64 protein-coding genes and 1 pseudogene (1 of these 65 running past the window's edge) are annotated in these 56,561 nt (G+C 41.3%); 13 read left to right on the plus strand and 52 right to left on the minus strand.

What is annotated here, in order from left to right; genetic code table 11:
* Positions 1-84: 84 nt before the first annotated feature.
* The 14 genes and pseudogenes from NR125_RS09930 to NR125_RS09995 all read right to left on the minus strand — a co-directional run bounded on the left by NR125_RS09930 (position 85) and on the right by NR125_RS09995 (position 10,576).
* Positions 85-258 (minus strand): hypothetical protein, encoded by a 174-nt coding sequence (locus NR125_RS09930; RefSeq protein WP_256815236.1) that lies wholly within the window; start codon positions 256-258, stop codon positions 85-87.
* A gap of 37 nt (positions 259-295) precedes the next feature.
* Complete coding sequence (locus NR125_RS09935; RefSeq protein ID WP_009333647.1) at positions 296-649, minus strand: VOC family protein; 354 nt, start codon at positions 647-649, stop codon at positions 296-298.
* A complete protein-coding gene (locus NR125_RS09940) occupies positions 637-1,506 on the minus strand; it encodes an aminoglycoside 6-adenylyltransferase (protein WP_256815237.1) in 870 nt (289 codons plus the stop codon). Before NR125_RS09940 ends, NR125_RS09935 begins: the two co-directional genes overlap by 13 nt.
* Before the next feature lie 24 nt (positions 1,507-1,530).
* Positions 1,531-1,916: pseudogene (locus tag NR125_RS09945) on the minus strand (cytidine deaminase).
* A gap of 20 nt (positions 1,917-1,936) precedes the next feature.
* Entirely contained in the window at positions 1,937-2,482 is a 546-nt protein-coding gene (locus NR125_RS09950; protein ID WP_050807812.1) for a hypothetical protein, read from the minus strand.
* Positions 2,483-2,587: 105 nt separating this feature from the next.
* Complete coding sequence (locus NR125_RS09955) at positions 2,588-2,953, minus strand: DUF805 domain-containing protein (RefSeq protein ID WP_009333644.1); 366 nt, start codon at positions 2,951-2,953, stop codon at positions 2,588-2,590.
* Positions 2,954-3,724: 771 nt separating this feature from the next.
* Positions 3,725-4,204: a hypothetical protein gene (locus NR125_RS09960; RefSeq protein WP_019382560.1), complete on the minus strand. Its 480-nt coding sequence runs from the start codon at positions 4,202-4,204 to the stop codon at positions 3,725-3,727.
* Between the two features lie 212 nt (positions 4,205-4,416).
* Complete coding sequence (locus NR125_RS09965) at positions 4,417-4,917, minus strand: RNA polymerase sigma factor (RefSeq protein ID WP_019382559.1); 501 nt, start codon at positions 4,915-4,917, stop codon at positions 4,417-4,419.
* Positions 4,918-4,933: 16 nt separating this feature from the next.
* Positions 4,934-7,159 (minus strand): sensor histidine kinase, encoded by a 2,226-nt coding sequence (locus NR125_RS09970; RefSeq protein WP_256815238.1) that lies wholly within the window; start codon positions 7,157-7,159, stop codon positions 4,934-4,936.
* Positions 7,137-7,829: a response regulator transcription factor gene (locus tag NR125_RS09975; RefSeq protein WP_009333640.1), complete on the minus strand. Its 693-nt coding sequence runs from the start codon at positions 7,827-7,829 to the stop codon at positions 7,137-7,139. Before NR125_RS09975 ends, NR125_RS09970 begins: the two co-directional genes overlap by 23 nt.
* A gap of 266 nt (positions 7,830-8,095) precedes the next feature.
* The gene (dnaN, locus tag NR125_RS09980) at positions 8,096-9,223 is read right to left on the minus strand and encodes a DNA polymerase III subunit beta (RefSeq protein WP_256815240.1); all 1,128 of its coding nucleotides are present in this window, start codon (positions 9,221-9,223) and stop codon (positions 8,096-8,098) included.
* A gap of 17 nt (positions 9,224-9,240) precedes the next feature.
* Positions 9,241-9,423 (minus strand): hypothetical protein, encoded by a 183-nt coding sequence (locus NR125_RS09985; protein WP_162272008.1) that lies wholly within the window; start codon positions 9,421-9,423, stop codon positions 9,241-9,243.
* Positions 9,424-9,587: 164 nt separating this feature from the next.
* Positions 9,588-9,743 (minus strand): NUDIX hydrolase, encoded by a 156-nt coding sequence (locus NR125_RS09990; protein WP_009333638.1) that lies wholly within the window; start codon positions 9,741-9,743, stop codon positions 9,588-9,590.
* Between the two features lie 20 nt (positions 9,744-9,763).
* Complete coding sequence (locus tag NR125_RS09995; protein ID WP_033196601.1) at positions 9,764-10,576, minus strand: pentapeptide repeat-containing protein; 813 nt, start codon at positions 10,574-10,576, stop codon at positions 9,764-9,766.
* Positions 10,577-10,735: 159 nt separating this feature from the next.
* Between NR125_RS09995 and NR125_RS10000 the strand changes: the two genes are divergently transcribed.
* Entirely contained in the window at positions 10,736-11,077 is a 342-nt protein-coding gene (locus NR125_RS10000) for a hypothetical protein (RefSeq protein WP_009333636.1), read from the plus strand.
* Between the two features lie 37 nt (positions 11,078-11,114).
* Here NR125_RS10000 and NR125_RS10005 read toward each other — a convergent pair whose 3' ends face one another.
* Positions 11,115-11,903, minus strand: a complete 789-nt coding sequence (locus tag NR125_RS10005; protein WP_009333635.1) for an aminoglycoside adenylyltransferase domain-containing protein — start codon at positions 11,901-11,903, stop codon at positions 11,115-11,117.
* Between the two features lie 224 nt (positions 11,904-12,127).
* On the opposite strand from NR125_RS10005, the gene NR125_RS10010 reads away from it, so the two are divergent.
* On the plus strand, positions 12,128-13,057 hold the full coding sequence (locus NR125_RS10010) for an ABC transporter ATP-binding protein (protein WP_009333634.1): 930 nt from the start codon (positions 12,128-12,130) through the stop codon (positions 13,055-13,057).
* A 25-nt stretch (positions 13,058-13,082) separates the two neighbouring features.
* Positions 13,083-14,180 carry an ABC transporter permease gene (locus tag NR125_RS10015; RefSeq protein WP_033196599.1) on the plus strand — a complete coding sequence of 366 codons (1,098 nt, stop codon included), beginning with the start codon at positions 13,083-13,085 and terminating at the stop codon, positions 14,178-14,180.
* Between the two features lie 125 nt (positions 14,181-14,305).
* Here NR125_RS10015 and NR125_RS10020 read toward each other — a convergent pair whose 3' ends face one another.
* Positions 14,306-15,472: a TraB/GumN family protein gene (locus NR125_RS10020; RefSeq protein WP_019382552.1), complete on the minus strand. Its 1,167-nt coding sequence runs from the start codon at positions 15,470-15,472 to the stop codon at positions 14,306-14,308.
* 223 nt (positions 15,473-15,695) lie between these two features.
* Between NR125_RS10020 and NR125_RS10025 the strand changes: the two genes are divergently transcribed.
* Positions 15,696-16,322, plus strand: coding sequence for a metal-dependent hydrolase (locus tag NR125_RS10025; protein ID WP_019382551.1), 627 nt, complete (start codon positions 15,696-15,698; stop codon positions 16,320-16,322).
* Positions 16,323-16,350: 28 nt separating this feature from the next.
* Here the strand turns inward: NR125_RS10025 and NR125_RS10030 are convergent, their stop codons facing one another.
* The 4 genes from NR125_RS10030 to NR125_RS10045 form a co-directional block, all read right to left on the minus strand.
* Complete coding sequence (locus NR125_RS10030; RefSeq protein WP_009333630.1) at positions 16,351-16,797, minus strand: GyrI-like domain-containing protein; 447 nt, start codon at positions 16,795-16,797, stop codon at positions 16,351-16,353.
* A 349-nt stretch (positions 16,798-17,146) separates the two neighbouring features.
* Positions 17,147-17,356 (minus strand): helix-hairpin-helix domain-containing protein, encoded by a 210-nt coding sequence (locus tag NR125_RS10035; RefSeq protein ID WP_009333629.1) that lies wholly within the window; start codon positions 17,354-17,356, stop codon positions 17,147-17,149.
* A 13-nt stretch (positions 17,357-17,369) separates the two neighbouring features.
* Complete coding sequence (locus tag NR125_RS10040; protein ID WP_009333628.1) at positions 17,370-20,588, minus strand: DEAD/DEAH box helicase; 3,219 nt, start codon at positions 20,586-20,588, stop codon at positions 17,370-17,372.
* 119 nt (positions 20,589-20,707) lie between these two features.
* On the minus strand, positions 20,708-21,172 hold the full coding sequence (locus NR125_RS10045) for a hypothetical protein (RefSeq protein ID WP_009333627.1): 465 nt from the start codon (positions 21,170-21,172) through the stop codon (positions 20,708-20,710).
* 102 nt (positions 21,173-21,274) lie between these two features.
* Between NR125_RS10045 and NR125_RS10050 the strand changes: the two genes are divergently transcribed.
* Positions 21,275-22,021: a uracil-DNA glycosylase family protein gene (locus NR125_RS10050; RefSeq protein WP_009333626.1), complete on the plus strand. Its 747-nt coding sequence runs from the start codon at positions 21,275-21,277 to the stop codon at positions 22,019-22,021.
* Positions 22,022-22,083: 62 nt separating this feature from the next.
* On the opposite strand, the gene NR125_RS10055 is transcribed toward NR125_RS10050, so the two are convergent.
* From NR125_RS10055 to NR125_RS10070, 4 genes are all read right to left on the minus strand, one after another.
* Positions 22,084-22,704, minus strand: coding sequence for a LysE family translocator (locus tag NR125_RS10055; RefSeq protein ID WP_009333625.1), 621 nt, complete (start codon positions 22,702-22,704; stop codon positions 22,084-22,086).
* Between the two features lie 100 nt (positions 22,705-22,804).
* Entirely contained in the window at positions 22,805-23,755 is a 951-nt protein-coding gene (trhO, locus tag NR125_RS10060) for an oxygen-dependent tRNA uridine(34) hydroxylase TrhO (protein ID WP_019382548.1), read from the minus strand.
* A 134-nt stretch (positions 23,756-23,889) separates the two neighbouring features.
* Positions 23,890-24,915 (minus strand): DUF2332 domain-containing protein, encoded by a 1,026-nt coding sequence (locus NR125_RS10065; RefSeq protein ID WP_009333623.1) that lies wholly within the window; start codon positions 24,913-24,915, stop codon positions 23,890-23,892.
* Positions 24,916-24,930: 15 nt separating this feature from the next.
* A complete protein-coding gene (locus NR125_RS10070) occupies positions 24,931-25,494 on the minus strand; it encodes a histidine phosphatase family protein (protein WP_019382547.1) in 564 nt (187 codons plus the stop codon).
* 66 nt (positions 25,495-25,560) lie between these two features.
* On the opposite strand from NR125_RS10070, the gene NR125_RS10075 reads away from it, so the two are divergent.
* A complete protein-coding gene (locus NR125_RS10075) occupies positions 25,561-25,701 on the plus strand; it encodes a hypothetical protein (RefSeq protein ID WP_019382546.1) in 141 nt (46 codons plus the stop codon).
* A 57-nt stretch (positions 25,702-25,758) separates the two neighbouring features.
* Here NR125_RS10075 and NR125_RS10080 read toward each other — a convergent pair whose 3' ends face one another.
* The 13 genes from NR125_RS10080 to NR125_RS10140 all read right to left on the minus strand — a co-directional run bounded on the left by NR125_RS10080 (position 25,759) and on the right by NR125_RS10140 (position 36,047).
* Positions 25,759-26,325: a GNAT family N-acetyltransferase gene (locus NR125_RS10080; RefSeq protein ID WP_009333621.1), complete on the minus strand. Its 567-nt coding sequence runs from the start codon at positions 26,323-26,325 to the stop codon at positions 25,759-25,761.
* Positions 26,322-26,810: an NUDIX domain-containing protein gene (locus NR125_RS10085; protein ID WP_256815247.1), complete on the minus strand. Its 489-nt coding sequence runs from the start codon at positions 26,808-26,810 to the stop codon at positions 26,322-26,324. Before NR125_RS10085 ends, NR125_RS10080 begins: the two co-directional genes overlap by 4 nt.
* Positions 26,811-26,832: 22 nt before the next feature.
* Complete coding sequence (locus tag NR125_RS10090) at positions 26,833-27,579, minus strand: class I SAM-dependent methyltransferase (RefSeq protein WP_009333618.1); 747 nt, start codon at positions 27,577-27,579, stop codon at positions 26,833-26,835.
* Positions 27,572-28,048 carry a GNAT family N-acetyltransferase gene (locus tag NR125_RS10095; protein WP_192908869.1) on the minus strand — a complete coding sequence of 159 codons (477 nt, stop codon included), beginning with the start codon at positions 28,046-28,048 and terminating at the stop codon, positions 27,572-27,574. The genes NR125_RS10090 and NR125_RS10095 overlap by 8 nt, the downstream gene beginning before the upstream one ends.
* A 15-nt stretch (positions 28,049-28,063) precedes the next feature.
* Complete coding sequence (locus tag NR125_RS10100) at positions 28,064-28,723, minus strand: hypothetical protein (RefSeq protein WP_009333615.1); 660 nt, start codon at positions 28,721-28,723, stop codon at positions 28,064-28,066.
* Between the two features lie 13 nt (positions 28,724-28,736).
* On the minus strand, positions 28,737-28,889 hold the full coding sequence (locus NR125_RS10105; protein WP_192908870.1) for a glycine zipper domain-containing protein: 153 nt from the start codon (positions 28,887-28,889) through the stop codon (positions 28,737-28,739).
* Between the two features lie 90 nt (positions 28,890-28,979).
* The gene (locus NR125_RS10110) at positions 28,980-29,501 is read right to left on the minus strand and encodes a DinB family protein (RefSeq protein WP_009333614.1); all 522 of its coding nucleotides are present in this window, start codon (positions 29,499-29,501) and stop codon (positions 28,980-28,982) included.
* A 61-nt stretch (positions 29,502-29,562) separates the two neighbouring features.
* Positions 29,563-30,036, minus strand: coding sequence for a GyrI-like domain-containing protein (locus NR125_RS10115; RefSeq protein WP_009333613.1), 474 nt, complete (start codon positions 30,034-30,036; stop codon positions 29,563-29,565).
* 14 nt (positions 30,037-30,050) lie between these two features.
* A complete protein-coding gene (locus NR125_RS10120; RefSeq protein WP_256815249.1) occupies positions 30,051-31,211 on the minus strand; it encodes a pyridoxal-phosphate-dependent aminotransferase family protein in 1,161 nt (386 codons plus the stop codon).
* 53 nt (positions 31,212-31,264) lie between these two features.
* Entirely contained in the window at positions 31,265-31,873 is a 609-nt protein-coding gene (locus tag NR125_RS10125; RefSeq protein WP_226280750.1) for a hypothetical protein, read from the minus strand.
* Between the two features lie 30 nt (positions 31,874-31,903).
* Positions 31,904-32,251 (minus strand): nuclease-related domain-containing protein, encoded by a 348-nt coding sequence (locus NR125_RS10130; RefSeq protein WP_226280751.1) that lies wholly within the window; start codon positions 32,249-32,251, stop codon positions 31,904-31,906.
* Between the two features lie 237 nt (positions 32,252-32,488).
* On the minus strand, positions 32,489-34,210 hold the full coding sequence (gene cysI / locus NR125_RS10135) for an assimilatory sulfite reductase (NADPH) hemoprotein subunit (RefSeq protein WP_009333610.1): 1,722 nt from the start codon (positions 34,208-34,210) through the stop codon (positions 32,489-32,491).
* A 25-nt stretch (positions 34,211-34,235) separates the two neighbouring features.
* Positions 34,236-36,047: an assimilatory sulfite reductase (NADPH) flavoprotein subunit gene (locus tag NR125_RS10140; protein WP_251264825.1), complete on the minus strand. Its 1,812-nt coding sequence runs from the start codon at positions 36,045-36,047 to the stop codon at positions 34,236-34,238.
* A 195-nt stretch (positions 36,048-36,242) separates the two neighbouring features.
* Between NR125_RS10140 and NR125_RS10145 the strand changes: the two genes are divergently transcribed.
* Together NR125_RS10145 and NR125_RS10150 are read left to right on the plus strand one after the other, a co-directional pair.
* Positions 36,243-37,142 (plus strand): LysR family transcriptional regulator, encoded by a 900-nt coding sequence (locus tag NR125_RS10145; protein ID WP_019382535.1) that lies wholly within the window; start codon positions 36,243-36,245, stop codon positions 37,140-37,142.
* 103 nt (positions 37,143-37,245) lie between these two features.
* Positions 37,246-37,473: a methionine aminopeptidase gene (locus NR125_RS10150; protein ID WP_236887902.1), complete on the plus strand. Its 228-nt coding sequence runs from the start codon at positions 37,246-37,248 to the stop codon at positions 37,471-37,473.
* A 53-nt stretch (positions 37,474-37,526) separates the two neighbouring features.
* Here the strand turns inward: NR125_RS10150 and NR125_RS10155 are convergent, their stop codons facing one another.
* Together NR125_RS10155 and NR125_RS10160 are read right to left on the minus strand one after the other, a co-directional pair.
* Complete coding sequence (locus NR125_RS10155) at positions 37,527-38,705, minus strand: M20 family metallopeptidase (RefSeq protein ID WP_009333606.1); 1,179 nt, start codon at positions 38,703-38,705, stop codon at positions 37,527-37,529.
* 97 nt (positions 38,706-38,802) lie between these two features.
* Complete coding sequence (locus tag NR125_RS10160) at positions 38,803-39,318, minus strand: YbaK/EbsC family protein (protein ID WP_009333605.1); 516 nt, start codon at positions 39,316-39,318, stop codon at positions 38,803-38,805.
* A gap of 200 nt (positions 39,319-39,518) precedes the next feature.
* On the opposite strand from NR125_RS10160, the gene NR125_RS10165 reads away from it, so the two are divergent.
* Positions 39,519-40,622 carry an aromatic acid exporter family protein gene (locus tag NR125_RS10165; protein ID WP_256815254.1) on the plus strand — a complete coding sequence of 368 codons (1,104 nt, stop codon included), beginning with the start codon at positions 39,519-39,521 and terminating at the stop codon, positions 40,620-40,622.
* A 44-nt stretch (positions 40,623-40,666) separates the two neighbouring features.
* Here the strand turns inward: NR125_RS10165 and NR125_RS10170 are convergent, their stop codons facing one another.
* From NR125_RS10170 to NR125_RS10180, 3 genes are all read right to left on the minus strand, one after another.
* A complete protein-coding gene (locus tag NR125_RS10170; RefSeq protein WP_009333603.1) occupies positions 40,667-41,728 on the minus strand; it encodes an SDR family oxidoreductase in 1,062 nt (353 codons plus the stop codon).
* A 145-nt stretch (positions 41,729-41,873) separates the two neighbouring features.
* Positions 41,874-42,641 carry a hypothetical protein gene (locus NR125_RS10175; RefSeq protein WP_256815255.1) on the minus strand — a complete coding sequence of 256 codons (768 nt, stop codon included), beginning with the start codon at positions 42,639-42,641 and terminating at the stop codon, positions 41,874-41,876.
* A gap of 255 nt (positions 42,642-42,896) precedes the next feature.
* Positions 42,897-43,103 (minus strand): response regulator, encoded by a 207-nt coding sequence (locus NR125_RS10180; RefSeq protein WP_009333601.1) that lies wholly within the window; start codon positions 43,101-43,103, stop codon positions 42,897-42,899.
* Positions 43,104-43,292: 189 nt separating this feature from the next.
* Here NR125_RS10180 and NR125_RS10185 point away from each other — a divergent pair, with 189 nt between their 5' ends.
* Positions 43,293-45,341, plus strand: a complete 2,049-nt coding sequence (locus tag NR125_RS10185) for a molybdopterin-containing oxidoreductase family protein (RefSeq protein ID WP_256815256.1) — start codon at positions 43,293-43,295, stop codon at positions 45,339-45,341.
* Between the two features lie 30 nt (positions 45,342-45,371).
* Here NR125_RS10185 and NR125_RS10190 read toward each other — a convergent pair whose 3' ends face one another.
* Positions 45,372-45,905 (minus strand): P-loop NTPase family protein, encoded by a 534-nt coding sequence (locus NR125_RS10190; protein ID WP_009333598.1) that lies wholly within the window; start codon positions 45,903-45,905, stop codon positions 45,372-45,374.
* Between the two features lie 116 nt (positions 45,906-46,021).
* Here NR125_RS10190 and NR125_RS10195 point away from each other — a divergent pair, with 116 nt between their 5' ends.
* On the plus strand, positions 46,022-47,041 hold the full coding sequence (locus tag NR125_RS10195; RefSeq protein WP_009333597.1) for a DUF3231 family protein: 1,020 nt from the start codon (positions 46,022-46,024) through the stop codon (positions 47,039-47,041).
* Positions 47,042-47,078: 37 nt separating this feature from the next.
* On the opposite strand, the gene NR125_RS10200 is transcribed toward NR125_RS10195, so the two are convergent.
* Positions 47,079-47,582, minus strand: coding sequence for an NUDIX hydrolase (locus tag NR125_RS10200; RefSeq protein ID WP_009333596.1), 504 nt, complete (start codon positions 47,580-47,582; stop codon positions 47,079-47,081).
* Between the two features lie 156 nt (positions 47,583-47,738).
* On the opposite strand from NR125_RS10200, the gene NR125_RS10205 reads away from it, so the two are divergent.
* Positions 47,739-48,599 (plus strand): YitT family protein, encoded by an 861-nt coding sequence (locus tag NR125_RS10205; protein WP_051005566.1) that lies wholly within the window; start codon positions 47,739-47,741, stop codon positions 48,597-48,599.
* 51 nt (positions 48,600-48,650) lie between these two features.
* On the opposite strand, the gene zupT is transcribed toward NR125_RS10205, so the two are convergent.
* The 8 genes from zupT to NR125_RS10245 form a co-directional block, all read right to left on the minus strand.
* Positions 48,651-49,460 (minus strand): zinc transporter ZupT, encoded by an 810-nt coding sequence (zupT, locus tag NR125_RS10210; RefSeq protein WP_252245168.1) that lies wholly within the window; start codon positions 49,458-49,460, stop codon positions 48,651-48,653.
* 258 nt (positions 49,461-49,718) lie between these two features.
* A complete protein-coding gene (locus NR125_RS10215) occupies positions 49,719-51,071 on the minus strand; it encodes a glycosyltransferase family 2 protein (protein ID WP_252245169.1) in 1,353 nt (450 codons plus the stop codon).
* Positions 51,072-51,217: 146 nt separating this feature from the next.
* A complete protein-coding gene (locus NR125_RS10220) occupies positions 51,218-51,637 on the minus strand; it encodes a DUF1801 domain-containing protein (protein WP_217025511.1) in 420 nt (139 codons plus the stop codon).
* A gap of 121 nt (positions 51,638-51,758) precedes the next feature.
* The gene (locus NR125_RS10225) at positions 51,759-52,604 is read right to left on the minus strand and encodes a pirin family protein (RefSeq protein ID WP_019382521.1); all 846 of its coding nucleotides are present in this window, start codon (positions 52,602-52,604) and stop codon (positions 51,759-51,761) included.
* Between the two features lie 64 nt (positions 52,605-52,668).
* Positions 52,669-53,280 (minus strand): NAD(P)H:quinone oxidoreductase, encoded by a 612-nt coding sequence (gene wrbA, locus NR125_RS10230; RefSeq protein WP_019382520.1) that lies wholly within the window; start codon positions 53,278-53,280, stop codon positions 52,669-52,671.
* A 111-nt stretch (positions 53,281-53,391) separates the two neighbouring features.
* A complete protein-coding gene (locus NR125_RS10235; protein WP_009333589.1) occupies positions 53,392-53,994 on the minus strand; it encodes an alpha/beta hydrolase in 603 nt (200 codons plus the stop codon).
* 20 nt (positions 53,995-54,014) lie between these two features.
* Positions 54,015-54,953, minus strand: coding sequence for a ring-cleaving dioxygenase (locus NR125_RS10240; RefSeq protein WP_251264791.1), 939 nt, complete (start codon positions 54,951-54,953; stop codon positions 54,015-54,017).
* Between the two features lie 87 nt (positions 54,954-55,040).
* Positions 55,041-55,469 (minus strand): MarR family winged helix-turn-helix transcriptional regulator, encoded by a 429-nt coding sequence (locus NR125_RS10245; RefSeq protein WP_251264794.1) that lies wholly within the window; start codon positions 55,467-55,469, stop codon positions 55,041-55,043.
* Between the two features lie 279 nt (positions 55,470-55,748).
* On the opposite strand from NR125_RS10245, the gene NR125_RS10250 reads away from it, so the two are divergent.
* Positions 55,749-56,561, plus strand: partial view of an iron-containing alcohol dehydrogenase gene (locus NR125_RS10250; protein ID WP_256815261.1) — the 5' portion only. The gene runs 387 nt beyond the window's last position; the window shows 813 of its 1,200 coding nt (coding positions 1-813); its start codon is at positions 55,749-55,751; the stop codon falls past the right edge of the window.

Consider the following 56,561-nt stretch of genomic DNA (forward strand, 5'->3'; position numbering starts at 1 on the left):
ACACTCGTCTTTTTCGTCGTTATTCTTCTCGATTAACTCCCATTTTCCTTCGACCTTCGTCTTTTTCGTCGTTATTTTTCTCGATTAACTACCATTTTTCCTTCGACACTCGTCTTTTTCGTCGTTATTCTTCTCGATTAACTCCCATTTTCCTTCGACCTTCGTCTTTTTCGTCGTTATTAGTTCTTGAATCATGTATTCCGCCATTCCCATGGAATCGTTACCAGGCGGCTGAATATTGAAATCCTCCTTTATCATGACAGAAAGCAAGAGGGACGCCACTAAAACATCACTCTTATCCCTTTTTCTGTATAAGCCCAAACCCAAGCCCGACCGGATCCACCAGATAGGCAAGATAGAAATCATCAAATTCCATTTTGTCCCTTACCACCGTTGCCCCATTTTCCGTTGCAAGAGAAATGGATTCGTCAATCGATTCCACTTCTATCTGAATACGGGTTCCATGAGGGTAATCTTTTGGCCCTTTACTGATGCCCCCATTTACAGCTTGATTTTGGTCATTCCCTGTCTTGACTGGCCAATATCCCCAATTCGGTTCTTCAATCTCCCATCCGAAAACATTGGAATAAAACTCAGCTGCTTTTTCCGGTTCCTGGCTGTTTAATTCAAATCCGGTTACTTTCGCCATTGGTCTCGCCTGCTTTCTTTGTCTAAATTTACCATTCCTAGTACCTTTTCCGCCAAAACATCATTTTCTTCCAGCCCAACCTTGTGACAAAGACATGCATGAACTCTTCTGAATTCCGGGAACATGCTTGTCATTACCTTCATAATTTCAGAGGGTTCCGGACTGCTGAACCATTCCTCCAGTAGTTTTAGCTGCCAGGTTTCCAGTTTGCTCCTTGTTCCCTGCAATCTGGCCCAGTCTCCAAAGGTATTTGGCTGCAGCCCTGCTTCCATATGCCATGCTGTTACTATGGATAACCGGAGATTGTCCAGGCAGTGCAGAGCATAATATATCTCCCCCCGGCTCACTCTTCTGTATATCTCATGTACATAGGCAAAAAATTTATTTCTCCAGCTTTCTACTTCCTCAAGAGCGGGATGGTAAGTTAAACCTTTTGACTTTTCCGATAATGCAAGCATTACTCCAGCCATATCATGAACAATCTTTATATTCTGAAGCCATACAGATGGCTGGAGCTGTTGGGAACGATAATAAAATGCATCTACTTTAATAAAATTAATATAGTGTGCAACTGTATGTGATGCGCGGGGATTATCTTCGAAGAATAATACATTTCCCCATTTTTTCGCCCTTTCCTTTTTATTAAGCCTATATTCCTCAAATACCTTATCATTCACGATAATCCGCAGATCAATGTCTGAAAATAAATCCGTACTGTTTTCTCCTATGGAACCGCCATAAAAAACAGATAATACATTTTGATCAAGTATCAAATCCTTTTCAATAGAATGCATGATTCTTTCTCTATGTCGCGGAAGTTCAGAATCTCTTCCTTTGTATTTAGCATATAATCCCATTCATACAAATCCGCCTCCAATATACTAAATTCTTTTAGACTTATCCGGCAGCAATTCCATTACCCCAAATTTCCTAAAAACATCGCCTTTACCTGGCAGAATCACTTGTATATCTTCCCCATAATCGCTCACCAGTTCCCTGCACATTCCCATGGGGAGACCACACGGGAATCAGACCCTTCACTGTTTGATAGTACGGCAATAATAGTCTCAAATTCCTGATCGCTTTCTGATATGGCTTTTCCAAGTACAATTGCTTCAGCACAGACAGCAGCTCTTCCAACATAAGCTTCAAGATTCACCGCAGTATAGACCTTGCCGGAATTGGTTCTGACTGGTGCGGCAACATGATGTTTTCCTTCCTGGTATAATTTCTTCATTAATTTATTTGCTGATTCTATCATTTCCATGTCATGTGTGTTCAGTATGCTCACCCTAAATTCCTGCTTTTTGCTTTTAAATTTTTCAGTCTTTTAAAGTCTTTGCTCAAGCATGATTGTTTAAAGCGCTTTGACTGCTTGAGGCTGTTAATGTCAGAGCGATTATCATAAGATAACTGAATATGAAAATAGTTAACATACTCGAGGATGGCAAAGATATAGATAAAGGCGGCAATAGTCAGTCCCTGAGGTGTTGATGGTTGCCACATATAATAATCTGCTATGAAGGCAGCAGGAATAATTATTATGATAGCAATGTTCCATTTTTTTATGGCCCTTAACTGTTTAATCAGCCTTATCGGTGCAGCAGCTGTATTTTCTTTTTTTAACCTCTTCCATTTTACAAACCAATAAATGGAGCCTTGAAGGAGTAAAAATTCCAGCAGCAGAAACGATGACCAGAAAGAAAAAAGTGAATATAAATGGAGATCAGGATAAGCATAATTCACCATATAACTAACAAAAACAAACATTATGAGACTCGTTGTTTCACCAGTAAAAAGATAGGAAAATCTCTTCAATATTCGATTCCTCACCAAAATTCCTCACTTCCGGGTAAAGAGTACCACTTATTAGTAATACGAATTTTCTAAAAAAAGGTTTCAAAAAAAAACTCCAGCCAAGGCGGCTGAAGATTTTTATTATACTGCTTTTTTAGGATATGGCCCGTATTTATTTGATCCAGGTTCACTATCCATTAGAGTAAAGATGAGGATTATAATCCCCCCGATTAAAGGAATCAAAGAAATTAGAATCCACCAGCCGCTTTTCCCGGTGTCGTGCAGCCTTCTGACAGTTACAGAAAGACTCGGAATTAACATAATCAGAGAGAAAAGAGTTGTAAGGACTCCAATGTCCTCTGTAATCTCCCATCCAAAAATCATCTCAATAATAGTTAAAATGATTGAGATGAGAAATGTAAACAAAATAAACATCCAATATTCTCTTCGTCTGGATCTTCCGCTGAAATTAAATGATTCTTTAACCACATTAATAAATGCATTCATGCTGTTTTCACCTCCGCTGTACACATCCATCTATTATATCAATAATAAAAACCCTTTTTCAGCAGGGGAAAATATGGATTTTATCGAAAATTGAATGTTCTCCCCCAAAAATGAAATAAAAAACTCCTGCCTCTAATTAACGGAGCAGGAGTCTTTTGTTCCTCACCTTAGCAGATATAAGGACTTGCACTGAATGATTTTTGCGGCATATTTCTATAGTGGTGATAAACATGAAAATACTGACAACACTTCGAGGTTTGATAAAGCACGAGGCAAAAAAATTGTTCGATAACAGAATGGCCAGGCATAAAGATAGGCTCCCAAACAGATAATGAGCTTCCGGCACAAGCAGGAAGCTTTAATTTCACCTAATAATATGCAAATCAAACACATAAAAATAGGGGGCATGATACCACTTTTACAGGAGAAATAATTCTTGACTGTAACCCAGTCGAAAAGAAGTGAAAAAATGACCCAGGCTGCTGTATAGAAGAAAAAAGAGGCTTGCTTTCTGGCATGAAATTTAAAAAAATAATCCCAAATGATGCTTTCAAGAGTCAGTTCAATGATACGGACTCCCAGCTACGCTTCCCCGCTTTTTAGCTTATATAGGCGAAAATATAAACTTAGCATTGCATCCGTTCTTAAGTTAATTAAAGCAATGACAACCCAGCTGACGTAAATTTCTATTTTCGATAAGAGCTTTTATCAGATTATTTGGCAAGGAAAGATAAGGAAACCAATACATACAATGAACCGCCTTTTATTGTTTCAATACTTTTGATGGAAAGAACTTTTCTGCTCTAATAAAATCATAAATTTATAAAATAAAACGAGAGACAGCAGAAGAAATGGATCTACCATAATCGAATACCATATTTTCCATGTACCATAATTAAAGTAACCCCAGGGTTCAGGAAGCAGAGCCGCCATTTCATAAAGGATAATTGCCGCAACAAAGAAAAACATATAAACCATTTTTTTAATAATCCCTTTTGAAAAAGGGTATCCGTTCAAAAAAATGATGTTTACCGGCGGAATTAAAAATAACCTCGGCAGCAAGCCTGCCCATTCAACACCTGGAGAAAAGTACCAATAATGATGATGTTTAAATTCAACAACTAAATCAAATAACATCTGAAAAGCTATTGTAAAAGTCCAGATTTGCAATACTTGGCTGGGAGTCATTTTTTTATTTATTTTGAAGGCAATCATATTAAAGGCGATTATTGAAGCTATAAGTAAGATCATAGTTATTCCTTATATCTCTTTCTCGAAAGTTTATATTATTATTATTTACTAATTCGGACGTCTGCTATGCAAAGGAGGCGAAGACAATTGACCTGATATGAAGAAGTACAAGTCCATCGGATTCGAGTCTGCTACGACACCCATGCCGGAAGGATAAATGTAAAAGAGAGCAAGCGGCCAATCTTATTGGCCAATTGCTCTCTTTTTCGTTATTATGCCCCCATTTTCACCATCATTTTCAGCTGCTTTCGAGCCCTGAAGATTCTGGTTTTTACAGTTGAAGGATTTAAATTAAGCATAGCCGCTATTTCCCTTTCCTTTAATCCCCGGTCTATTTTCAGCAAAAGAATATCTCTATAGCTGCCTGTCAGCTTCTTTACAGCCCCGGTGATTTCCTCAGCAGCAAAGCCGGATTCAACTTCCTGCTCGACATTCTGTTTTGTAGCAACACCGAGACATTCGAGCATGTCCTGCTCCATCGGCACAGCAGCCTTCCGCCTTTCTCTCCGAATAGCGTCCAGGGCAGTCCTTCGGGCAATGACAGACAGCCATGCCCCCGCTTTTTCTTCATCGATAATCGTTTCCGCTTTCTTCATGGCTTTAATAAAAGTTTCTTGAACGATATCCTCCGCAAGATAAGCGTCTCTTGTCATTGAGAAACATATATGATAAAGGCGTTTATAATGACACGTATACAGCTCGGTAATATCCATAATCCATCCTCTTCCCTTACTCCTCTATATTCAGTGAAATGCTCACCTTGAACAAGTCACCATCTGTATCTATTTCAAGATTTCCATCATGAAGATCAATAATCGATTTGGCTATGGCAAGCCCCAGGCCTGAACCATCTGTATGCCTTGATTTATCTCCTCGTTTGAAACGCTCGAACAGTTCTTCGCTTTGATCGTCCAATTCATATTTAGAAACATTTTTAAACGTTATAACTGCCTGGCCTTTCACTTTCGCTATCGCAATATAGACCCTTGAGTTTTCCAATGAGTATTTCAGTATATTGCCAATTAAATTATCAAAGACTCGCCAGAGCTTTTGGCCATCTACGAATGCGATTGCCGGATGATCAGGTTTGGTTACTCTGAAATGCAGATTGGATTCATTAATAGCGTTATTATGCTCCGCGAGAGCCTGCTGCAGCAGCTGGATAAGATCCACTCTTTCCTTCCGGAGCTCAATATTGCCGCTAGCCATTTTCGAGACTTCGAATAAATCATCAATCAAAACCTTTAGACGTTTAGACTTCCGGTCAATGATTTCAAGGTAGGCAGAGCGATCGTCCTCAGAAACCTCACCTGACTTCAGCAGCTCCGTGTACGTAATAATGGAAGTTAATGGTGTTCTTAGATCGTGACTGACATTTGTTATCAGCTCCGTTTTCAGCCTTTCGCTTTTTGCCTGCTCGCTAAGGGAAGTTTTGACGCCCTGCTTCAATACATTAATATTTCCTGCGAGTGAAGCCAGAACACCTTTTCCTTTAATCGGCAAGTCCTGGCCCATGTGACCCGTTGCCAATTCATTTGCGGTCTCAACAATTCGGTTGAAATAGCCTAAGCGCCTGATTAGTGCCATAACCAGCGGAATACCTGCAAACGCTAAGAGCATTACATAAAACAGGGCAAATAGCGGATGGAAGAACATGACAATTGAACCCATTCCCATTCCAAAGATGATTATTAGAACAACAAACAGCTGCGTTCCTGTACTCCGGTTTAAAAAGGCTTCCTGCAGGCTGGTTTTCAAACCGCCAGCCGTTCTATAAACCAGACTCTTTTTCAAAACTGCCTTTGCGTTTTCCAAGTCCTTAAATTCACCCGCGATATATTTGAGCTGAACAATTGTCAGACCGCATAGAACAGATGCTCCAAGTAGCACAATAATCAATTCAATAACACGCGGCAGGATATTGTAGGAGTCTATTAGAAAATCATTTATCAGAAAAAGAGCTAAACTGCTCCCTATTACTGTCAATCCCAAGAAGATTATTCTTAAATCAATAGGGAGCTTATTATATAAAGGCTCCCACCTTTTGATTTCAGCAGACAGGGCCTTTGACCTTCTGCCAGCAATCAATGCAGCGATAACAGCCAAAACCGCTGAGCCGCCATAGATTAATAATACAATCTGCTTTTGTTTGAAAAGATTATTTTGGTCAATGAACATATTTGAATCAGGAAGATTTTTAGCCAGGCCAATTTGTCCTTTGAAGTAGCCTGATTGCGATTCTACCAGCGACTGTTCAAACCCCTCATACCCCCCCATAATAATATGAAGGAAGTAATTTTTGTCCATGGTGTAATCGGTATGATAAACCATCTCTTTTTTCATTACTTCATCCGGAGACTCATTTTTGGATTTGGACAAAGTTAAATTGGTGTATACTTCACCAGTGGAAGTGTCCTCAAAATAATAAGTAAATGAATCCTCATAAAAGTCATACTGATCCCGCAATTGTTCTTTTTCCTTGAAAAACTCTTCTATTTTTTCTTCTTTTTCTTTTATCACTTTGGGGCGTACGTGTTCATCGCTCTCAAAGTTCTTCGTAATATCCTCGATTCTTTTGTTCATCTGATCGGTTAAAGCCTTGGCAAATTCATTATTTTCAGTGTCCTTTGCCTCTTGGATTCTATATTCATATTGGCTTCTAATATTATCTATTTGTTCAGGCAGAGTCCCATAACGATAGCGATGTTCATGGATGTCCTCTTCCGACACCTCGATGGCTTCCTTAGCTTTTTCGAGGGTAAGGTTATTCAGTTCGAACATTTCCAGGTATCCGGCATATTGATCCAAATCACTTCTAAACTGATTTGTGTGAAAATAGTCCGGGTTTGCATATTCCCTTCCGTTTATTAGAACAGACAAAACGCCGCTCGCTCCGTAAGCAAATAAAACCGTTATCATCGCAATGATGAATTTATTTTTCCATCTTGTATCCAATTCCCCATACCACCTTTAAATATCTCGGATTTTTCGGGTCGATTTCAATCTTTTCACGGATTTTCCGAATATGGACTGCCACCGTATTTTCTGCGTTATAGTACGGCTCGTTCCATACCCGTTCATAAATTTCATTAATGGAAAAAACGCGTCCGGCATTCGTCATTAAAAGTTCCACAATTTTATACTCGATCGGAGTCATTTTCACTGGCTCTCCATTAACACTCACTTCTTTTGCTTCCTTATCCAGCATGAGACCGTTCAGATCAATCACTTTTTTGACTCCTTCAAACGTTCCGAATGTCACATATCTTCTCAGCTGTGATTTCACACGGGCAACCAATTCCATAGGATTGAAAGGCTTGGTCACATAATCATCAGCTCCAACCTGCAGCCCCAGGATTTTATCTGTATCCTCTGTTTTGGCACTCAGAATAATAATCGGGATGTTTTTCTTTTCGCGAATTTTATATGTAGCTGAAATGCCATCCAGCTTTGGCATCATGACATCCAAAATAATCAGATGCACCTGATTCTCATTCAATATCTCCAGAGCTTCGATTCCATCTTTCGCTTTTAATACAGTAATGCCTTCATTTTTAAGATAAATTTCTATAGCATCTCTTATCTCTTTTTCATCATCTACAACGAGTACATAATAGTTATCCATAATCCCCCTGCTTTCAAGGTGCTCTTTTCATATTTTTATACTAAACGCAAAATCTTAACATTAATGTAATAGAAATCTTAAGAATTTCTTAAGATTGAATCTGCATTTCTTAAGTTTTACATCCCTTCTATTTTATAATGGATGGAAATGGAAATATAGACTTGTAATGGTAAGTCATAAAAAAGCACCATCCGCCAGCTGTCCCAGCTGGTGAATGGTGCAAAAAGTGATTTAGAAATGTCATTTATTCTGTAAGAAGACTGCTCTCAATACGAACGGACGGGCGAAACAAGCTGAATATAAGATTCGCCGCTGACAGGCTTGATTATAACCGGCTTCATTGAACCGCTGAAGCTTAAAAGTACATGCTCTTCCTGAATAGCTTTTAGGGCATCCATTAAAAAGTTCCCATCAAGTGATATGGATAGTTCCCGCTCGCCGGTGATTTCTAACAGAGGCTGTGTTTCTTCAATTTTTCCAATGGCAGAGGAAACTGAAGATATTTTTAATGCCCCTTCTTTTATCTCCAGGAGGACATTGTTATTCTTCCATTCGAGGGCAAACAGGCAGGCACGGTCAATTCCCTTTAATAGTTTTTTTGCGTCCAGTTTTATAACTGTTTTCGCTTCATTCGGGATGAGTCCAGTTACATCAGGATACTTGCCTTCAATAAGCCGTGAACAGAGCATGATCGATTTTGTTTTGAAAACTAAATAGCTCTCTGATGAGAAGATTTGTACTTCACTTTCTTCCTGATGAGCCAATAGCTTTAAAAGTTCCTTTAGGCTCGAGCCTGGAACAATGAAAGACCCTTTGGAGGCAGAAGCGATACTTGTCTGCAGAAACGCTAAACGATGTGAGTCAGTTGCCGCACACGAAAAGTGATTTTCTTTAACAATCATATGCACTCCTGTGAGCACCGGCCTTGTATCATTCTTCGAAGCTGCAAACACGGTCTGCTTTATTATTGCTGATAATTTTACAGAAGAAATTTGGATCTCGTGCGAATTATCAAATTCAGGAAGTTTTGGATACTGTTCGGCTGGAAAACCATTTATGTATGTGATAATTTCATCTGATATGATTGTCACGTTATGCTTTTCATTCACTTTGATATGTATGTCACCCGGCAGCTTTTTAATTAGCTCTGTCATGTATCTGGATGTTACTACAACACTGCCAGTCTTTACTATTTCCAGTTCAGCCCCTTCATCAGCAGCAGGAATGACTTTTTCAATCACAATATCAGAGTTGCTTCCAGTGAGTCTTAAATGGTTCTCACAAGCAGTCAGCTTTATCCCGGTTAAAATCGGAAAAGGTGTCTTGGCAGAAATTGCACTGCTTACTTCTCCAACGGCTTTATTAAAATATTCATTCTTAATTTTAAACTCCATTCATACCCCACCTAATTTTATCGATAGGATATTCTTTCGACAAAATTCCTGAAAATTCCTTTTACCTTATCAGCATAACTTTGTTTGAACAGCTCCAAGGGAATAAGTTTATCAGCTTTTACGGCATGGAGGATTTGCCTTATCACTTTGGCATCGCGAAGTGCCTCGTCTTTTAAGCGATTAAGGTTTGACAGGTTCACCAAGCTATCGGCAATTTCCTCTTCCTGAAGGTTTAAAAAGCCCCCTCTTATTTGAGCAATAAAAGGGAATAAGATGACTGATGGTTTGTACTGCTGGTAAAGTTATAGATACCAGTTGTATGGGTCAGGTTTACGTCCAAGCCCGTTTCTTCTTTTACTTCTCTTCAGGCAGCCGCAAGGATATCTTCCCCTTTTTCAACACGGCCGGACGGGAAATTCCATTTATTCTTTACCATGGGTTTATTCTCTTTTATCATCAGCACTTTGCCTTCCTGTAGAATTGATGTGCTGGCAGCAAGCACGATTTCGTTCTGTGTCATTCGGTATCTCTTCTTTCCTATTAATTCACCCAGTGCTGAGGTCTCTGTAAACCCTTTGGCAGCTTCGTATACATGTCCCCTTTTGCTGAATTAACCTGAGCCTGTGTAAGAAAAATACTTCCCATTAGATTAGCTCCGCTTAAATTCGCGTCCCTCAAGTCTGCACCAATAAGATCCGTATATCTCAAGTCAGCTTTGCGCAGGTCAGCAGCAATAAACAGGGAACCTCTTAAATTTGCTCCGCACAACACCTCACCGCTTAATCTGGCTCCGATAAAATCTCTCCGGCCGCTATATTTTTTCGCGGATTTTTGATTCAATCCTGAATTCTTCCTGACAAGCTCACTGGCTTTCAGAAGCAGCTTATTAACTTCACCCCTATGTGACTGGACATCAGTACCCATAATCACACCCGGTTCCATATTAGTTAAATCCTCTGTTTTGTCCAAAATTTCTCTGACTTCACCATGAATAGGCCTAGCGGCTTCCAAATATAGAATTTCTGTTAAGTAGAAAAGCATTTCATGAAGCTGATGCATAATGGGAAACACATCAAACATCTCTTTCTTAAGTCCGGGATGTGTGCGCCAGTCTCTATTCATAAAAGTGTTTTGGGATACTTTTTGGCCTGCTCCAAAGCATTCAAATGAAGTGCATCCTCTGAAGCCTTTTCCCCTTAGGTCTGCATGTATCTGACAGCGAAAATCAGCTTGCAGATTGGGACATGGATTACCTGCTTCCTTATCAAAAGCAAAGTCAGCAGATTTTGCATATGGGAGGGCCACACAGCAAAGCCCAAAACAATTTTCACAATCGGGTATTAAATAACTCATCTGTTTAGGCAAAACGCGCACTTCCTATCGTTCATAGTACAGGAAAGATTTCAGCAATATTTTTTCAGTTGTTACTGTTCTTGACTTTCCTGCCGGTAATGTTTATTCTTTCTGCAAATGGAAATTATTCTTAATATCTCATTATAAAGGAGTGACTTCATGTCCAGGAATAAATATAAAGAAAAGGCAATGAGTGCCGTAGGCAAGCTAAAAGCCAGCCTTAAAGGAAGGCTTTATGAAATGGCAGAGATTCCTTCAGTTTCTGTTAAGCAGCTGTCAGAATTCATCCAGCAGCATCCCGATACGCAAATAACAAAGAAAGAACTCCTTGGAAACACCTACACTTTCTATCGTCTAAATGCGAATGATGACTTTCTGTATATGGAAACAATTAATGAAAGGATTCTTCAATTGGATGGATCCTCACACGGAAAAAGATTTGTCTCTTATCGATCTTATCGGGATTCCCATAACTTGAATACTCCAATGAGGATAACGTAACGGCCTTCAGTCAAGTGAGCTTCACATCAAGGGAAGCTCACTTATTTTTAATTGCTGCCGATTGGCTTATAAGATATTTTGACAGTTTAATAGTCTCCTCAATTCGATCACGCTTACTTGTATAATGTCTATTTTCCTCACCTCTGCGAATATTGTTGGCATCCACTATGATTGGGTGCCATTTTTCCGGCAAATGCTTTAAGGAGTACTCCCCAGCCCCTTGCTTAGAGATAATATCCTTCTCTCTCAATGTGTAAAACTGACGCAAAATGCCGAGCACCGTCCATTCAACTTCTTTATCAATCGCAGAGTCGGCTGTTTGTGTAAGTTCATCAATCGATTCCTCGTATGACTGGATTCGATTTGCCCAATATGTATTCATGTTCTCATAAGTGTACGAAACCAAATCATTGGCATTTATCTCTATAACCGGAACATCCCCATAAATGACAATACCATTCTTCTTTAAAAGCCACCAGGTGACTGGATTCAGAAAATGCCCATAATTCATTATCCCGTTATTATAGTAGAAACATTCACAAAGCGTTCCCAGGTCATTTTGAGTTAAATAAACCCCATCCATCTCAGGAAACTGATATTTGTCTGCTAGTATCCTATGGATTTCCTTAGCTTTTTTTAATTCTGATTCAGTTAAACCGCTTTGTGTAACCGCAATAAAATCAATATCGCTTGATCCTTCCACAAAAGCATTCAGTGCAAGCGACCCGTGCAAATAAAGGCCTTCAAGCTGATTGGGCATATATTCATTTACTAGATCTATGTACTCATTTAATAAATCATTAACCACTATTGGAAGTTCTCGCATTCACACTTCTCCCCTAACTTCTAATAGAAAAAGCCTTCTCATATCATTTTCAAACTCAGCATTCATCTTTACTATATCGGTTTGTCCCACATTATGGTACCAGTATCGATATTATTAAGTTTACTAAAAAAATGAATTTTTTCAAAAAAAGTAACGTATTAAATAAAAGGTTAGAATTTTGCATGATGCTGATATCCAACTTGTCATGAAAGCGAGGAAAACGAATGACTGTGTTAGAAGTAAGAAATCTGCAAAAGTCCTTTGGCCAAATAAAGGCTGTCCAGGATATAAGTTTCTCGGTTAATGCCGGGGAAGTCTTCACTATTATCGGTCCAAACGGAGCTGGCAAAACAACTACACTGGAAATGATTGAGGGCCTTGTTTCACCCGATAACGGTGAAATCCATTTTGGCGACCTCGATTGGAATAAGCATGCAGTTTCAATAAAGAAGAAAATTGGCGTCCAGCCACAGTCAAGTGCCATGTTTGATTTATTAACACCAGAAGAAAACCTGAACCTTTTTGCATCCTTTTACGACCATGCACGGCCAGCCAAAGAAATCCTGGAAATAGTCAATCTTACGGAGCACCGGAACAATCATGTAAAAAAACTTTCAGGCGGTCAGAGGCAAAGACTTGCCATTGGACTGGCGCTGATTAGTGACCCTGAAATCATTTTTCTGGATGAACCGACTACCGGCCTTGATCCCCAGGCCAGAAGAAATATTTGGGATATCATTCTTCACCTTAAAGAACTAGGCAAAACAACCATTCTTACCACTCATTACATGGAAGAAGCAGAGAAATTAAGTGATCGTGTATGCATCGTGGATCAGGGGAATGTGATCACACTTGACTCCCCTTCCGCACTCATAGAGAAGCTTACAGATGAACGGGAAATAAGGTTGAGTTTTCTTGATGGCGTAAGTGCTGCAGAGGATGCTGATATGTTCTCGAAGGATCTGGAATCTGTATCCAAAACGGAACGGGAAGGGGCAACTCTAAAAATATGGGCAGCAAAGCCTGAAGAAACCCTTTTGGACTTATTTAAGTTTACAAAAGAAAAATCATTCGGGGTGGAACAGGTCTCTATACGGGAAATGAGCCTGGAAGATGTGTTTATTGCGTTTACCGGCAAAGAATGGAGGGATTAAGATTAATAGATACCATCAATTTAAAATGATGTTTTTGGCACAGCTGAAATTAACTCTTCGCGAAAAACAGGCATGGTTCTGGGGCATCTTTTTCCCGGTTATTCTAATGGTTATCTTCATGGTCATCTTCAGCGGAAATTCAGATGAAGAGTTTAAAACCGAAGTGGCTGTTGTGGATCCAAGCCCGAATCCAGCTTCAGAGATGATGCTTTCTCAAATCAGCGGACTTCCCGTTTTGGAAGTCAAATCAGGAAAGCCTGTCACGAGGGATAAAGCGGAGGAATGGGTAAAAGATCAGGAAGTGGATGCCGCCATCATCCTGCCGGAGTCGGCAGAGGCTTCCTCTGTTTTCCTTGTAATAAACAAAGAAAATGAACAGGGTGCCGCAGCCCAGGCAGTATCCGGCATTCTGGATAAGTTTGTCCAGCAGGCCAATTTAATGGCTGCAGGTGCTTCTCCGAAATATGATTTGCAATATGAATCGATAACCTCCGGCACCAATGAATTGGATTATACAGATTTCCTATTAACTGGGATGATTGCTTTATCCATTGCCCAGGGAGGGATGTTTGGCATGGTGGACCTGGTGGATATGCGCAGAAAGGGATTAATCAAAAGGCTGCGGATGACACCGGCCAATATGGGCATCTTCGGATTAAGTGATATGGTTATGAGGCTGTTGTTCAGTATTGTGCAGATCATCCTGCTTTCATTAATAGGTGTCCTCGTATTTGGCGCCAATCTTTATATTAATCCTATTACCTTGATTATCGTATTCCTGATCGGTGCTTTATCCTTTAATGCACTTGGCTACTTCTTCTCATCTTTCAGCAAAACAACAGAAGCTTATATGGGAGTAGCCAATATCTGCAGTTTTCTCATGATGTTTTTAAGCGGAGTGTTCTTCCCTATTGAAACGATGCCTGAATGGATCCAGCCAATATCCAGCATCCTGCCGCTAACCTATTTTGCTGAAGGCTTAAGGGAAAGCATGGTGTATGAAACCGGCATTGCTACAGCAGCACTTTGGGCAGGAATTGGCGTGATGGTGATATGGGGAGCCGTTACTTTTCTTTTGGGGTCCTTGCTTTATAAGAGAAAAGCGATTGCTGCTGACAGATAATGAAAGAAGTGCCAGCTGCCAAAATCGGCCATCTGGCCTTCTTCATTATTTTTTTGGAAGTATAAAAAATTCATTAAAATTGAAAAAGGATGAAATCATTTTGATTTCATCCCAGAAAAGCTTTCTTATAAATTTTCAAAAAACACTCTGATTACATCGGCTCCCCCAATGAAGGTTCCCAGCGAACTGCCCAGATTGGACAGGACAACAATCAATAAAATCCGGCTCACTTTGTTTCTCCAGAATCCTTTAACACTGAAGACATCTTCAGATAAGGTTTCAAAATCCCTTACATTCGGACGCCTTATATAAGCCTGAGTCAGTCCGGCAAACCAGCCTGCTGCAAGAAGGGGATTCAATGATGTAATTGGCGCTGCAACAAAGGCAGTTAAAATGGTGAGCGGATGTCCCATTGCAATGGCAGCCCCCAGCGCCGACAAGGAGCCATTCCAAATAATCCAGCTGATAGTCTGCGCAAGACCCGCAGAAGGATTTGCGAAGAATGTATAGGCGATTATGGCTAAAATGAACACCGGAATACTCCAGCCAATTATCTTTGGAACATTGGATTTTGGAGGGCGCTCAGTCAATTTGGCCATGTCCTGTTCTTTTTTGATTTCCTCTTTGATCCCCGGTACATGGGCTGCCCCAAGCACCGCTACTATTTTTTCTCCTGGTGCATCTTTAATTTTTTGTGCCAGGTACTGATCCCGTTCGTCAATGAGCGGTTTCTTTAATCGCGGAAAACTATCTGTAAATTCATTTAGAATCGCATTTATCGTATCCTGATTTTTCATTTTCTCAAGTTCTTCTTCAGTTATCGTATCCTTGCTGAAAATACTTGCTACTACTTGACTAAGAAGCAGGGATTTTCCTTTTAATCCGAGGTTACCCCAAATCCTTGCAAAGGTAATCTGGATATTCCGGTCGGCCAGAACAAGCTTTGCCCCGGCAGCCTTTGCTGATTCAATTCCCTGAATCATTTCCTGGCCGGCTTTAATGCCGAATTGGTCAGCCATGCGGTTTTGAAAGGATGAAATCGCCAGATTCATTAAAAGCAGTGATGCCTTCTTCTCCTTAATTACCTGGATGATATCCATTTCCTTCCACTTGCTGCCTTCTGTAATCGATTGATATCTCTGTTCATCCAATTCCACACAAACAGAGTCAGGCTGTTCAGCCTCTATGACTTCCTTCACTTGTTCCGCACTGTGCTTTGAAACATGTGCTGTTCCTATCAGTATGTATTCCTTGCCGTCTAAATGAATCCTCGTTATGTTTTCCTCTGACATAAATACCTTCCTTAGATACAAATTCTATTTTGTATGCTTATAGCTCAATGTATTGTTCATTATACCATGAACTTTTTTAAGTATGCCCAGGATAATGAACTCTGAGGGGAATTTAGCCCTAAATAACAAAATAATCTATTAACCCCTAAACAGAACAAATGTTTTGATATAATATAAGAATGCATGAAAAAAATGCAAATATATTATAAAGGTGGAAATTATATTGAATGGTACCGCCCATGCAGCTATTGGAGCAGCAGCAGGATACGTGGTTGCGAACACTGTTCATGCCAGCCCATCCACAACTCTATTATTAGTAGGACTCGGCAGCGTTTCTGGATTAATTCCGGACCTCGACATTGATGGAAAACTTCGTGACCGGCTTACACTTTCACATGAAGTCGTTCGGACAGTTGCACAAATCATAGGAATTTTAATGATCATCTATAGCTTCTATGAAGGCTCGCCGAAAGAGAAATGGCTGGGAATCGCTATAGGGATCAGTATGACTGCCATTTCTGCGAAAATCAGGCAAAAGCATATGCTGACCATTACCGGAATTGGCGTCCTGGCGGGAGGCATCTCTTTGCAGGAACTTTGGCTGATATTATTTGGGGTTTATATATTAATAGCTTCCTTCGTTTCCCACCGCAGTTATACTCATTCCATCCTGGGTGTTATTTTTTTTGGATTCATCTCTGCGAAATTTGAAGCATCACTTGGCATAGAGGGTGTATTCTATACATGCCTTGCGGGTTATATAAGTCATTTGATAGCCGATTTTAAATTGCTTCCATTTAATAAAAGGGGCATAAAGCTCTTTCTCCCGATTTCGTCGAAAGAGATCTAAGACAGACAACCGCTCAGAATTTGAGCGGTTAGTTTTTGACTGGAATGTATACTTCTACATCCTCATCCTCATTTTCAACCGGATAATAAACTTCCAAAATATAATGATCAGCGGAATCCTGCGTATTGCCCTGCTCCTTAATCCAATTGTTAAGACGCGCATACAGGCCGCCCATGTCAGCTCCCTTTCCTCTGATTGATGCATAAGTATGCTGTACCTCTATATATTCCATCCCATCTGGCAGCGTATCAGGTTTCTCATGAACTAAGTAACCGACAAAAAATATTCCCTCTAAGTGGTCTTCCCCTCTTTTAGGTTCATAAATGGTCACTTCCAGTCCGCTGCTATGCTGTACAAGATGGCCATGCTTCAAGAAGCTCTGAGCTGCTTCAGGCACCAAGCCGGCATAATCCTTAAAAAGACCCTTGTTCTTTATGACTACTGCTTTAAACTCCTTTGAAACAACTTTACACATAGGAATCCCTCCAAACTTTTAATACTAAGAGTTTCTCTAACTATTGGAAAATTCCTCCTTTAATCTGATAGATTAAGAAGGCTTTTTCTCATAGATTGTTGTTGTTGTCTATGAATTCTGCCCGTTGATTTCAGCACGGGGCACTTGCTTTCCGCAGGGCGTGCGGTGATCCCGCAGGACATTGAATAAACTCCTCGAATCAACACCGCACGAAGGAAATGCATCAGCATTTTCGAGATCAAGTGCCCACAGCGAAGATCAACTCAGCAAATTAAACTAAGTAATTAAAAACAACCCAAATATACGACAGCCAAAAAAAAGACGCGCCTCAAGAGTCGCGTCTTCCATACTAACCTTTAAATGACAAACCATTGTCCGCCATTGCCTTGCGAAGTTTTTCCATGGCATCCGGTCCCATTCCGTGAAGTTCCAGCAATCCTGCTTCAGTGGCAGCGGCTAGCTGTTCCAGTGAAAAATAGCCTGCCCCTTCAAGTGCACGTACTGCTGGCTTTGCCAGCTTTTCAGGGAATCTGCTCCCCTTTAGATTATTTTCTGGCATGGGGTCTCTCCTTTTAGATCATTAATATTTCGCGTATATCTTCTTCCGTCAGTCTTCCGGCTGCACTTTCATTCGAATCGATGATTTCTTCAATTAAATTTTTCTTTTTATCCTGAAGTTCATTCATCTTCTCTTCGATGGTGCCTCTCGACAATAATTTTATTACCTGGACGGTATTTTTCTGTCCTATGCGATGAGCCCGATCGGCTGCCTGTTCCTCAACGGCGGGGTTCCACCACAAATCATATAAGATGACTGTATCTGCACCAGTCAAATTTAGTCCCGTACCGCCTGCCTTCAATGAAATCAGGAAAAAATCGCGTTCTCCCTCATTAAATCGGCGGCAGATTTCCACCCTTTCCGCGGAAGGTATCTGTCCATCAAGGTAGAAAAACGGCAGATCCAGAAGGGCAAGTTCTCGGCCAATAAGATCAAGCATTTTAGTGAACTGCGAAAAAATAAGTACTCTTCTTCCAGACAATCTGGATTCTTCGATAATTCTCTTGAGCTGTTCAAATTTTGCTGAACTCCCTTTATATCCATCCACAAATAAAGCAGGGTGGCAGCAAATTTGACGGAGCCGTGTCAAACCAGCAAGGATTCTTATGCGGTTTTTTCTGAGTGTATCTTTATTTAAATGCTTTAAGGTATCTTCTCTCAGTTTTGCCAGGTAAGCTGCATAAAGCTTCTTCTGATCCGGCAGCAATTCAGCAGAATCAATAAGCTCCATCTTTTCAGGCAGCTCTGAAAGAACATCTTCTTTCAGCCTCCTGAGCATGAAGGGACGAACCCTTCTGGCAATCGTCTTCCGTGTTAAATTTCCGTAATCCTTTAAGCCGCCAAACAATTCAGGGAAGACAACATGAAAAATAGACCACAGTTCTTCCGCAGAATTTTCAACGGGTGTGCCTGTTAAAGCAAAGCGATACTTGGCTTTAATTTTCTTTACTGCCCTCGCTGTTTGGGTTACCGGATTTTTAAACGCCTGTGCTTCGTCGAAAAAAACAGTGTAAAAATCCTGCATTTCATACCATTTAATATCTTTAAGCACCAAGGGGTAGGAAGTAATCACCACATCAATGCCAGATAAATCCGTTTGAAGCTCAGCCCGTTCATTTTGAGTTCCATCGATGACAATAGCCTGGATGTCCGGTGTGAACTTCGTCAGTTCGCTTAACCAGTTATATGTTAAGGATGAAGGGCACACAATAAGTGCTGGACCGGCATACTCCCGAATTTCCTTAAGGTCAGACTGAATAAAAGCAATGCTTTGCAGCGTCTTCCCCAGTCCCATATCATCAGCCAAAATGCCGCCAAATCCATAATGCGCCATTGTCTTTAACCATTTAAAGCCGTTTTTCTGGTATTCCCTCAAAATAGGATTCAGGATTTCCGGCACAGGAGTCTGGAGGCATGATGGATTCTGAAGCTCTTCTAAAAACTCCCTGAAGGATTCCTCATGACGGAACATCTCCTGATCACTAGCTGCCTCAAGCATTCTAAGACCAGATACAATCGGCATGTTCAAACCGCTCTCCAGATCCTCAGCCTGTTCAGGCACAGCATTCAGAAAACGCTGGATTTCCTCAAATTCTTTTGTTTCCAAAGAAAGGAGCGCGCCATTTTTCAGGCGATAGAATTTCCGTTTCTCCTCAAGTGCAAATAATACATCCCGTATCTCCTGATCAGCTATACCGGTCAATTCAAATTTGAATTCCAGCCAATTCGTCCGCTCTTTTTTCATTTTTATCCGTATCTGCGGTTTGGCATTCTCCCTGAAAATACGGTTTCTGACAGACGTAGTGGCATATATTTGCACCAGTTTTTGCAGTTTAGGGACAACATGATAAAGGAATTCATATTCCAGCTCTTCATTTTGCAGAAAGTAGCCGCCATCCGTCTTTGCAAAGGAGCTTTCCTCCATAAGCTGAAGGATCTCATCCTCTAATTCCACATCTCTGATAATCCGCGTGCCGCCTTTCGGCTCTCTGCTTTCAAGCGGATTGATCACGATATTTTCATAGTGAAACTCAATTCCTGCCAGAAGCCGGTTCCGCAGGCGATCTAAGTATAGCTTGGCAACCAAAGGTGTTTTCATAAATTTTTGTGACATGTCTTCAGAAATATGGACATCCCCCAGCTTTCTCAGTCCAGGGACCACTTTTTCCAGAAACAGTTCCATTTGTTCAGCAGCAACCGGAATCTGGCTTCTCCCGGCTGACTCCAGCATTTGTGTTAAATCATATAAACGCTGGCAATCTTCTTTATTGAGCGTGATTAATTTGCCGCCAGATAGAACAGCATAATACGAATCCAGAATCAGCATTCGATCCAGGCCAAAAACATTTAAATAACATTTCTCTTCTTTTTCGCTAAGCTCAAACCTTAAAGGCAGCCGTTCCTTTGAAAAAGCCATCCTTTCAAATGTTTTTCCCATTATCTCAAGCCTTACTTTCTCAGCGAGCGCCAAAACAGGCTTCAAACGTTCCCACGATGATGGAGGGATTAAGAGCATATGCTTGGTCGCAGTATAATCGAAATCATCCATTAAAGCATTTATATAAATGGATTCATCGTGTATCAGCTGTATCAGCTGGTGAAGGACTGCATCAGATTCTGGCGGGAAACAATGCAAAGCGGGGTCATAGGTAAATGATAATGATAATAGGCTTGGTTCACCCTCTTTAACGGAGTGAAGAAATTGCCGGATATCGAGGACAGCGGTTGGGCCGATGGTACATTTTATTGCTAACAAATAATGCCCCTTCCCCAAATGAACAGGCACACATGTGAATTCCGGATGTAGCACCTGCCTGTTTTCAAAATGAAGCTGGTGTCCGCTTGACCTTCTTGGCTGTTCACTGAAAAGTGTCATGAGACCATCCGTTAAGGCGTGTTCGGGAGAAACCCCAAGGGTGCCTGCTGAATCCTTTATCATGGGCGATCTGTGCTGCTGCATATCATAAATTTCCAGCAGCACAGCCGCTGCATGCTGGCATTCTTTATCAAACGAAGCTAGCTTTGGACAGCTGCACAATGTCTTAAAACTGTTTCCGGATGTTTTCTCGACCGAGACGAAAAAATCCTCACCAGCAGATACTGTTGCTTCACAAATATCATCATTGTATTTCTTTATCGTTACCTTCTTATTACGGAAAAAAGCGTCCCCTCTTTTGAAGGAGACAGTACCGCACATTTCTTTTATCAATTTGTGACTCAATTTAATATCCACAAATGTTCTCCTTCCGGGAATATGTATACTTAAATTGTATCACAGTCATCTGCCATAAATCATTTCATCTAACACAAAAAGGGAGAGCACATCCCCCTTATAGATCATCCTTTATACTGTTATTTAAGTTCCCCTTCAAACCTCGTAATCAGCTTATAGAATTTGACCATCAATAAAAGCAGCATGGGATCAAGTAAAGCTGCATGCCATAATCTCCACCAGCCATAATTAAAATATCCCCAGGGCTCGGGCAATAAAGCGATGACTTCATACAGCAAAATGGCAACTACCCAAAAGATAATATAAGAAAATCGTTTAATGAGATCCCCTCTGAAAGGATACCAATTCAGAAACATCATGTTAACCGGGGGTACCAGAACAATATGCGCCATCAATCCTGCCCAGTTTGGCTCCTTGTCAAAGTACCAGTATCCCCAATATTTAAACTCAATCATGACATCAAATATCAGCTGAGCTGAAATTGTGAATGTCCATATATGTAAAATTTGATTTTTAGTCAGACGCTTTTTGGTTGTAAATGCAATGAAATTAAAAAGAATGGCAGCTATTATCAGTCCAATCATGAGCAGAATCCTTTTTATTTGTTAATGTCTCTTAGATGGCTTTTATTATTCATGATTTGGTAACATTATTCATATACCAATTCATATTAGAAGGAGATCTTGATGGAGTGTTCATTACTTTCAAAGTATCTTCCGGCCATTGAAAAGCTCCCAAAAGGCGAGCCGCTGACAAAGGATCAATTAATGACTGAAGAGTTCTTAATAAGTCAGGGTGGGGATTTGGACATATATTATGCTCCGCACAACGAATATATCAATAAAGACGCAAAAATTGTGATCGTCGGGATTACTCCTGGATGGAGCCAAATGAGGATTGCCTTTGAATCATTCATGAAAGGACTGGCTGCTGAAAAAGAGCTTAATGCAATCCTGAAGGAGACCAAAAAGGCAGCCAGCTTTTCAGGAGGGATGAGGAGAAATTTAATAAGCATGCTAGATCAATGCGGTTTATATGAAGCACTGCACATTGATGGCTCTGATACACTTTTCGAGCGAAATAGACCGCTCCTTCACACCACATCTGTTCTAAAATATCCGGTTTTCTTCCGTGGCAATAATTATACCGGACACCAGCCTGATCTTTTAAAAACAGCGATGCTTGCCGAGTATGCAACAGAAGTATTCCCAGAAGAGCTGGCTCAAATCAATGGCCATGCACTCATTATCCCGCTGGGAATAACCGCCGAAAGGATCATCCGTCATCTATACACAGCCAAACAACTTACAGGACATATCATAGTATCCGGCTTTCCGCATCCTTCTGGCGCAAATGGGCACCGGGCTAAGCAGTTTGAACAGAACAAATATGCTATGACAGATTTAATTAGAAGATGGGGAGAACAGCTATAATCAAAGGTATAATTATAAAAAAAACTGCTTTAACCTATATTAGAGGTTAAGCAGTCCCTTTCTTAAGGCTGTTTCTCAAGTGCCAATTTAATGCCAAAGCCCATTAAAACCACACCAGAAACGCCTTGGATGGCATTATTAACAGAAGGTTTTTTCAGCCAGGCCCTGAAGAAGTCAATCAAATATACGTAGAAAAAGAACCAGATAATTGTGATAAGACTATATATTAAGCCCATCGCAAGAAACTGCGCAAAGTGATTCCCTTCCGTACTTAAAAATTGAGGAAAAAATGTTAAAAAGAATACAGCTACTTTTGGGTTGGACACACAAGTGAAAAATCCTTGAAGAAAATGGGACTTGTTCTTCTTATGCTTTCTCACCATGTCCGCTGATTCTTGTTTATTTGATAGAGACTTTAACGAAACGATGCCCAAATAAATAAGATATATCGCACCAGCATACTTAATAAAAGAAAAAATGTAAGCAGACTTTACAATTAATGCCGATAAGCCAAATACAACGGCCATTGTATGGACCATCAGCCCGGCGACAGATCCGAACATCGTTTTAATGCCGCTTTTTTTCCCGCTCGAAATCGTGTTTTGAATTAGGATGCCAGTATCAGGTCCCGGCAAAATGACAAGCAGAAACGACATAAACAGAAATAACAGTAAATTCTCCATATCCCACCCACCTAAAAATTTTAAGAATATTATATCAGTTTTCATGAAATTTCCAATAAAAAAAGAGCAGATTCCATAAAGGAAAATCTGCTCCAAACATTTATGCTCTTACTTCTTCTAATCTTTCTTCCACTTCTGACTCGGAAAGGCCGTGTTCAGCAACATAACGGTTCCGAGGATGCGTGCGGCATTCATCAGAACAGCTGCGCATATATTTATGCTCATTTTCTTCAGAGCATAGGATTTTTTTATTGCATGCAGGATTTGCACAGTTGACATAGCGTTCACATGGCTCGCCTGTGAAGTAGTCCCTGCCTACGATTACATGCTCCTTTTGGTTAACCGGAATGCCAATGCGATCGTCGAATACATATAGCTGGCCGTCCCAAAGCTCTCCCTGTACTTCAGGATCTTTTCCATAAGTGACAATTCCTCCGTGAAGCTGGGCTACATCTTCAAATCCTTCTTTTACAAGCCATCCGGAGAACTTTTCACAGCGGATGCCGCCTGTGCAATACGTAATGATCTTTTTATCACCAAGCAATTCTTTATTTTCACGGACCCATTCCGGCAGATCGCGGAAATTTTTGATATCCGGCCTGATCGCACCTCTAAAGTGGCCAAGATCATATTCATAATCATTTCGTGCATCTAACACAATTGTGTCTTCATCCTGAAGTCTTTCGAAGAACTCTTTTGGCTCCAGATATTTGCCTGTAACCTCGTTCGGGTTCACATCGTCTTCAAGGCGAAGAGTTACAAGCTCGGGACGGGCACGAACCTTCATCTTAGGAAATGCATGTCCATCTGCTTCATCTATTTTGAAAACCATTTCCGCAAAGCGCGGATCCTGCTTCATTGCTTCCATATACCTGTCGGTCTGTTCCACTGGTCCGGAAACAGTCCCGTTTATGCCTTCATTCGCAACAAGAATACGCCCCTTTAGGCCCAGCTCATTGCAAAAAGCTTTATGCTCCTCTGCGAACTCCTCAGGGTCCTCAATCGGAACATACATGTAGTAAAGTAAAACTCTGTATGGTTTTTGACTCATTTGTATTTCCACCTATCACTTAATATTTGCAAGATATATCTGTTAATAGGTTAAAACAATATATACTTACCTAGATAAGTATAACAGATGCTGTCAAGTTTCAAAATTTTAGAGGTGCGAAATAGTAAGGAAGCTTAATTTAATTCCCATGTGAACCAGTGTCCATGCCCCTCGGTTTGGCCGACCAATTTCTTATATTCTTTGGAATCCAGATAATAATCCAGATGCAAATTCCGGTCCTGGATATTGTTATAAATATGAAAGATATCCCTGCTTTGTCCGCTTGCTTTTATTTTTCCAAGCAGATTCTCCTTTACATCAGCGGGCATTTGATTCGCCACATGGGTGTGGAAAACACAGATTGTGTGTTCATCAGGTATACCTTCAATCAGACTGGGCAAAAGCTCAACACCATCTCCTTCAAACAGGCTGATTGGATTTTCTTTCACACATTGGGCAGCTTTTTCGAATAAAGTTCTTCTCTCCTGGTGTTCTGGCCAGATAAGTGATTTCAGCCATAGAAAGTCTTCCCCATTATTCAGGTCATTTATATGCAAATCAACTCCAGTTCTTGAAGCTACCGGCGGCATTTCTGGCGGTAAAATCGGGACATGGCCTCCTTTAATTTCAGAGGATAATTGAACATTCGAGGCTGGATTTCCAAAAGTTTCTTCTGTACCATATGTGTAGCAGTATTTATCCCAAAGAAGCTGCAGGCCCGCGCTTGTTCCTATTTCAATCAAGGCCAGGGGCTTTTCGGTTTGCTGAAAGATCCAGGCAAACACAGGGTATAAGTAAGCACAGCGCCTAACTTCATTCGTCTGGACTAATTTTGCTTTTACTATTTCTTTAATTTCCTGTGAATTTAGCCTGCAGAAATCTTTAAAGCTTTGGAAAGATTCAAGAGGGTTTCTTGGATTCTCCACTAAGCTTGAATAATATTCCTTAAGTTCATGCTCTTTCCCGCTTAAAAGCAGATAATGAATGGCTCCAAGAAATAAATTCGGCACAGGCTGGCCTTCTCTCGCTTCAGATGCCAAAACCAGCAATTCTTCATCCTCTGCAATCTTGTAAGACAAGAACTCATAAAGCCCACTGGATCCATGACATTCATATTGTCCAAATGTTTTGAATCTGGTTGCCAGATTAGGTTTTACCATTCTACTTCCCCTCCGTTAAAAGATGTAAGTATCCGCATTCCAATGCTTTGAACCTGTTTTTCTCTTCCCGATCCACCCGGCTTCTTGAAGTTCCCTCGCAATTAAATGGTTGAAAAAACCGTGACCTACGAGAACAGCAAAGTGATGTTCTTTTGCAATAGAGGTTAATGTTGATGATGCATGCTTTGCCCGTAATTTTGCATCCCTGTATGATTCACAGCCCTGTGAATAGCCGCATAACCATAGTAGCCTTAATACCACAGCCCAGGTATTTGGCTTCAATCTCATACCCGGAAATTTATCGGCAGGTATGGGCAATTCAGTTTCCCTGAATAATGGATCTGTCTGTATCTTTGCAGAAGGATTTATGCTTTTGGCCGACTCGATTGACCTTTTTAAATCACTTGTAAGTAAAAAAGATGCTGAACTCCCTTTTTCAATTGCGTCAGAAGAACAAGTCTCACCCTCAAGAATCCCTAAGCGGTTGTATATTTCAACCCATTTTTTAAATTCACGGCTATTCATGCGGTGATTATCCATTTGCGATGACCTGCCATGTCTGATAAGTGTTATTTCCATTTAAAAACCCCAAAATTTATATTTTTTTCCTTTATGGATAATTTAATTAACATGGAGGTGAATACCATGCAGGAACAAGAATATCCAAACGTAAAACTCGGCGGCAAAAAGGTACACGAAAAAGGAAATGGCGGAGACCAGGTCCGTGGACATGAACAGGAAAACAGAAATGGCACATTTAATACAAACTCTAAATCAGATAGATAATGGAATGACGGGACACCCTCACAGTGGATGGAGGGTGTCTTTGCAGTTACGGCTGTTTTAAGAATTTGATGCCCAATCCTTTTTTCTGATGATGTAATGGAAATATCGCTCTCCGTCGATTTCCATTTCTCCAGCATGCTGAAATCCGCACTTTTGCAGAACGCGAATGGAACTGGAATTGCTTGTTAATGCAACGGCATTCAGTGTTTCAAGAACTGTTTTTTCAAAAAGAAATCCCATTAGCCCCTTTGCAGCAAGCGTGGAATATCCTTTATTTCGGTAGTGTTTTGAGATGGCATAGCCAATTTCCCTGTTCGGCTCAGGCAATTCATCTTTTAATCCTGTATTGCAAAAACCAATAAACTTTCCAGTTTCCTTTAGTATGATTCCCAAATTCAAATATCCTGCATCTTTCAGGGCAGGCATCGAGGACCTGAATTTTTTATTCGCAGGAATTTCATAATCCTCCATCCAGTTCATACGCTGTTCAAGCGTAGCCTGTGCACCCGGAATAAACTTATATACTTCCGGCTGTAAAGTAATTTCATAGAGCTCTGGCACATCTTCCATCCTGTATTCCCTAAGGATGACCTCACCGCAATCGATCATTATTTCTTCGTTCATTTTTTCATCTCCATTGCGTACACATCCAGTGTGTGTTCTTGGATCAAATCTATGTTTCTTTTATGTTTAACATATTCCAAGATGTGAGCTTTCATATTAGGATACAATACTATATTGGCCAGTTCAGAAAGCGGCACCCATCTAACTCCTGTCTGGTTAGGATCCGGGGCTGAAGGCATTTTAGGCAATGAGCCTTCCCTTAACTGACATTCAAACAGTAAGCCCAGTGAATGTATCTGCCCATACCTGAATTCATTTAAGTGAGGGGCATATTCATAAACGAATGCCAATGGGCCGACCGTCACATCTACAGATGTCTCTTCTTTCACTTCCCTTTTCACTGCATCAATAACAGATTCTTTGGGTTCAACCCCTCCTGCAGGCAAATTGTAATGAAGGCCTCTTTCATCCTGAAACTCAATCAGCAGAATCGAATTGTTTTCTATAATGACTGCACCTGCTCTGACTCTAATATGATAGGTCATTCGGTCTCATCCGCCTTTTCTTCTATAGCTTTCTGCATTTAATAATAAAAGCAGCGGGTATAGCTTTCGTTTTTTCATAGGAATACCACCGGTTGAAATGCCGCTGAACATCTTCTTCAGTAAGGCTGGCATCTTCAATTACCCTTTCAATCGCAAACCCGTTTTCTATTAATAAATTGATATATGTACTTAGTTTATATTGCTGCATAATGGCAGGCTGGTTCCAGGCTATATGCTGATAGGAGCCTTCCTCATGATAGGATTTATCCATAATTAATGCTCCATTTTCAGCCTTAATCCGGTTATACATCGGATGTTCCCAGCTGAATATAAACACCCCGCCTGATTTAAGGTAATGATGAATGTTTTTAAGCGTACAGTCTAAATTCGTGGTCCAGCCAATCGCATAAATGGAAAAAACGAAATCGAAGTAATCAGCAGGGATTCCCGGATTTTGTTCCATCGGGGATTCAAACAACTTTACTCGTGAAGATGAATTTACCAGAAGTTCCTTTGCGGATTCGATTTGCCTGGAAGACAGATCCAATCCCCATAATTCACCCGCTCCGCGCTGGTCCAAATATTTTAGGGAATGCCCGCTTCCGCACCCAATCTCCAGCATCTTTAAGCTGCGCACATCTCCGAACAACTGAAGATCATCTTCAGTTGGTGCCAGCGGTCCATATTCAGGCAGCGGATTGCGCCCATAAAACCTTTCAGCCGCTTCATCCCAGCTTTGCTTATTTATTTTTAGTGTTTCATTAATCATAAATATCTCCTTTTACAGAAAAATAGTAAACTTCTTCCTCTCCCCAAATCTCTCCGGTCGGGGAAAATCCGAAGTTTTTATACAGATTCCTTGCGTGATGATTATCTTTATGAACAGTCAAGCGGATTTCCTCGCATTGCGGAAATTTAGTTTTTATCCAGCCGATCATCTCGGCTAATGCTGGCCGTCCATATCCCCTGCCCTGATAATTTTGGTCAATAAAAAAACCGTTAATCCAATACATGTTAGCCGTGTCCGGTTCATAGGCATGCATGATAAAACCGACCATTTTTTCATTGTCATATATTGAAAATGGGATATACTCTATTGCATCCCCATCTGGTTTAATATATACCTTTGCAAGTGAAACAGCCGCTGAAGGAACGAAGTCACGCTGCGATTCTTTTACCTTCATCTTAATGGCTTCTTCCCAGTTGTCTCTTGTGACGGGTTTTAATCTTATGTTCATTTCTTCAGCACCTTCTTATAATTTCCTGTTTTTATCACCTGACTTAATAATGATGCTTACATAAGCGGCCTCTCCATTTTCAACGTGGTTTTTGATTTTTGACACATCGATCTCTTTCTCAATCCGGACAACCTTAGCTTCGTTTGGGAGCAATTTAACGTTACTAGGTTTACCGCTGTTCATCAGTGAAAGCATCTTTACATCCTCTTCAAATAAATATGTGTCATAAAAGCCGATAGTAAAAGACACTTCATCATTGCTGTAATTTTCAAATGGCAACTCACAAGTTCCCTGCAAAGTATCTTCACCAATCATTACAAACTTACATTGACTTTCATCTTTTATATAGGAAACGGCATTGATGCCATTTGCCAGCGTTTTTTGATAAGCCTCTGCCAGAGAAGGAGGAAGAAGGGAAACGATGATGATAACGGCAAAAAATGATCGCAAATGATATTTTTCGAGTGAACGATGAAGCAAGACCATACCCAGCAGAAGTAAAAGGAGAATAAAAATCCCTGTATAATGAAATCCATCCGCTGAATTAATTGGAATATTTAAAATCATAACCCCTGCATTACCTAGTCGATTTTCATGTGGAAAAGGAAAGTTTAATGCCATGGAAATAACGATTAACACAATTGAAGTCAGAAAGAGCTTTTTATTTTTAATCAAGGCAGATCCTCCTTTACTTCTTTTCTGAGGATCCAAAGGATGCCCCAAAGGCGACTCCCACGGCAATACCCAATACCCAATTTTCAAATAGCATTCCAAAAACTAGTCCCAGCGACAGACCGTATGCCATTCCGCTTGTTGAAAGGGCCCAATTTTTTTTGTTCATAACTTTTAACCGCCTTTAAATGTTTTACCTTATATACGAACAAAAGGAACTATAGTTTCATATTTTTGGAAAAACCAGACGGTCAGCTTATCACCTCTGAGTTGCCAGCTGTCTTTTTATCACCCGGATTTGTCCGCGATGGCTAATTTCATCCTCCATGACGTGATACCAGAACCAATAATTATTAAAGGCTAATCCGTTGCTCCACTTTCCTTCTTGGTATAGCCAGCTATCCTGTTTAGATGTTAAAAGTTTTAGCGTTTTCTCTCTAATTGCTGACAGTTCCTCCAAGTAAAATTCAAGAGGATGATTATTAATTTCATTCCTTGCTTTCTCACCTAATTCATAAGCGGCGGCCCATTTTGAAAGTTCTTTTTCGTTAAGATCTCTATTTTCAAAAGTAATGATTTGGTGAACATATTCAACAAAAGCAATATGCTTCAGAAGTGCTCCTATTGAATTACTGTTTTCATCGGGAAGAAAATCCAGCTCTTTCTGTGTCAACCCAGCAACATCTTTGAGAGTCACAGACCTGGCATGTTCAAGCATTGATACAAGATTTCCTATTTTTTCATCGTAGCCCTTCATATGCTTAATTCGATAATCTATCACTTTTAAATTCTCCATTCTTCTTTTTCAGGGAAAAGACTGCCGGGAAGGCAGTCTTATAACATTATGATATCGTGTCCAGCAGCTCTATATCTAAATCCTCCATACTCTCCCAGCTATGATGGATTTCTATGTGCCACTTATTTTTCAGCCGCTTGTATCCCTTTTCTTCAATCCAGCTGTGCAATTCCCTATAGGTATTTCCAATCTCATCATTAGGTCCTTTGTGCCGGACAGAAGCATATTTTTGCGGTGGAATTTCTAATGAGAACATACCATCAGGTACACTTATAAATTCCTTCACCTCAATGCCAATCCAATATCCGTCTTCTTCAGGAGAGTCTTCCTCCACTTTGAAGGCACCAACAAGCCGATTTGGATTTACAGCTCCCTTAATTTCTGTAAGGCGGCCCAATAATAGATTTATAGCCTGCGGAATTTCGGCTAGATACTGATCCGGCGGGCATAAGACGCGGATCCCTATAAGTTTCAATTCTCCAAGTTCTGTCTCAGCCGCTCGCAAAGTCAAATCAGACATCTTTTCCCACCTTATCAAGCAACAGGCAATGCAAGTTCTCTAAACCTATCAACTGCTTTTTGGATATCTGCTTCAAATCCCGCTTCGTTCATTGTTTCACCGATCAGCACAATGGCTTTTTCAAGCATATCTTCAGACGTATTCCCCATATGGCCAATTCGGAACGCTTTTCCTGCCAGATGAGCCAGTGCTCCCGCAACAATCACACCTTTTTTCGCAAGAGATGCACGGAATTCAGCATCATCCATTCCTTCAGGGTAAAGGATACAGCTGAGAGTTGCTGCTGCGGCATTTTCATCGGCAATTGCCCTCATTCCATATTCAGCAAGTGCAGCCCTGACCGCTTTACCATATGCTTCATGGCGCTTGTAGCGATTGTCCATTCCTTCAGCCAAGACCAGTTTCATGCCCTCATCATAGGCATAAATCAGATTAACAGGCGGTGTAGCAAAGTATTTTTGGGGGTCATGCATAATGGGAATCCAATTATAGATATCGCAATAGTAGGCAGGAACCCGTTCCATTTGTTCCCTTGCAGCCAGTGCAGTCCCATTGAATGCCACAACAGCGAGACCTGGCGGGACACCAATCGCCTTCTGTGAACCTGTCAAAACGACATCAATTTTCCCTTCGCCATACGATTTGCTCATATCCTCCTCCATTGCCGCTGTCGCACAGACCCCATCCAAAATGACAAGAGCCCCGTGCTTTTTAATGATAGGCACTAATGTATCCAAATCTGCCGCAACACCAGTTGAAGTATCAGCATGGGTAATCGTCACAGCTTTATAGGAATGGGACGCAAGTTTTTCCTCAACAGCTGCGGGATCCACCTGCTTTCCCCATTCGGACTGAATGATTTCTGCCTGGATTCCGAACGCCTTGGCTAAGTGCTGAAAACGATCACCAAAGAAGCCTTGACTTATAATCAAAAGCCTTTCTCCAGCTGCAACCGTGTTGACCAGAGCCATTTCCATTGCTATCGTTCCTGAGCCAGAGATTACAAACACTTCCCCATCCGTCTTCAGCATCTCCCTGGTCTTCTCAATCGCACTTTTATAAATTGCTGCAAACCTGGGATCCGTATGCCCCCGTGTCTCTTGTGCCATTGCCTCATAAATCGAATCCGCAACAGGTGTCGGCCCTGGAATCAAAAGCATTTCCTTGTTTGGCATGAATATTCCTCCTTGATAGGTTTATAGATATCTAAATGTTTCGACATTTAATTTTAAAAACCTTTATTCTTATTATCAATTGATATTAATTCATATTTTCTGTTCTTATATCCACCCGTGTGGGGTAGTTCCATAGAGTTGAGTATTCGTGTAGCAACAGTAATTGACTCTATTTGAAGAAAACTCCTAAGTTCCCTGTTTGTTATGCTGGTTCCAAATATCAAACTATAATCTTTAATGGCATTAATGTGTGCCTCTTTATAATTTCTCCTACATGCTTCACAATGCCATGTCCGCTTTACCCTTATCATAGGCAAAAGGTTGCAGCCAGGACAAAATACACCCGTTGCGACATCTTCCTTATTGATTTGAAATCTATCTAAAATAGATGACCCTGATCTAACGCTTGCCTTCTTTAAGAGTCGGATAGATTTCTTAAGTTGTTTTTCAGAGATTTGATTTTCGGAGATATTTGTTTCAATTTGTATTATTTTTGAGGGCAGTACTTCTTTATGGATGACCTTTTGACTGAGGTTTACATTTGGGGGAATTGATTTAATTCCAGTATGAGGATTAGTGATTACAACTTTTGAAAAAATAGGTAACTGTCCAAAACCATTTTCAGCAAACCATTTCTTTAGTTGGTTTTCCTGACGATTCACTTGGACAATGGGACACGGAAAAACACTTTCTTACCCATCCTTATTGCGAAATAGCTGATTATATATTGTATCAAAATGGAGAATGCCGGAAATATTTTTCACTTCTAAAATTAAAGCGAACTTTAGGGACAATATTAATGTATCCATTTGAAAATACCGGTTCGCATCAGACAAACGAAGATCGTGCAGAATATAGTAACGCTTATCGTTTAAAAATCCCAAAGGAAAATCAAGAGAAGTCTCACCTTTGAATCCAGCTTTCCGTTTACTGATTTCCTCTTTTATTAGTGGCATTTTTGGATGATGAGGAGGCAGCCTGCGAAGAAGAGCTTCTAATTTGAGAATCACAAGAGGAATTTCACGCTGTTTTACAATCATTTTTTCACTCCAATCTATATTAATCTTGTTTAGATTTCTACTAATTGAGAAAAATACCTTCTTTTTATTCATTATGATGCATTTATTTTCGGATAAGTATTTTTATTTTCTGATAAGGAACTTTTTCTTTCTTATGGATGAATTAACTTTCGTATAAGCTCTTTTTATTTTCGTTTAGCTCTCGTTTATCGAACTTGAACAAAAAAAGACAGGGCCCCCGCCCCATCTTTCTTCAGCTCAATCATGAAAATTAGTCCCGTCCGTTGTCGCTTCAATAATCCCTGCCCGGACCACGAAATCGCCAAAATGCTCGCCGTCCTGACGTTCACGGGCGTAGCGCGGCAGAATGGCACGCAGCTCGTTCAGGATTTCTTCTTCGCCAATGTTTTCGCGGTACATTTTGCTGAGGCGGCTTCCGTCAAATGCTGCCCCGAGATACATATTGTACTTGCCGACCGCCTTGCCGATAAATCCGATTTCGCCGAGTGCGTGACGGGCGCAGCCGTTCGGGCAGCCCGTCATGCGGATAGTGATTTCTTCGTTCCGCAAGCCTGCTTCGTCAACAATCTCATCAATTTTATCGACCAATACAGGAAGATAGCGTTCTGCCTCGGCCATCGCCAGACCGCATGTCGGAAGGGCCACGCAGGCCATGGATCCGCGGCGCAATGCACTGTAGCGGCTTCCGTCTGTTAAGCCATACTCCTTAATCAGCGCCTCGATCTTTGCCTTATCTTTAGTTGATACACTTCCGATAATGAGGTTCTGATTGGCGGTCAGCCTGAAATCGCCTTTATGAACTTTGGCAATCTCACGCAATGCTGTCTTCAATTTATATCCGTCGAAGTCTGCCACACGGCCGCCTTCTATGAACATCGTAAAATGCCATTTTCCGCGGACACCCTTTACCCATCCGTAGCGGTCTCCGTTGGAATCAAACTTGAATCCCCGAGCTTCATCCAGCTTCCAGCCCAGACGGTTCTCCAGCTCTACAATAACTGTTTCCAGACCAAGGCGGTCTACCGTATATTTAAAACGGGCATTTTTCCGGACTGAGCGGTTGCCGTAATCACGCTGAATCGTTATGACCTTCTCAGCCACTTCGTAAATCTTATCAGGTGTCACAAAGCCGATCACTTTCGAAAGCTGCGGATAGGTCGCCTTATCTCCATGGGAGAAGCCCATTCCGCCGCCGATTGCCACGTTAAAGCCTGCCAGCTTGCCGTTTTCCACAATGGCAATGAAGCCGAGATCCTGGGAAAAGACATCTATGTCATTGGAAGGCGGTACAGCAATCCCGATTTTAAATTTACGGGGCAAATAAAGCGGGCCATACATCGGCTCAACCTCTTCATCCACTTCAGGAGAGCCCGCTACTTTTTCTTCATCCAGCCAAATTTCATGATAGGCACGTGTGCGGGGCAGGAGGTCGTCACTTAGCATCTTTGCCAGCTCATACACTTCTGAATGAATTTCCGATTGATCGGGATTTGAGATACACATTACATTACGGTTCACATCGCCGCATGCCGCTATCGTATCAAGCATCGTCGAATGGATTGCCTGAATTGTCTTTTTCATATTCCATTTTAAGATTCCATGCATCTGGAAGGTCTGGCGTGTTGTCAGTTTTAATGTGCCGTTCCCATATTTTTCAGCTAAATCATCCACCACAAGCCATTGTTCAGGTGTTGCGACCCCTCCAGGAAGGCGCAGCCGGAGCATAAACTGGTAGGCAGGCTCAAGCTTTTGTTTCTGGCGTTCATTCCGCAGATCCCGGTCATCCTGCAGATAGCTCCCGTGGTGCTTCATTAATCTATTATCATCATCGGGAATTCCGGCGCTGATCCTGTCCTGCATAACTTCCGCCAGCGTTCCGCGCAAATAGTTGCTTCGATCCTTAATTCCCTCAACATCACTCGGAGGGCCATCCGGTGCTTTTAAGTTTGGGTTTACCATGCTGTAAAACTCCTTTCCTTCCAAATCAATATACGTCGCGCTGGTAGCGTTTATTTTTCTGCATGTCGGCAAGATATTCAGAAGCCTGGTCGCGGCTTATACCGCCTTCTTTTTCAATAATATCTATAAGTGCATTATGGACATCATGCGCCATGTTTTTCTCATCGCCGCAGATATAGACGGCTGCTCCTTCCTGAAGCCACTGGAATAATTCCTTGCTATTTTCCTGCATTCTATGCTGAACATAAACCTTCTCATCACCATCACGGGAAAAAGCGACATCCAGCTTCGTCAAGACTCCATCCTTGAGCCACTTTTGCCATTCAGTCTGATAAAGAAAATCAGTCACAAAATGCTGGTCGCCAAAGAATAGCCATGATTTCCCATCAGCGCCGCTTTCTTCACGCTCCTGCATAAATGATCGGAACGGTGCAATTCCGGTTCCAGGACCAACCATAATGATTGGTGTGTCCGGATTCTCAGGCAGTTTAAAGTTTTCGTTGTGCTGAATAAATACTGGCAGTGTATCGCCAGGCTGGAGACGCTCTGCACATAATATGGAGCAGACACCTTTGCGTTCACGGCCATGGGCATCATAGCGGACAGCACCGATTGTTAAATGGACTTCATCGGGATTCGCCTTGAAGCTGCTGGAAATGGAATAAAGACGCGCAGGCATCTTACGCAGTATAGAAACAAACTCCTGTGCCGAACCGTTCCATGGTTTAAAGTCACGGACTAAATCAATTAAGTCCCGCCCAACCATATAAGATTTCAGTTGATTGCTGTCTGACACTAGCTGTTGCAGTTCTTCATTTCCAGAAAACTTTGCAGCCTTTTCAACAAGCGGTTTAGTCAGGACAGTAATCTCAAAGTGAGCCGTAAGCGCTTCTTTTAACGTTACTGTTTCCTCCTTCACTCTGACTGTTTCCTCTGGATCCCAGCTCATCTCAGCTAAAAGCAGGTCAACCAATTCAGGATCGTTTTCAGGGTATACCCCAAGGCTGTCACCAGGCTGATAAGTCAGACCGGAACCTTCTAAAGAAATCTCGAGATGGCGGGTTTCTTTATTGGAGCCGCGTCCATTAAGATTCAGATTTTCCAGAACTTCTGCCCGGAAAGGATTGGACCGGGAATAGACTGACTCAGCAGGTGCTGAGGCTGAAACTGAAGCTGCTGCTGCAGGAGAAGGATTGCTGCTTTCCCCTTCGCTCAATCCGGCTAAAACTGCTTCCGTCCACTCTGCTGCAGGCTCCTCGAAATCAAGATCACAGTCCACTCTTGGCGTTATTCTTGTTCCGCCAAGTTCCTCCAGACGTTTATCAAAATCTTTTCCCGTTTGGCAGAAGAATTCATATGAGCTGTCGCCAAGTGCCAAAACTGAGTATCGGAAGTCTTCCAGTTTGGGCGCCCTTTTTCCGTGAACAAATTCATGGAATGTCAAAGCGTTGTCAGGCGGATCTCCCTCACCATGGGTACTTACGACAATTAACAGGTTTTTGACCTTTTTAAGATTATTGGGCTTAAAGTCACTCATTGCTGAAACCGTTACTTGAAAACCTCTCTCCTCAAGCGTTTTTCCAGCTTTCTTTGCCAGATTCTGCGCATTCCCGGTTTGTGATCCAAATAAGATGGTCACTTCTTTTGGAATGGCCCTTACCGCTGCAGGTGCGGGACGTTCTTCCACTGCCGGGGCAGCCTGTAATGATGAAGACTGTATTGCGGCAAGATACCCGCTCAGCCAGAGAGATTGTGTCTCTGTCAGAGTCGGAAGAAGACGATTAAGGAGCTCTGTCTGCTCCTGATTAAACGGACTGTTCATTACCTGAAGTTGCAACATGATCCACCTCGCAAACCAGCGCAAAAGGCTGGTTTTATAGTATTTCTTTAAATTTCCTCTTTTCCTATAAAAAAAGTCGGTTTTATACACAAAAAATATATATCTATTACTTTACCGAATGATATTCCATTAGTAAAATAAATATTAATTATCGCAGCTATTAATATTATTAATTATAGAAAGGGTGATATTTTGTACTATGATGCGTTAAAAACATTCGTCACATTGGCTGAAGTTAAAAATTTTACGAAGACGGCCGAGCTCCTTCTAATGTCACAGCCCAGTGTCAGCCTGCATATTAAAAATCTGGAAAAGGAATTTCAGACCAAACTATTTCAACGCTCTCCAAAATACTTGAAAATTACGCCCAGCGGTGAAATATTATATGACCGGGCCAAGCAGATGATTACCATTTACGAGCAAACCAGGCAGGAAATTTTAGAGCAGCAAAACACCATTAAAGGAGACTTGAAAATTGCGGCCAGTTTCACTATAGGGGAGTACATCCTGCCTCCCCTCCTGCTTGATTTGCAGAATCAGTATCCTGAGCTTAATCTCCAGGTGACGATTGCCAACACAGAGGAAGTTGTTCAGTCAACACGGTCCCATCATGTGGATATAGGGTTAATAGAAGGCCAGACAAATGAAAGAGAGCTTATCGTGACTCCCTTTTTAGAGGATGAATTATTTATTGTGACTTCCAACCAGCATCCATTGGTACAAAAGGAGGAAACAACCATTGCTGACCTTCAAAATCAGCAATGGATCATGAGGGAAAACGGGTCAGGGACACGTGAGTATTTTAACCATGTAGTCAGATCAAATGGCCTTAAGGTGAAATCACTTTTAACGATCAGCAGCAACCAGGGGATAAAAGAAACACTCATCAACGGGCTGGGAATAAGCATTCTTTCCGGAAGCGTCGTCGAAAGGGACGTTAAACAAAATAACCTGTCTATAATCAAAGTGAAAAATCAGGAATTCAAACGCACTCTTTCCTATGTTCTATCCCCCATCATGCAGGAAAAAAAGAATGTCAGCATTTTTATCGAAGCACTCGGCGAAAAATGGAAGCACCCTAAGGGAAAATAGTCATTTTTAGAACAAGCTTTTTTTCACACTAGTCCCACTTTATTCATATACTATAGTACCGAAGTGTATAAAATCTGCCCATTTTATTCAAAATAAGGAAAAAATGGCTGAGGTGAAAAAGATGGGATTATTGAATGCCTTTAATGAATGGCGCGAAAGCAGATATCAAAATCATGTCAATCGCATGAAGGAAGAAAACAAGTGTCCTGACTGTTACGGCAGGGGTTTTTCACTCTATCCGGGGAATGAATTCGCTTATCATGCCAACCAATTTGACTGCCAGGGCTGCAATGGAACCGGACTGTATTCAGAATGGGATAGTTTATCATAATATAATGGCCATGATCCGTATGTTTCTTATGGATCATGGCCTTATTTTGGATTTTAAGCTAATGCCTTGTTTGACTTGAATTCTTCTTTAATCTGTTTTAAAAGCTCCTGATTGGTTAACACTTCATACCCCGTAAGTGCCATTGCCTTGGCCCCGAGGATCATGGCTTCTTTAGCCTGCTCACTCATAGCAGCTTCCCGGAATTCATGGGTGTGGCAAGCATATGCCTCATTGCATATTTTAATATAAGGATGGATGGAAGGGGCTGCCTGGCTGACATTCCCCATGTCAAGAGAACCTGACCCATTCTTCTGTTCCAGAATTTCCTCCTCATTCACACCAAGAGAAAGCAGTTCTTTATTGAATGCTTCTGATAAAGGGCTGTTCGTAACCATATCATCATAAGAAAACTCATAAAATGACCACTTCATTTCGGCACCAGTCTGCAAAGCTGCCCCTTCTGCACATTTCTTGACCTTTTCTACAAGTTCATTCACATACTCACGTTTGGATGCACGAACATAAAATTGGGCAACCGCATAGTCCGGAACCACGTTTGCGGCTTTGCCACCTTCCGTAATAATGCCATGGATTCTGGCATCAGGTTTGATATGCTGACGCAGAGCGTTTATGCTGTTGAACGTTTGCAGGACAGCGTCCAACGCATTAATTCCTAAATGAGGGCTGGCAGCTGCATGTGCTGATTTGCCAAAAAACTCAAACTGTATAGCATCCATTGCCAGTGATGTCCCGCTTTTCACAAAATTGTCAAGGGGATGAACCATGATCGCTGCATCCAAAACATCAAAAATACCAGCTTCAGCCATGGTCACCTTACCGCCCTTCGTCTCCTCTGCAGGCGTGCCAAAGACAATAACCTTTCCTCCAGTTTCATGAATCACTTTACTTAGTCCTATTCCTGCAGCAATCCCCATTGTCCCGATTAGATTATGACCGCATGCATGCCCCACTTCAGGCAGTGCGTCGTATTCAGACATGTATCCAATCACAGGACCTTCTTTTCCGCTGTCATAAGTTCCGGTAAAAGCAGTCGGTAAACCGCATATGCCGATTTCTACAGAAAAGCCATGCTTTTCAAGCTCCTCTGTCAATACTTTGCATGCCTTGTACTCTTCATGGCCCAATTCGGGATTCTCGCCGATATAAGTGCTTATTCTATTAAAGTCATCCTGAAGTTCATCAATATGTTTAATAATCAGATTCTTTCCCATGAATTATCTGCTCTCCTAATCCGCAAATCTATATATTTATTCATTAATAATTATAATTATACAACACATTTTTGATTTCGGCACGAAAATATCACTTCTATTTCGTTATTTTTTCCAGTGGCCGTTCAATGATCAGCGCCTCTTCCCAGTCCTTGCACACATCCACCCAGGCTTTTGCGTCTGAATATGTATTAATTTCAGCAGGTGTCAGTTCAATGGCGGAATTGCTGCTTCCGCATGCAGGGAAAAGGGTCTCGAATCTTTTCATAGATTCATCCAGATATACATCCAGATTATTTTTCAGTCCAAATGGACACACTCCGCCTACGGCATGGCCCGTCTTTTCGAGGACTTCCTCCGCTGAAAGCATCCGGGCTTTGAGACCGAACGTTTTCCGGAACTTCTTGTTATCCACTTTGGCGTCGCCTGCTGCCACCACAAGAATTGCTTCATCCCCATCACCCCTGAAGGAAAGAGTCTTGGCAATTTGTGCAGGGCTGACACCGATTGTTTCAGCAGCCTGTTCCACTGTTGCACTTAAAGAATCAAACTCCATTACATCCTGTTCCCGATCCCATTTTTTGAAATGGGCTTTCACACTTTCAATTGACATTCAAACTCACCCTTCCTCTAAGTCCGTAAAATCTTATATATATTCCGTATTTATACTTTATAGTTGTCTATTTTAACATACTATCAGATGATGTCACCGGGATAATTTCTTTTTATCAGAAGATTCTCATTTGCTCTTATTGGTTTCTTGCACTAATATAAATTTACTATTGAAACCACGGATTTAAAGAAGGATTATGTATGAAACAGACTATTCCATATAATTTTATTGGAGGAAGAATCGCCAAAACCGGACTGGCTGTTTTTATAACAGCTTTTATTTGCCATATGTTGGATTGGCCAGCCATGTTTGCTGTGATTACGGCCATCGTAACGATTGAACCTACTGTTGCGGACTCCATTCGGAAAGCATATGTCAGATTTCCTGCGGCAGTCATTGGTGCGGGCTTTGCTGTATTATTTACGTTCATTTTCGGGGACAGCCCATACAGTTATGCTGCCGTTTCGCTTGCGACAATCATAGTCTGCCATAAGCTGAAGCTTCATGATGGGATGCTGGTGGCTACATTAACGGGTGTTGCTATGATTTCAACGGTACAGGACCATTATCTGTCCTCTTTTTTCATTCGATTGGGGACTACCACTACCGGAATTGTCGTTTCCACAGCAGTTAACTTTTTTGTCATGCCGCCCAATTATTCAACATCCATCATAAAAAACATACATGCCCTTTACAGACGATCCGGTGACATTTTACATAAAAGAGGACTTGAAATTTTCAAATCACAGGGATCTGACGGAACTGTCCGTTCTGATTTTCAAAGACTTATTAAAGATATCGATAAAACGGAAACTTTATGCCATTATCAAAAAGCTGAGTATAGGTATCACCGATTTAGCCGTGAAGACATGCGCGACTTTCATTATGAATATAAAAAATTGACTATTTTAAGGCAGATTACCTATCACGTGGGGAACTTGATCTTTCTGCCAACTGGCCTTCCGGAGCTGGAGGAAGACAGGAAAAAGGCTGCCGCTGCTGTTCTTGAGGATATAAAAAACAGCCTATATGACCCGGTCTTTCTTATTACAGAAAGCCATCATAAAAAAATCAGCGAGGTAACACAGTGGTTTATTGACCAAAAACAGCTGAACCCTGCGGGGGGCTTAAAACCGCGCACACACCACCATGTCCAGCCCGAAACTGCCATTCTATATGAGGTTCTCTCCATCCATGACTTAATTGAGGAATTGAATCGAATTCAGATTATGGAAATTAAGCACAGGAAGCTTTTAAAAGCCCCCCTTGAAGCAGGTGCCCAAAAAGACGGGGAACAGACATGAATGATAAAGGAAGACCGGGAATTCAATCCCCGGTCTTTCTTTCGTCAGGAAGGTATACCCGCTTCATCGAGCAAATATCCTGCTATTATTCTTGTTAATACATCACGGTCCATTTGCAGCATGTGAACTCCTGCATCTGCAAGCATCCTTTCCGTATTGTCTGATGGAAAATCAATGGTCCGCTGGAAATAACTGTGGAAAATGCTCATTGAATTATGAAAAGCCTTTTCCTCACTAGTCATTTCTGCAGATGATCCTGGGATACACATCTCCAATTGCGGAAAATTCAGTACCTCTCTTACTATTTCATATACATCTGATTGCAGAGGCGGATTAGGGTTTGTAATGTTGAAGATCCCGCCATTTTCTGCATGAATCAGGGCGGCATCCAGTGTATCTATAACATAATTCACCGGCACAAAATTCTGGGCAACTTCAGGATCCAAATAGATTCTGCACGTTTGGCCGTCTTGTCTTCGCATGGCCCGTTTTTTCAAGATCTTGATGCCTTTTAGAAATCCATATAAGCCGAAGTTTGTATCAGCTTCACCTGTTCTGGAATCACCGATGATAATACCGGGACGGAGAATAACAATATCCAATTTATCCCGGAATGTATATACGAGGTGTTCTGCCTCGCACTTGGAAGCTTCATAGGGATTTACAAAACGCCTGTCCACAGAGTAAAGAGCCTCCGCCCCCTGAGTATCTGTCCCAACCGTATAGGCGGTACTGATATATAAAACTTTTGGACAATTTATTTCCAAAGCAAGATTCAGAACATTTTCTGTTCCTCCCACATTCACTTTATAAGTCTTATCCCGATCCTTTTCATCAAATGATAGAAGTGCTGCACTATGGTATAAGGCATCCAACTTTCCTTTTAATGAATTCATAAGTTCTCTATTTAATCCAAGATGTTCTTCTGTAACATCGCCTTCCAATATATGAATCTGTCTGGAAAAATCGCTTCCTTCGCCTTGCATGAAGGCATCCAGCCGCTTTCTGCTCCTGACTAATAAATAAAGTTCATGCCCCTGTTCCAAAAGCTTTAATGAAAGCTTTTTCCCTAAAAAACCGTTTGCACCTGTAATTAGTATATTCAAAGAAGAATCTCAACCTTTCTATCTAACATCCCTGTAAAAACTTTAGCGGGAAATTCAATTAAAAGCAATGGAAATACATTCACCCTAAATCGGTTCTGCATATTCATAAACAACAGAAGCGCCTGGTTTTCCCCAGGCGCCTTTTTTAAGATAAGTATTTTGGTTTTCTCTCGTTCTTTTCATCCCTGTCACAGACTCCCTGAAAAGGACAGGCTGGACACTCATTCATATTGTACAAATCCGAAAACTGCTTTGTGTCTTCAAGAAGCGTCTTCATCATCTGCAGATAGTTTAATCCCGCTTCAAGGCTATCTTTATTTGGATTGAATACATGCCTCTCACCATCCATTAATGTCACGACCTCAATTCTGGCCGGACTTATTCCAAATACCTTTTCTGAAAAAACCACTGTTAAGTGACAATAAAGCTCAAGCATTTGCTCATCAGCATCTACCAGGAATTTCTTCACTATAAAAGAATCCTGCTGCCATACCGCGACATCAAAAGTTAAAGAAAGATCTGCATTCAGTTCTTTAAGATTCATTCTGAACTTTTCATACAAAAACAGCGGCTGTGCTATTTCAGATTCACTGCTTAAGTTTCTCATTAAACCATCAGTTATAGCTGCTGCAGCCATATAATATTGGAGCTGGGAATCAAACATACGCAGCTCCAGCCTTCCCCAATATTGATCGATCAGCATCAAAACGTTTGCAGGGGTACGATGGCTTTGCGGCAGCTGAAAATAGGATGAAACAACTTTATTGATAATATGCTGAATGGCCTGACGCCAGCCAAGAGGATGTTTTTTCTTTTCAATATGTGCGTAATAAAATTTATAAGGACACCGGATAAAATCCGTTAAATTCTGGTCAGTCATTGTGCGGACGGATACTTGAGGGTTTTTGATCAACTCCTCGCCTCCTTAAAATCAAAACTATGTATGATTGAAAACGATTATCACCTATCTTCATTTTAATTGATAATGATTATCAAAATCAATATGTTTTATAAAATAAATAAAAAACACCTCCAGCTTGAAGACGTCTCCTTATGTGTATGACTCATCCTGCTTTTCATAAGGAGAGATCATCTCTTTATCCAGGCACCCTCGTGACATAATTCTCATCATCATAAAAAAATAAACTAATGACTGTATTCATTCAGCTTATCCACTGCTTAGATTCCATTCATAATAGGCATATCGAATATTCATAATCATAACGTCAGGCCTATAATTCTTATCAATTATGAGAGCATCACGGCCATTTTCCCCTTCAGCAGCTGCTTCAAGGTCCTCTTCCATTTCCAGTATCCGTTTGACCCTTTCTCTGAAGAGCTTATGATCATCTGCAATCGCAATTTTTATCGCCATTTCTCTGTTCACCTGCCCGGATGTATTCTGAATCTACCAACCTATTTTATAAAATTTTTTACAAAGAATAATTTCAAATATGAGGCTTGGTGTTTCACTATAAAAATTTGATGGATGCCCCCAGACACCCATCAAATAATCTGAATTTTATGTTATGATCGAAATACTATGATGAAGGAGTATGTGGACATGAACTCTTACAGCAAAACATTAAATGGTGTTTTCCCATCCGTTTGCTCCCTGGATTGCCCCGATCAATGCGGCCTTCTCATTCATAAAAAAGAAGGAAGAATCGTAAAAGTTGAAGGAGATCCCAATCACCCCGTAACACAGGGGAATATATGCAATAAGGTCCGCAGCATGCCTTCAAGGATCTATGATAAGGATCGCCTAAAATATCCAATGAAGCGTACTGGCACCAAAGGTGATGGTCATTTTGAACGGATTGGGTGGAAAGAGGCGATAGACACAATTACCTCGAGATGGAAGGAGCTAATTGTCAATAATGGCCCTGAAAGCATCCTGCCATATAGTTTCTACGGAAATATGGGCAGATTAAACGCAGAAGGAATGGACCGCCGTTTCTTCCATAAAGTCGGAGCATCACGCCTTGAGAGGACGATTTGCCAATCTGCCGGTACAGCCGGATGTACGTACACAATGGGCGGTAGCTTTGGAATAGATCCAGAAGATACCATCCATTCAAAGCTCATTATTCTATGGGGCATTAATGCAGTCAGCACGAACATGCATCAAATGATTCTCGCACAAAAAGCAAGAAAGAGCGGTGCGAAAATCGTTGTGATTGATGTCCATAAAAACCAGACTGGAAAAATGGCCGACTGGTTTATACCGATTACTCCCGGCACTGATGCTGCTCTGGCCCTTGGCATGATGCATGTCTTGTTTGCCGAAAATCTGGCGGACGAGAACTTTCTGAAAAAGTATACGGTTGGCCACCAGGAACTTCGTGAACATGTGAAGGAGTATGATCCTGAAACAGTAGCCGGCATAACAGGTGTGCCCAAAGATGATATTTTGAAATTAGCCCGTATGTATGGAAAGACTTCCCCTGCTTTTATCCGAATCGGCAACGGGCCACAGCATCACGACAATGGCGGAATGTGCATCCGCACCATTTCATGTCTTCCTGCAATTACAGGACACTGGCTCTTAAAGGGCGGCGGTGCCATCAAGGGAAACTCCGGCTATCTTGCTTTTAATACTGGAGCCCTTCAAAGGCCTGACCTCCTGCACAAAAAGGATACACGCATCATTAATATGAATCAGATCGGTTCGGCACTCCTTGAACTGGAAAAACCGATTAAATCTATGTATGTCTATGGAACCAACCCTGCTGTTGTTGCACCAGAGGGGAATAAAGTCCGTCAAGGGCTGCAGAGGGAGGATTTGTTCCTTGTTGTCCATGATCTGTTCTTAACCGAAACGGCCAAGTATGCCGATATTGTTCTGCCGGCAGCTTCTTCTTTTGAGAATACGGACATCTATTCATCCTATTGGCACCACTACATGCAAATTCAGGAGCCAGTCATAGAACCATACGGCGAGTCAAAATCCAATGTCGAAGTGTTTCGGCTTCTTGCAGAAGGAATGGGCTTTCATGATGCCGTATTTAAAGAAACAGAAGAAGAAATGATTGATGCCGCACTAGATTTTCCAGCTAACCCCTTAATCAAAGAAATCAATGCTGAATCCCTGAAGAAAAACAAGTTTATCAAAGCGAGGGTAAAACCGCTTTTTCCTGGCAGGCTGCCTACTCCTAGCGGAAAAATAGAATTATACTCGCAGAGAATGAAAGATGATGGGTATCCTCCTCTGCCGGCATACATACCGCTGAAGGAAGAAAATAAATTCCCTTTTCTGTTTGTGCCTGCACCGAACCATAACTTTTTGAATTCAACTTTTTCAAATAATACAAAACATGCAGCGATGGAGAAGGAACCGCGGCTTCACATAAATACAAGGGATGCTGCAAATGCTGAAATTAAAGATGGTGACTTGGTTCGTATTTGGAATGAACGAGGAGAATGCGAACTCAAAGCGGCTGTCGGAGAACTTGTCCTTCCTGGTACAGTTGTTTCACAGGGGTTATGGGCTGACGCCCCAGGAACAAAACATCTGGTCAATTCGCTGACTCCGGACCGGCTTTCCGACATGGGCGGCGGTGCCGTGTTCTTTTCAGGCCGGGTAAATGTTTCGAAATTCAGGAAAGAATAACCCCTGCAAAAAATGCAGGGGTTTTTATTTCTATGAAGCATTGTTAGTCTTAACATCAAAATCTTCTATGAATGAATCAATATCCGGTTTATTTTTCAGTACAATGACTTTTTTACCTTCTGCTGCAAATCTGTCAAGCCGTTCAGCCATTTTCTTTTTGCGGGTTCTGTATGTTGTCAGTATGAATTTAATAAATTTCCAGTCCATTTTCTCCTTGCACCCGGCTGCCATATCCGGACGTGTTTTACCAAGATTGGTCAGCCACCTCTTTAATACCCTGTACAGGCAGAGATACAGGGGAAGTTCCAGATATATGACTGTATCACAAGCAGCTGCCCTGATTTCAAAAGTATTGCTGTAATTGCCTTCAATAATCCACTGCTGTTTTTTCACAAGTTCACGCTGGCCATCCGAAAATTCCGAAAGTCTGCTTTCCACCCAGCCGGGCTTCCAGAACACAGCATCCAGATGATGTACCTCAATGCCTGTTTTTTCTCCCAACTTTCTGGCAAAGGTTGATTTTCCTGCGCCCGCTGAAATCCCAATCACCATAATTCTTCTCAAATAATCAGGCCCCTTTCAAAATGCTGATTGATGACTTAATCCGGAAAAAGAATAAGAACCACTTTAAAGGAAAAAATATCAACCATAGTCAATAATCGTATAATGGAGGCAATCCAATGCAAAAGAATAAGACACGTCTCACAGCCGCTGAAATTGCATCTTTGTGGACTTCCTATATGAATGACAGCATGGCTAAGTGCATTTTAGGGTTTATGCTTAAAGATCTCGATGACAAAGAAATTAAGGGAGTGGTCCAATACGCATATAATTTGACCACCACCCATTTAAAAAAACTTGTCAAGTTTTTTCAGCAGAATGAGATGCCGGTGCCTAATGGTTTTTCTGATAACGACGTCATTATGTCTGCCCCATGGCTCTTTTCCGATATGTTCTGTTTAACGTATATTAACCATATGGCTCGGACAGGTCTTATTTCTTATGGCGGCTTTCTTTCCATGAGTTCAAGGGAAGACATGTGTGAATACTTTACAAATGGGCTTCATGAAACTTCCGTTTTATATAATAAATCAACCCGGATTGCCCTTAGCAAAGGCCTGCTTGCAAGGCACCCTTATATTGAAACTCCGGATGTGACTGAATATATAGATAGCAAAAATTATTTAAGCGGGCTGAATCCTTTGGCGAATAAAAGGCCTTTAAATGCAATAGAAATATCTCATTTGTATATGAATGTCATGACCAATGCCATGGGGGTAAACTTAAGCCTCAGTTTTGCTCAGACCTCATCGACAAAAGAGGTCTCAGATTTTATGCTTAGAGGTGCAGAAATAGCCAACAAACATATTAAAATCTTCTCAGATATTCTGCTGCAAAATGATATTCCAACACCCCGTCTGCCTGATGTCAGTGTCAGCAATTCGGTTACACAGACTTTTTCAGATAAGCTGATCATGTTCCATATGAGTTTAATAAGTGCAGCAGGAACCGGAAATTATGCTACGGCAGCAGCTGCCAGCCAGCGCAGCGACCTGGCCATGAATTATGAACGCTTGTCCATTGAGATTGCCAAATATGCCAAAACGGGAGCAGACATTATGATTAAACATCATTGGATGGAAAAGCCGCCCGGCACAAAAGACCGAAAAAAATTGGCCCAGAATAAAAACGGATCATAATGGAAAAAGGAGCAGTCATGCTCTATTTCTTTTTGGTTCATAAAATGGAGGAACTCCTTTTCATTGCTGAGTTTAAAGCCTCAGCAAGTGTTTCATGCCATCCCTTGCAAAACTCAGTTATTTGCAGAGGATCGACCAGCTTCCTTTCTGATGACTCATACCGGGCTTCAAAGTCGTACATTCTTTCTATTTCCATATGATAAAAAACCTGATAGCCTATTTTGGGATATACGCTGCTTTCAGTCCACTGCAGATTCTCGCTATGGTCTACGATAATATATCCCAATTGTGTGCACTGCCCTTCGGCATAGCCTTCTTCCATGGCTTCTCTCTTAAAACATTGCTTCGGGCTTTCACCCTTTTCTATGTGGCCGCCGGGAATATCCCACCCCCGATTCTGCAAATTCACTAATAAAACCTTTCCCTCTAAAAAGCAAAACCCATGAGCGCTCGTAATAAATTCTCTCTCCGGAAGATAGGCTGCCTCCTTCCAGGTTAATTTTATCCTTGCTCCGCCCCAATCCACGTAAGCAGCAGTCATATATTTACCTCGCTTTTTTTTAATCCAATTAATTACATTCAACGCTTCCCGTATTATTTCCTTTTTTGCAGCTAAGTGGTTCCTGCTTAAAGATTTTTCTTTATAAGTGCTATAATATGAAAGTATTTAAAAAAGAAGGGCTTGATCATATTGGCAATGACAAAGAAAAAACGGGTAATAAAAGAGATAAGGCAGCTCATCATGATTACGCTAGGTGCGGTGATTGCAGCGGCAGGACTTGAGTTTTTCCTTGTTCCCAATAATATTCTCGATGGCGGGGTTATCGGTCTTTCCATTATCGCTGCTGAACTGACCGGGTTAACCATGAGTATATTCCTGATTGTTTTAAATCTGCCATTTCTCTATATTGGCTTCCGTAAAATAGGAATGAAATTTACGATACATACGTTATACGGTGTTATTGTTTTATCTGCCAGTACCGCTTATCTGCATCATTTTGAGCCGGTAACCAATGATTTATTTTTAGCGACGGTCATTGGAGCTGTCATTCTCGGTACAGGGGTCGGCCTTGTGATCAGGACTGGCGGAGCTTTGGACGGTTCAGAAATTATCGCCATCCTAGTCAGCAAGAAGCGCCCAGTGTCTGTCGGCCAATTCATCATGATTGTCAACGTATTTATATTTATTCTTGCGGCCTTCCTCGTTTTCAGCTGGGAAACTGCCATGTACTCCATTATCACCTATTATATTGCATATAAAATGATTGATATCGTTGTGGAAGGTATGGAAGAGCTGAAGTCGGTTACGATCATTTCCGATATGCCTGAAGAAATCTCTGCAGAGCTTATGAAGCAATTAGGGCGGGGGATGACCTATATTCAGGGCCAGGGTGTTTTTACCGGGGAGCCGAAAAAAATCATTTATACCATCGTAACACGGATTGAATTATCTACGCTCCGTTCGATTGTGGAAGATATCGATCCGAATGCATTAGTGGCTATAGAAAATATTGCCGATGTCAGCGGCAGCAACTTTGACAAAGGCACAGCTCATTAATTGTGAAATGAAGAAAGCAGCCTCCTGCACAATAGGAGACTGCTTTCTTTGTTATAAAAACAGCAGCAAGCTGAGCGCCATGACGGCCATTCCTGCCACAAGTCCATAAATGGAAGTATGGGCTTCATCATACTTCTTGGCAGCCGGCAATAATTCATCTAGAGAAATGAACACCATTATTCCGGCAACTGAAGCAAAAATGACACCAAACATTACATCGTTTAAATATGGCATTAAAATCAAGTATGCGACAAATGCGCCAATTGGCTCTGAGAGCCCTGATAAAAATGAGAGCTTAAAAGCCTTCTTCTTGCTCCCAGTGGCATAATAGACAGGAACTGAGACAGCAATCCCCTCTGGGATATTATGGATCGCGATAGCCGCCGCAATGGCGATTCCAAGCGATGGGTCCTGAAGTGCAGATGTAAAAGTTGCAATTCCTTCCGGGAAGTTATGAATCGCAATCGCCAAAGCGGCAAAGGTCCCCATTTTTAAGAGTGCCGGATCTTCGACAACCTTGCCTGCATCATTCATCTCTTCAACTGTTCTTACTTCATGCGGGTTATCCTTTTTAGGAATAAACCGATCTATTAGTGCAATAAGGACTATCCCCCCAAAAAAACCTCCAACTGTTGCCCAATTGCCGTTTACTTGACCTAATGCTCCTACAAGTGCATCTTTTGCTTTTACAAATATTTCAATCATGGAGACATAAATCATTACACCTGCCGAAAATCCAAGTGCCAATGATAAAAACTTCGTATTCGTTCTAGAAGTAAAAAAAGCCATTAAACTGCCAATACCTGTCGCTAAGCCAGCAAACAATGTGAGACCTAATGCAAATAATACTTCCTGCGACATTTCACTCTCTCCTTTTTCACTGTTGCCAAAAAGTTTCACTAGGGCAACTTTTGCGTTAAAAAAATATATATCCTAGATTACTAAAAGTATATGCGCCTAACTTAAAAAGTTTACTTTGGTAAACATTTTATCTCCAACGCAAACCAAAAGCAATAAAAATGACTCCGCAATTCTTTTTTCTTCAATATTATAAGAATGATTGAGGAAAATGTGCATTAAAAAAATCAAAAAAACCTCCGCTACTTACCACAGCGAAGATCAATCCCAGACACGTTTTAACTTGAAAAGTTCCTGAAAGTATCCCCATACAGATATGGGCGACATAATCATTTGATAAAAAAGGATAAATGCAAAAAAACCTAATATATTTTTTCTTACTTTCAAATTAAGATTTTTAAAAACATAATGCTTTTGATACATATATAAGATACCGTAACTTAGAATTGTAAGCGGCAGGACAAATAAGGTCATTGGACCAACTACCCAGAAATAACCGAAGAATGCCAGCATTAATCCAGGGATCCAGAAGAAAGTATACACCATGTCCAGATATGGCATAACAAGGTTAACGCCCGTTAAATATTTTGTGTAAATTTGGGGCTGATTCCATGGTTTAATTTCATTCAGGCCTTCAATCATTCCCCTTGCCCACCTGGACCTTTGCTTTGCAAAGTGTGATAGATTGGAAGGAACATCCGTAAATGCTGCAGCCAGCGGCTCAAAATACACTTTCCATTCTTTCTGAAGAAGTCTCCATGTCAAGACAATATCTTCGCCAATGGCATCGGGCCAGCCATTTACCTGGCGGACGGAATTTGTTTTGTACAAACTGAAGGCCCCTTGAGCAACCAGTGTTCCCTGATATAACCCCTGCAGCCTCTTTATTGAAGCAATCCCCAGATAATAATCCCACTCCTGTATTTTAGTCAATAGGTTTTCACGGCTATTGCGCACAAGCATGGAGCCTGCTACGGCACACACTTCTTCAGGACTGCTTTCCATGCGTGCCACTAAAAAGCGGACCGCTGAAGGATGAAGCAGGGTATCGGCATCAAGCGAGATAACATACTCTGTTGTCACATGCTGCAGCCCTTTGTTTAACGCATGGAATTTTCCCGGCTTAGATTCCTTTAAAACCTTGATTTCAAGGTTAAGCTCTTTTTGAGCCCTTACTAATTCACAATAGGTATTGTCTGAAGAACGATTGTCTATGACAATAGCTTTAATTTTGCCTTTATAATCCTGGCTTGCCACATAGCTTAACGTCTGAAAGATTGTATTCTCTTCATTGAAGGCAGCTACCAGCAATGTCACTTCCTTATCAGGATCCGGATTTTTAAATGAAGGCTGCCTGTCCAAAAGCAGGCTCATCACCAGAAAGGCATTCATATAGCCAGGTAAATAGGCAATACCGCCAATAATAAGAATACTGATCGGGAGTGTGACAATTTCCGATAAGTCCTTCAGCCATGGCAGCGATAGATATATAGAAAAAGTCAGCCATACTGCTGAAGAGAGGTGGCTGAGTACAAACTTTTTATTAATGGAGACATATAATTTTTTTCTTCCGTGTCTTGCTGCCGGCTCGATGGGTGTTAGACTTGGCTTCATAGGCTCACCTTCAAAATGATATACTTAATTAAAAAATATATCATTCTGAGAGTCAAGTAACCTGGTAAATAACACCAGATCTCCGGGCGGATGAATAAGTGTTTCTGCCTCATGGATCCGAGAGTATTTACATACTGGACTTCCTATTACTCCGGGTAAGTCCCTCTTAAAAAATCAATTGATTGAACAATTAATTCCTTTAGCACTTCTACATCGATATCTGCAATCTTATTTATGTAAACACAAGCTTTTCCGGTGGTATGTTTCCCAAACCTTTCAAGCAATTCATCTCTTTTTCTATCCCCGGGTGCAAAATAAAGGCTAATTTTTGCCTTTCTTGGCGAAAAGCCAACAAGTGGTGCATCCCCTTCATGACCAGTTGCATATTTATAATGATACGAACCAAAGCCAATGATGCTTGGTCCCCACATTTTTGCCTGATAGCCTGTCGTTTCTGTAAAGATATCCAGCAGCCTATATGCATCCTCCCTCTTTTTAGGACTCTCAACTTTTTCTATGAATTCAATTACACTGTTATCGTTCTCTTTGGTTTTAACTTCATACATTATAGGCCAACTCCTTATTTGGATTTGATTAGTACTTCTCTAAAATACAGGTAATGTCCTTCTGAAAACCAATACTCCCGGCAAAAAAAGAGCAACCATATGATTGCTCCTCACCCTCTTCTTATTTTAGAAAGGTACCTTCCATATACTCCTTATATGCGGTTCGTATTTCTTCTTCCGTGTTCATAACAAACGGTCCACGGGCAACAACCTGTTCTTTGACTGGCTCGCCTGCATATAGTAAAAAGCGCAAAGGCTCTTCGGCTTTGATGAAAATTTCGCTTCCAGCGTCCCCGCCATCTCCCAATTCAAGAACCTGGCCTTTTGCTGCATATGCTTCATTTTCTCCAAAAACCCCGCTGCCTTCTATAATATAGATGAAGCCCTTGTAGCTTCCAGGCAGATCTTGCGAGGCTTCCGCTCCTTTTTTCATGTTAGCTTCAACCATCGTTACAGGCACATGATTTAAGGCAGGAGATACAACCCCCTTTGAGGATCCGGAGAAGACTTTAAAAATAACGCCATCTTCCTCTCTGACAGGAACTTCACTGCCTTTAAGATTTTGATATCTAGGCGCTGTCATTTTCTTCCCGCTGGGCAGATTGATCCACAGCTGCAGCGAATGGGCAGTTATTCCTTCTGATGGCACTTCGTTATGAACGACACCGCTGCCTGCTGTCATCCATTGAACATCTCCTGGCCCTAACACGCCTCCTTCACCGGAATGACTATCGAAATGTTCAATAGCCCCTTCAATAACATAAGTTACGGTTTCTATACCGCGATGGGGATGGATGTCAAACGCACCTTTTTGAAATTTATCCTCCATCATCAGAAGGAATGGGTCAAACTTCTCCCAATTCCCTGGTTCTATCACAGGGCCTGCTGCATGAATGGGGCTATGCTCCTGCAGATATACTTTCCTGATTGAAGCAATTTCCCGCTTAGTAATCTCCTCATTTTCCATACGCCATTTCTCCCCTTTACATGTAAAGGGAGCAATTGAATAACAATTGCTCCATCTATTATGTTTACTGATTACCTTTTTTTATCCACCCGGCAACTGTGACGGTTCTTTTCGCCTGATGCTTAACAGCTTCCTTCACATCTTCAATCATTTTTCCATCCTGGTCAACTGTTACGCTAGTTCCATACGGATTGCCTCCTGCTCCGAAGAGAACCGGATCTGTATATCCAGGAGCAGCGACAATCGCTCCCCAATGATACATTGTTGTATAAAGGGAAAGAATTGTTGCTTCCTGCCCCCCATGAGGATTTTGGGCTGATGTCATTGCACTTACTGCCTTATTCGCAAGCTTTCCTTTCGCCCAAAGACCGCCAGTTGTATCAAGGAACTGCTTCATTTGGGAAGGCATATTGCCGAAACGGGTCGGCACGCTGAATATAATGGCATCTGCCCATTCAAGATCGTCCGGCTTGATTTCAGGCACATCCTTTGTTGCCTCGACAGTTGCTTTCCATACAGGATTGCCTTCAATTGCAGATTGCGGTGCCAATTCTGGAACCTTAAAAACCCTAACTTCCGCACCAGCTTCTTTACCGCCTTCCTCCGCCCATTTAGACAATTGATAGTTTGTTCCGCCCATGCTGTAAAAAATTACGGCCAATTTCACATTTTCCATATTAATCGTCTCCTTTTTAGTTGAATTTCCAAATAACCTTGATAGGATACCCATATCAGCACCGCCTATTCTTTCATAGTCTTCCCTATTAATTCATTGCATTAACTAATTTTATATTTGTTTATACCAGCGGGCTGCAGCTTGAACCTCACCCATGGTTAATTGGTGTCCAAAACTTTCCCAGTGAAGCTCGACTTTCGCTCCTGCACTTTCCAATAAAGACTGTAAATCAGTAGATTCTTCTGCGGGACAAATCGGGTCATTGGTTCCTGCAGCGATAAATACTGATGTTCCGCTAAGATCAGGCAATTCAGCACCACGCCTTGGAACCATCGGATGGTGCAGAATCGCTGCTCTTAAGGAGTTTTCATGATGGAATAATAAGCTTCCTGCAATATTAGCTCCATTGGAATAGCCAATTGCCACTATGTTTTCACGCTTAAATTTGTATTTCTGTGCAGCTTCATCTAAAAATCCGTTTAATTCTTTAGTGCGAAAAATCAAATCCTCTTCATCAAAGACACCTTCTGCCAGTCTGCGGAAAAATCTCGGCATACCATTTTCCAGCACATTTCCGCGCACACTTAGAACAGAGGCCTCCGGATCAATATGCCCTGCAAGCGGAAGCAGGTCAGTTTCTGTACCTCCTGTTCCGTGAAGCAGCAATAATACAGGTTTAGAAGGATCTTTTCCTTGTTGAAAAATATGTTTCATAGTATCTTCCCCTCTTCGTTTTAATCCAGTTCCCTAACTTCAATTGGGATTAATTTCCGCTCAATGCGATTTCTCATATCCTCATATTGTTCAGGAAGCATCAGCTTCTCTCCCATTTTCCCAGGTGATTCGTCATGCGCAAATCCAGGAGGGTCGGTTGCAATCTCAAACAGAATTTCCCCTTGCTCCCGAAAATAAATGGCATTAAAATAATTCCGATCCCTGACTGGCGTCACACTATATCCATTTGACCTCACATACTCCTGCCACTCCAATTGATCCTCATCATCTTCTGCCCGCCAGGCGATATGATGGACTGTACCGACACCCATCTGGCCGCGCTTGCCGGAAACCTTTTTCAGGTCTATGACATTGCCGATTTGGGCAGTGGATTGGAACCGGATCATTTCTTCCTCTTCCCCAATACGTTCAAGGCCCATTACCCTTTCAAGCAGGTTTGCCGTTTGTTCAGGCTGGGATGAATAAAGAGTCGCCCCAGCAAATCCCTTTATTGCAGCATCTGGAGTGATGCCTCCAAAAGACCATGTATTTATTTCTCCCTCATCTCTTTCTACCAACTCTAATACAAGGCCATGTGGATCAAGAAGCTTTATCAATTCTTCTCCGAATCTTTTTTCCCTTGTGTAAGAAATATTAAATTTCTTAAATCTGTCTTGCCAAAATCCAAGGGCACCTTTGGGAATGGCATAGGAGGTGACCCCAACCTGGCCATCCCCTATAACTCCCTGGAAAGCATTTGCCCATGGAAAGAAAGTAATGATTGTCCCCGGCTTTCCTTCTTGATTGCCAAAGTACAGATGATAAGTGCCGGGGTCATCAAAATTTACGGTCTGCTTGACCATTCTCAAACCTAGTACACCTGCATAAAAATCGACATTCTCCTGCGGATGGCCGACGATGGCAGTGATATGATGGATCCCGCTAGTTTTTCTGCCCACTGTAAACACCTCTTCCTATTTAATGTATCCTAAATTCAGCCAATAAAACTCATTTCAATTCAAATATTTTTAATTCAAGATATTAATTTAAATCTCTGTCCGCTTTTTAACTTTTTCAAGTAAATTTATTAAATCATCCAGCTCATCTGAATTCAGTTCTTCAAAAAAAGTATTCACCTTTTGCTGGTGTTTCGGCATAATCTCTTCCAATAACTTATTTCCTTTGTCAGTTAAACCAATATGAATCGCCCGGCGGTCATTCGGACATGCGATTCTTTTGGCATATCCCTTTTCCACAAGCTTATCAATTACATAAGTCATCGAGCCGCTCGTAATTAATATCCTCTTTCCAATTTCATGTATCGCCTGCATATCATTGTGGTATAGAGCTTCCAGCACTGAAAACTCGGTCATGCTAAGGCTATAATTGGTGATACTGTCCTTTATGCATTCTTGAATGGATTTGGATGTCTGCATGAGAATCAGGAATGCCAGGTTAGGGCAAGGCCTTTTCATATTATCACCTGCCAATACTTCGAATTAATTTATCTTGATTTCGAGATAATTATAAAATACATTTATGATTGTGTCAATCATCCGGATTGAACTCTTTCATCATTCCGCATTGAAAACGAGAAAGGCAGGGAAGAAAGCTGAATTAATTTAGCCAAGTGTTTTAACTCATTTTTAATCACTGATTATTTTACATCATTCAGCATATTGACTTCTTCTTTAACATAAAGGTATATATGATTTATAATATTAGAATTTTCCGATAAGTTTAGGGGTGAGGGAATGTATAAAATATACTGCCGAATGGTTCAAAAAACCTTCAAGCTGGGATCGCCTTTTCTGCCATGGCGGGAACCGGAATTATTAGAAGGTCCCAATAGCCTGGACAAGCTTCCTGATGTTATTAAGAAGAATGAGATCAGCAGAATTCTGATTGTAACTGACAGCGGCATCAGTGGTCTTGGCCTAATGGATGGTTTGCTTTCAAATTTACAGAAAAAGAACATTGAGTTTTATATATATGATAAAACCATTCCAAATCCTACAATTACGAATATAGAAGAAGCACTTGAGGTATATAAAAAGAATGACTGCCAGGGGATTATTGCTTTTGGCGGAGGTTCTCCGATGGATTGTGCCAAAGGAGTTGGTGCAAGAGTTATGAGGCCAAAGAAAAGCATTTCACAAATGAAAGGCCAATTTAAGGTTAGAAAAGAGCTCCCTCCCATTTTTGCAGTCCCGACCACGGCAGGTACTGGAAGTGAAGCCACCGTTGCAGCGGTCATTACTGACAGCAGCTCACACGAGAAATATGCGATTATTGATTTGAACTTAATCCCGCATTATGCAGTTCTTGACCCGTTGATTACATTAAAAATGCCTCCTCATATAACAGCTGCAACCGGTATGGATGCACTAACCCATGCCATCGAAGCCTACATTGGCAGAAGCAATACAGCAGAGACTAGAAAATTCAGCATAAATGCAGTCCGCCTAATTTATGATAATCTTTATGAAACATACCAGAATGGCGAAAACCTGACGGCAAGAGCCAATATGCAGAAAGCTGCGTATCTTGCAGGATTGGCTTTCACC

Origin of the sequence: Cytobacillus sp. Bac17 (assembly GCF_024519925.1) — a bacterium.
In the GTDB taxonomy this organism is placed as follows: domain Bacteria; phylum Bacillota; class Bacilli; order Bacillales; family Cytobacillaceae; genus Cytobacillus; species Cytobacillus pseudoceanisediminis.

What these genes read in the sequence shown, in the direction of transcription:
- NR125_RS10235 (WP_009333589.1), bottom strand. Translation starts at nt 53,994, where the DNA reads ATGAAACATATTTTTCAACAAGGAAAAGATCCTTCTAAACCTGTATTA.
- cysI (WP_009333610.1), bottom strand. Translation starts at nt 34,210, where the DNA reads ATGGTAAACCCAAACTTAAAAGCACCGGATGGCCCTCCGAGTGATGTT.
- NR125_RS09975 (WP_009333640.1), bottom strand. Translation starts at nt 7,829, where the DNA reads ATGGATAACTATTATGTACTCGTTGTAGATGATGAAAAAGAGATAAGA.
- dnaN (WP_256815240.1), bottom strand. Translation starts at nt 9,223, where the DNA reads ATGGAGTTTAAAATTAAGAATGAATATTTTAATAAAGCCGTTGGAGAA.
- NR125_RS09955 (WP_009333644.1), bottom strand. Translation starts at nt 2,953, where the DNA reads ATGAATGCATTTATTAATGTGGTTAAAGAATCATTTAATTTCAGCGGA.
- NR125_RS09990 (WP_009333638.1), bottom strand. Translation starts at nt 9,743, where the DNA reads ATGACACAGAACGAAATCGTGCTTGCTGCCAGCACATCAATTCTACAG.
- NR125_RS10120 (WP_256815249.1), bottom strand. Translation starts at nt 31,211, where the DNA reads ATGCCAAACAAGGAAATGCTTTTGATTCCAGGGCCGACACCTGTTGCG.
- NR125_RS10000 (WP_009333636.1), top strand. Translation starts at nt 10,736, where the DNA reads ATGTCCAGGAATAAATATAAAGAAAAGGCAATGAGTGCCGTAGGCAAG.
- NR125_RS10130 (WP_226280751.1), bottom strand. Translation starts at nt 32,251, where the DNA reads ATGATTGTAAAACAGCGTGAAATTCCTCTTGTGATTCTCAAATTAGAA.
- NR125_RS10055 (WP_009333625.1), bottom strand. Translation starts at nt 22,704, where the DNA reads ATGGAGAATTTACTGTTATTTCTGTTTATGTCGTTTCTGCTTGTCATT.
- NR125_RS10020 (WP_019382552.1), bottom strand. Translation starts at nt 15,472, where the DNA reads ATGTCAGAGGAAAACATAACGAGGATTCATTTAGACGGCAAGGAATAC.
- NR125_RS10195 (WP_009333597.1), top strand. Translation starts at nt 46,022, where the DNA reads ATGCAAAAGAATAAGACACGTCTCACAGCCGCTGAAATTGCATCTTTG.
- trhO (WP_019382548.1), bottom strand. Translation starts at nt 23,755, where the DNA reads ATGAGTCAAAAACCATACAGAGTTTTACTTTACTACATGTATGTTCCG.
- NR125_RS10200 (WP_009333596.1), bottom strand. Translation starts at nt 47,582, where the DNA reads ATGACTGCTGCTTACGTGGATTGGGGCGGAGCAAGGATAAAATTAACC.
- NR125_RS10215 (WP_252245169.1), bottom strand. Translation starts at nt 51,071, where the DNA reads ATGAAGCCAAGTCTAACACCCATCGAGCCGGCAGCAAGACACGGAAGA.
- NR125_RS10005 (WP_009333635.1), bottom strand. Translation starts at nt 11,903, where the DNA reads ATGCGAGAACTTCCAATAGTGGTTAATGATTTATTAAATGAGTACATA.
- NR125_RS09960 (WP_019382560.1), bottom strand. Translation starts at nt 4,204, where the DNA reads ATGATCTTACTTATAGCTTCAATAATCGCCTTTAATATGATTGCCTTC.
- wrbA (WP_019382520.1), bottom strand. Translation starts at nt 53,280, where the DNA reads ATGGAAAATGTGAAATTGGCCGTAATTTTTTACAGCATGGGCGGAACA.
- NR125_RS10080 (WP_009333621.1), bottom strand. Translation starts at nt 26,325, where the DNA reads ATGAACGAAGAAATAATGATCGATTGCGGTGAGGTCATCCTTAGGGAA.
- NR125_RS10160 (WP_009333605.1), bottom strand. Translation starts at nt 39,318, where the DNA reads ATGTCAATTGAAAGTGTGAAAGCCCATTTCAAAAAATGGGATCGGGAA.
- NR125_RS09940 (WP_256815237.1), bottom strand. Translation starts at nt 1,506, where the DNA reads ATGGGATTATATGCTAAATACAAAGGAAGAGATTCTGAACTTCCGCGA.
- NR125_RS10180 (WP_009333601.1), bottom strand. Translation starts at nt 43,103, where the DNA reads ATGGCGATAAAAATTGCGATTGCAGATGATCATAAGCTCTTCAGAGAA.
- NR125_RS10065 (WP_009333623.1), bottom strand. Translation starts at nt 24,915, where the DNA reads ATGGTAAAACCTAATCTGGCAACCAGATTCAAAACATTTGGACAATAT.
- zupT (WP_252245168.1), bottom strand. Translation starts at nt 49,460, where the DNA reads ATGTCGCAGGAAGTATTATTTGCATTAGGTCTCACATTGTTTGCTGGC.
- NR125_RS10050 (WP_009333626.1), top strand. Translation starts at nt 21,275, where the DNA reads ATGGAGTGTTCATTACTTTCAAAGTATCTTCCGGCCATTGAAAAGCTC.
- NR125_RS10150 (WP_236887902.1), top strand. Translation starts at nt 37,246, where the DNA reads ATGGCTGAGGTGAAAAAGATGGGATTATTGAATGCCTTTAATGAATGG.
- NR125_RS10105 (WP_192908870.1), bottom strand. Translation starts at nt 28,889, where the DNA reads ATGAACAAAAAAAATTGGGCCCTTTCAACAAGCGGAATGGCATACGGT.
- NR125_RS10165 (WP_256815254.1), top strand. Translation starts at nt 39,519, where the DNA reads ATGAAACAGACTATTCCATATAATTTTATTGGAGGAAGAATCGCCAAA.
- NR125_RS10220 (WP_217025511.1), bottom strand. Translation starts at nt 51,637, where the DNA reads ATGTATGAAGTTAAAACCAAAGAGAACGATAACAGTGTAATTGAATTC.
- NR125_RS09935 (WP_009333647.1), bottom strand. Translation starts at nt 649, where the DNA reads ATGGCGAAAGTAACCGGATTTGAATTAAACAGCCAGGAACCGGAAAAA.
- NR125_RS10085 (WP_256815247.1), bottom strand. Translation starts at nt 26,810, where the DNA reads ATGACCTATCATATTAGAGTCAGAGCAGGTGCAGTCATTATAGAAAAC.
- NR125_RS09965 (WP_019382559.1), bottom strand. Translation starts at nt 4,917, where the DNA reads ATGGATATTACCGAGCTGTATACGTGTCATTATAAACGCCTTTATCAT.
- NR125_RS09930 (WP_256815236.1), bottom strand. Translation starts at nt 258, where the DNA reads ATGATAAAGGAGGATTTCAATATTCAGCCGCCTGGTAACGATTCCATG.
- NR125_RS10185 (WP_256815256.1), top strand. Translation starts at nt 43,293, where the DNA reads ATGAACTCTTACAGCAAAACATTAAATGGTGTTTTCCCATCCGTTTGC.
- NR125_RS10205 (WP_051005566.1), top strand. Translation starts at nt 47,739, where the DNA reads ATGACAAAGAAAAAACGGGTAATAAAAGAGATAAGGCAGCTCATCATG.
- NR125_RS10095 (WP_192908869.1), bottom strand. Translation starts at nt 28,048, where the DNA reads ATGAACATAAGATTAAAACCCGTCACAAGAGACAACTGGGAAGAAGCC.
- NR125_RS10115 (WP_009333613.1), bottom strand. Translation starts at nt 30,036, where the DNA reads ATGTCTGATTTGACTTTGCGAGCGGCTGAGACAGAACTTGGAGAATTG.
- NR125_RS09995 (WP_033196601.1), bottom strand. Translation starts at nt 10,576, where the DNA reads ATGAGTTATTTAATACCCGATTGTGAAAATTGTTTTGGGCTTTGCTGT.
- NR125_RS10015 (WP_033196599.1), top strand. Translation starts at nt 13,083, where the DNA reads ATGATGTTTTTGGCACAGCTGAAATTAACTCTTCGCGAAAAACAGGCA.
- NR125_RS10075 (WP_019382546.1), top strand. Translation starts at nt 25,561, where the DNA reads ATGCAGGAACAAGAATATCCAAACGTAAAACTCGGCGGCAAAAAGGTA.
- NR125_RS10030 (WP_009333630.1), bottom strand. Translation starts at nt 16,797, where the DNA reads ATGTGTAAAGTTGTTTCAAAGGAGTTTAAAGCAGTAGTCATAAAGAAC.
- NR125_RS10245 (WP_251264794.1), bottom strand. Translation starts at nt 55,469, where the DNA reads ATGAAAAGGCCTTGCCCTAACCTGGCATTCCTGATTCTCATGCAGACA.
- NR125_RS10035 (WP_009333629.1), bottom strand. Translation starts at nt 17,356, where the DNA reads ATGCCAGAAAATAATCTAAAGGGGAGCAGATTCCCTGAAAAGCTGGCA.
- NR125_RS10090 (WP_009333618.1), bottom strand. Translation starts at nt 27,579, where the DNA reads ATGATTAATGAAACACTAAAAATAAATAAGCAAAGCTGGGATGAAGCG.
- NR125_RS10225 (WP_019382521.1), bottom strand. Translation starts at nt 52,604, where the DNA reads ATGGAAAATGAGGAGATTACTAAGCGGGAAATTGCTTCAATCAGGAAA.
- NR125_RS10010 (WP_009333634.1), top strand. Translation starts at nt 12,128, where the DNA reads ATGACTGTGTTAGAAGTAAGAAATCTGCAAAAGTCCTTTGGCCAAATA.
- NR125_RS10155 (WP_009333606.1), bottom strand. Translation starts at nt 38,705, where the DNA reads ATGGGAAAGAATCTGATTATTAAACATATTGATGAACTTCAGGATGAC.
- NR125_RS10045 (WP_009333627.1), bottom strand. Translation starts at nt 21,172, where the DNA reads ATGATTGGACTGATAATAGCTGCCATTCTTTTTAATTTCATTGCATTT.
- NR125_RS10070 (WP_019382547.1), bottom strand. Translation starts at nt 25,494, where the DNA reads ATGGAAATAACACTTATCAGACATGGCAGGTCATCGCAAATGGATAAT.